The organism is Xanthomonas campestris pv. asclepiadis (assembly GCF_020784175.1).
GTDB lineage: Bacteria > Pseudomonadota > Gammaproteobacteria > Xanthomonadales > Xanthomonadaceae > Xanthomonas > Xanthomonas campestris_D.
Map to the genome: position 1 here is coordinate 1 of NZ_JAJGQM010000031.1, position 57,671 is coordinate 57,671.

Genomic DNA, 57,671 nt, shown 5'->3' on the forward strand with positions numbered 1-57,671 from the left:
GCCCGGCTTCCAGAACGGTCAGAACCCCCTCCAACAACACAGTTGCTACAAGGACGTACTTGCGGCGTGTCCCGCGAGGGTGGGCGGGCAAGGGCCTGCAGAAAAACCACAGATCAACCGCTCTACACGAGACCTATCTGCGCCGCCCGAACATGCGCTTGTCCGTCCGTAGCATCACCAACCGCAGCGGCGTCCACGCTAGGCACAAGCCGGCGAGGATGCCAAACGTATCGGCCAGCGCGTCATAAGGATCCGCGCTGCGGTTGGTGGTCAGTGCCCCTTGCGCGATCTCGATGCCGATCCCCAGCAGCACCAATCCGAATGCCGCAGACAACAGCGCGCGCCGGGTGGCGAACAGCTGCACCGCACCCCAGCACAACAATGCGAACGTCAAAAAGTGCTCGCCCTTGTCGCTGTTGGACGGCAGTTCCGGAAACTCCGGCGGCGGCCCCATGCACACCGCAATCACCACCAGGATTGCGGCAATCCACAGGCCTACCCACAACCGTGGCCGCTGGAATGGACGCAATGCCGGGCTTACAACCGCCATGTGAGATCGCCCGCCAGAAATGCCGGCGCAAAATCGACATCGCGCGCAAACCCCATCACCTGGAAACGCTCGCCCATTTCGCTGGGCAAGGTCAGCCGCTTGATCTGCTCGCGCAAGCGCATGCGCCCTACTTCATCGGTGCGCGTGTCGGCCTGTGCCAGCAATGCATCCAGGCCGTTGCCGAGCAGAAAGCTCGCTTGCGTGCAGTAGCCCGCCAACTCGAAACCGGCCCCGGTGCCGGCCTCGGCCAACGCGGTGAAGTCTACCGACGCGGTCAGATCCTGCAGGCCCGGCCAGCGATACAAGTCCTCATGCATGCGATGGCGATAGAACGCGCGCAAGGTGCCGTCTTCGCGCTGCGTACGATAGAACTCGCCACGCGGGTAACCGTAGTCGACGAACAACATCGCACCGCGCTTCAGACCGCCGGCCACCGCCTGGATCCAGTACGGCAACTGCGGCAGCAACTCGGAGCGATAGCCGTCGGCGAAGGGCTGCTCCAGATACCGTTCCAGATGCCGCACCGCCGCGCCCAGCAATGCATCGGCCGGCTGCTCGCCGCGCGCGAACTGCTGCTGCGCATCCAGCACCACGGTTTCCTCATACACCTCACCGTCGCGCAGCGTGAAGCGCGGCGTGGGCAATGCGTCGATCACCTCGTTGGCGAACAACACCCCATCCCAATCGTCCGGGAATGGACCGTCCAGCCACTCGACCAGATCGAACACCGGCGGGATCAGGCTGCGTCCCAGACGCTCACGCTGACGCTCGCGCAGGTCGGCGCTGGGCTCCAGGATCGCGTAACGCTCCGGTAGCGCATCCAGCTCGAGCAGGCGCTTGAGCGTGACTTCGGCGAATGCGCCGCTGCCGCCGCCCACTTCCAGCACGCGCGCCTGCGGCCCGAGCTGCTGCAGCACCGGCGCCAGCGCACCGGACACGGTGGCCGCGAACAAGGGGCCCAGCTCCGGCGCGGTGACGAAATCGCCGGCCTCGCCGAACTTGCTGGAGCCGGCGCTGTAATAGCCCAGACCCGGCGCATACAACGCCAGCTCCATGAAACGGGAGAACGGAATCGCACCACCGGCGGCGGCGATCTCGGCGCGCAGATGCGCGGCCAGCCGGTCGCTATGCGCCAGGGCGTCCGGATCGGGAATAGGAAGGTCGGCGTGCATGCGGGCACCGGTTGCGGGGACAATGCACAGGATAGCCGAGCCCTTTGCAACGCCGAGCGAGTACGCCATGACAGACAGTTCCAAGGTGGTGTTGATCACCGGTGCAGCACGCCGTATCGGCGCGCAGATCGCCACCACGCTGCATGCGGCCGGCTATCGCGTTGCCCTGCATGCGCACCTCTCCGGCGAGGCGCTCGGCGCGCGTGTAGCGGAGCTTTGCGCCCTGCGGGCCGGCAGCGCGCAGGCCCTGCACGCCGATCTGCGCTCGCCGGAGGCGCCGGCGCAGCTGGTCGTCGACTGCATCGCCGCATTCGGCCGCCTGGATGGCGTGGTCAACAATGCCTCCGCGTTCTATCCCACCGCGCTTGGCGCAGCGACGGCGGCGCAGTGGGACGAGTTGTTCGCCGTCAATGCACGCGCGCCGTTCTTCATCGCCCAGGCGGCCGCCGCGCAGTTGCGCCAGCACCGCGGCGCCATCGTCAATCTCACCGACCTGCATGCGCAGCAACCGATGCGCAACCACCCGCTGTATGGCGCGTCCAAAAGCGCGCTGGAAATGCTGACCCGCTCGCTCGCGCTGGAACTCGCACCGGAGGTCCGCGTCAATGCGGTCGCGCCCGGTGCGATCCTGTGGCCGGAAGAAGGCAAATCCGCAGACGCCAGGCAGGCGCTGCTCGCACGCACGCCGCTGGCACGCATCGGCACGCCCGAGGAAATCGCCGAAGCGGTGCGCTGGCTGCTGGACGACGCCAGCTTCGTCACCGGCCACACCCTGCATGTGGACGGCGGCCGCCAGCTCAGTTGAACCGCAACGACGCTAGCGCGCCACATCCAGCGCCGGGGCCGCGTCCAGCTGCACCGTCGTGAACGCGATGCCGTACTGTGGATGCGCCTGCCACAGCGCGGCCAGGGTCTTCCCGCTCAGCGGGTCGACAAAATCGGGCGCGATATCGGCCAGCGGCTTCAACACGAAGGCATGCTTGAGCTCGGGCCGCGGGATGCGCAGATTCCCGGGGCCTTCGACGATGCAATCGCCGAAGAACACCACATCCACATCCAGGGTGCGGTCGCTGAAACGCGGGCCGCTGCGATCGCGGCCGTGCGCATCTTCCAGCGCATGCAGCCAGTGGTCGAGCGCATGCAGGCCCATGTCCGTGTCCAGTGCCACGGCGTTGTTCACGAAGTCCGGTCCATCGAAGCCCACCGCCGGCGTGCGATACGCCGGCGAGATGGCAAGTGGGCCGAAGCGCGCGCGCAAGGCGTCGACGGCCAGGCGCAGGTAGTGGGTCGGCTGGACGTTGCTGCCGAGGCTGAGAAGCACGGTGGTCATGCGTTATTCGCGCATGCGGCCAGCGTGGACGTCAACTGTTGCAATCGTGCCGCACTCGACCATGCCCGCCCGCAGCGCGTGACATCCCGGCCTCAGGCCACTTCCAGCGCGTGCGCCACGGCGCGGAACACCCGGCGCATTTCCAACGGCTTGCGCAGCACGTGCACCGGGATATCCGGCGGAAAGTGCGAACGTTGCAGCGGCGCGCCGACATCTTCGAGCACGATCGCCGGACCGTGATAGCCCAGCTCCTGCATGCTCAACAGCACGCTCACCGCCGAGAGCTGGATGATGTCACTGTCGATGATCACCAGGTCCGGCATCACATGCTGCTGCACCAGTTGCAGCGCCGCCGCACCATCGGTGGCCAGCTGCGGTTGATACCCCTGGCTGGACAAGGCGTTGCCCAGCAGCGACAGGCGCGTGGCCTCGCCATCCACCAACAGGATGCGCTGCCCCTGCCCCAATGCCAGCGGCGGCTCGGTGTCGGCAACCGTCACCGCGGCCGCACGCATCGGCACGATCATGTCGAAACGCGTGCCCTCACCCAGGCGGCTGTCGACCACGATGTTGCCGCCATAGCTTTCGACGATGCGCTTGCAGGAAATCAATCCCAGGCCGGTGCCATCGGCCTTGGTGGTGAAGAACGGACTGAACAGGCGAGCACGGGTGTCGTCGCTCATGCCCACGCCGGTATCGGCCACGCTCATGCGCACGCGCGTGCCGTCGTGGCGATCGGCCGACAGGGTCAACATCCCGCCACCGGGCATCGCCTGGATCGCGTTCAGGCCCAGGTTGAGCAGGCACTGCTGCAACTCGGTGTAGTTGGCCTCGATGGTCAGATCCAGCGGAATCGTGTCCATCTGCAGGCGCACGCCGTCGGGCAGGCTGCTCTTGAGCAACATCTGCACCGCCTGGAACAGGCTGGCGATCGACACCTGCTCGCGCGGCTTGTTGGAGCCACGCACGAACGACAGCATCGACTCGGCCATCTCATGCCCGCGCCGACCGCATTCGGCCACCACGTTGGCCAGCTGGCGCAGCTGCGGATCGTCGGTGCGTCCGGCCAGCAGGTCGGGCACGATCAGCAACGGCTGCAGGATATTGCGCAGGTCGTGGCTCAAGCCGGCCGCGAGCATCGCGAGGCTTTCCAGCCGCTGCGCGCGCATCAGCTCGCTCTCTACGCGCTGGCGTTCCAGGTCCGCACGCGCCTCGCGGATCGCGCGGATCACCGCGCTCGGCAGGCGGGTCGGGTTGTGCTTGATGATGTAGTCGTTGGCGCCATCCTGCAGCGCCTTGACCGCGGTCTCCTCGCCCATGGTGCCGGAGACGAAAATGAAGGGCGTGGCGCCGTTCTGGCGCACCAGGCGCAGCGCCTGATGGCCGGAAAAACCGGGCATGCTCAGATCCGACAGCACGATGTCCGGCTGGAATGCATCCAGCGCGGCGCGCAGCGACGGCTCGCTGTCCACGCGCTCGAATGCCGCGTCCAGCCCGGCATCGAGCAGCTGATCGGACAACAGCTCGGCGTCTTCCGGTGAATCTTCCACCAGAAGGATCTTCAGCTGCTCCAGTTTGCCCCCCTCATGCAGCATGGGTCAGTCCAGCTCCGGTGCCTGATTGATGACCGCCCAGAAGGTGCCGAGCGTCTTGACTGCGTTGAAGAACTGATCCACGTCCACCGGCTTGACCACATAGGCATTCACGCCCAGGTCCCAGCTGCGGGCCAGGTCGCTCTCCTCGCGCGAGGACGACAGGATCACCACCGGCAGGCGCTTGAGCGTCTCCTCGCTGCGGATCTGCTTGAGCACTTCCAGCCCGTCCAGGCGCGGCATCTTGATGTCCAGCAGCAACACCGCCGGCAGGCCTTCATCGCGATCGGCAAAGATGCCCCGACGCAACAGGTAGTCCATGGTTTCCACGCCGTCCTCGACGTGCACGATGGGATTGGCCAGGCGGGCTTCGCGCAAGGCATCGACGGCCATTTCCGCATCGGCCGGGCTGTCTTCTGCCAGAAGAATGGTACGGATGGCGGTCATACACTGAACTCTTGGTTGGGCGCTTCAAGCGCAGGGGGAAGCACGAAATAGAACGTGGCGCCTTCGTCGACCGCGCCCTCGGCCCAGATCCGGCCACCGTGACGCGTCAGCACGCGCCGCACGCTGGCCAGGCCGATGCCGGTGCCAGCGTATTCGCTGGCCTTGTGCAGGCGCTGGAACACACCGAACAACTTGGCGCTGTATTCCATGTCGAAGCCGGCGCCGTTGTCGCGCACGCTGAACTGATGGCCGCCGTCGGCCATCGGTGTGTAGGTGACCTCGATCCTGGCCACGGCGCGCTTGGCGCTGTATTTCACCGCGTTGCCGAGCAGGTTCATCCACAGCTGGCGCATCATGTTCTCGTCGGCCACCAGCACCGGCAACGGCGCGATATGCCAGTCCACACGGTGGCCGGTGTTCTCGCTCTGCACGTTGGAATCCAGGATCGCGCGCGTTTCCGATACCAGCGACTGCATGTCCACCGCCTGCAACCGCAGCGCGCTGCGACCCAGGCGCGAGTACACCAGCAGATCGTCGATCAACGAGGCCATGCGCCGCGCCGAGCTGCTGATCACTTCCATGTAGTGACGCGATTTTTCGTCCGCCGCGTCGCCTAGATGGCGCGCCAGCTTGTCGGAGAATCCAGCCACATGGCGCAGCGGCGCGCGCAGATCGTGCGAGACCGAATAGCTGAAGGCCTCCAGCTCGCGGTTGACCTCGGATACCTGCTCCACCTTGCCTTCCATCTGTCGGTTGAGCTCCTGGATGCGCAGCTGCGAGGCCTTCTGCAGGCTGATGTCGCTGACCGTCATCAGTACCACGTCTTCGTCGCTGGTGTCCGGCAGCGGCATCCGGCGCGCGTTGATCAGCATGGTGCGCAGCACGCCGTCGGCGGCGCGCTGCTCGTGTTCGAAATCCCACAACTCGCGGCCGCGCAGCAGCACATCGGCCAGCCGTTGATGGATCTGCGCATCACGCCACACCCCATCGCCCACGTCCTCCAGTGCCATCGATTCGTTACCGCGCTCCTCCAGCCCGTACAACTCGGCAAACGCCGGGTTATGCAGCAGGATGCGCTGGCTGGCGTCCAGCAGCACGATCGGCTCGCGCACGGTCTGCAACACCGACGACGCGCGGCCGTTGGCGCGCAGGTATTCCTGCTCGGCCGCCAGGCGGCGACGGATCTGCCGCTGCAGCAACCAGGTCACCGTGCCCAGCAGCAGCAACTGCACCACCAACGTGGCCCAGCTCAACACGGCGTAGTGCGCGCGCTCGGTGTCGGCACGCGCGTTGCGCAGCTCCAGCAGCTTGCCCTCGGCCTCCTGCAACTCGTCGATCAGCACGCGGATCGGGTTGTTCAAGGTCATGTCGTTGATCAGCGCGCGGATCTGCTCCGGGTCGGTGATCACCGCAACCCGCTCGGCCAGCAACAGGCGCCGCTCGATGGTGCTCTGGATGCGCCCCATCCGTACCTGCTGGGCGGGGTTGTCCTTGGTCAGCACGATCAGCCCCTGCACCGCAGCCAGCGACTCGCGTCGGCCGCGCCGCATGCGCTCCAGCAAGGCCGGGCGCTGCACGCCGTGCGAGCGCATCAAGGCCGCCGATTCGGTATCGCGCATTGCCGCTTCCAGACGCTGGGCGGTCTCCTGCACGTCCTGGCTATGCGACACCCACACCGCAGCCTGGTTGGCGTTGTGCGCCATCTGCTGCAACAGCAACGACGGCACCACCACAATCAGGAACACGGCAACTGCCAGTAACGGCAGGCGCCAGCGATCCCATCTGTCTGCTTGGACCGTTGTCTGCATTGCTAGGTCTGTATCCGCTCGCTGCCAAGGCCCCGAAGGCAAGTCGGCATTGTCTCCGATCAGGCCCAGGATGAGATTAACGATTCAGCCTGGTCACTCCCACGGTGACATAGCTGAATGGGCATATGATAAGTGCAGTAAACGTGAAAATGGTGCGAGCGCCTTGCCGCCTGTCGGCCTGCCTGCGTCGCGCAGACAACAAAAAAGGCGCACTCCTTGGAGTGCGCCTCGTGCTCGGATCAGCCGCCTCGCCTCGGCTGGCCCGGCATTCGCTACCGCTGCAATTACATCTTTGCAGCAACGACCTTCAGGCCGGTGGACTTGACGCTCTTGACGCCTTCGATGCCCTTGGCAACCGCCACGGCCTTGTCGTGCTCGGCCTTGGTTGCAACCGTGCCGGTCAGGGTGACGATGCCGTTCTTGGTCTCGACCTTGACGTCGGTGCCCGACACGTTGTCGGTGGCCAGCAGATCAGCCTTCACCTTGGTGGTGATCCAGGTGTCGGTGACCGGCTTCTTGGACTCATTCATGCCGGCGGCATGGTCCTTGTGATCGGCGTGTTCCTGCGGCGCGGCAAATGCCTGCGACGCGCCCAGGGTCAGACCCAGCGACAGCGCCACGGCCAGCAGCTTACGTACCTGTGTGATGTTCTTCATCGGATAGTCCCTCCTGTTGAATGTGGCTGAAGTCTGCAGTGGCGCTCGTCGTGCAGGTGTGACTACCGGATGCAGGGGTTGTGAACCCGGCGCACACGGGTGTGTGCAATACCATGCAGGCCTCTTCCGTCGTTGCGATGAACCGTTTTCAATGCCTAAACCGTTCAATCTGGCCGTCGTCGGCTATGGCTATGTCGGCCGCACCTTCCATGCCCCGCTGATCGCTAGCACCCCGGGCCTGACGCTGCACAGCGTGGTGTCGTCCAAGCCGCAGCAGGCACAGGCCGACTTTCCCGATATCGCCGTGCTTGCCGATCTGGAAACGGCACTGGCTGATCCCGCGCTGGATGCGGTGGTACTGGCCACACCCAACCAGACCCATGCGCCCTTCGCGTTGCAGGCCCTGGCCGCCGGCAAGCATGTGCTGGTCGACAAACCCTTCGCGCTGGACGCCGCGCAGGCGCGCGAGGTGGTGGCGGCCGCAGGTGCGCGACCGCTGGCGCGAAAGCGACATCCCCGGCGCCGGTCTCTGGTACGACCTGGGACCGCATCTGCTCGATCAGGCGCTGCAGTTGTTCGGCACGCCGCAGGCGATCGGCGCGGATCTGCAGCGTCAACGCAACCAGGCGCGCAGCGACGACTATTTCCACGTCACCCTGCGGTATCCGCGGCTGCGCGTGATCCTGCATGCCGGCTCGCTGGTGGCTGACAGTGGCCTGCGCTTTGCCGTGCACGGCACCCGTGGCAGCTATCTCAAACACGGGCTGGATACGCAGGAAGACCAGCTACGCGCCGGACGCCGCCCCGGGACCGCTGGTTGGGGCGTGGACCCGCTCCCGGGCACGCTGACCCGCGTGGACGACGAAGGCCGCGTGCACACCCACCAACCCGACACCACGCCGGGTGACTACCGCCAGTGCTACGCCGCCTTCCGCGATGCCCTGGCCGGGGCCGGCCCGGCCCCGGTCAGCGGCGCCGACGCGGTGCAGCTGATGGAGTTGCTGGAGCTGGCGCAACGCAGCGCCGCCTCGGGCCAGGTGCAATGGCTGGAAGGCGCAAGCGCGGCCTCACGCGGCTGATGCACGGCTGGGCGCCGGTGCAGGCGCCCAGCCGATATTCGCATCGGCAATGGCGCGCTCGCGTTCTGCGGTGCCACGTGTGGGCACCGCATCAATGCGCACTGCAATCAGTGAGCGGGCACGCCGGCAGCCGCCAGACACAGACGCGAGGGAACAGACCTGCACTGCGCGCCCGCCATGCAGGCGCGCAGGGGTCAGCGCAATCGCTCAGACGTCCTTGCTGCCGATCGTCGGCGCTGCCGCAGTCGTAGTCTTGACCGCGTGGCCCCCGAACTGGTTGCGCATTGCGGCCAGCAGCTTGTCGGTGAACGAATCCTTGTCGCGCGAGCGCAGCCGCTCCATCAGCGACAAGGTGATGATCGGCGCCGACACTTCCAGGTCGATCGCTTCGGCCACCGTCCAGCGGCCTTCGCCCGAATCGGCCACGAACGGTGCGATACCGGCCATGGTCGGATTGTGCGCCAGCGCATCGGCGGTGAGGTCCAGCAACCACGAACGCACGACGCTGCCATCGCGCCAGATCTCGGCGACCTGGTGCAGGTCCAGCGCAAAGTCGGTCTTGTGTTGCATCAGCGCAAAGCCCTCGGCATAGGCCTGCATCATTCCGTACTCGATGCCGTTGTGGACCATCTTGGTGAAGTGGCCCGCGCCGCTCGGGCCGACGCGGCCCCAGCCCTTGTCCGCTGCCGGCGCCAGCGTGGCCAGTACCGGATGCAGCGTGGTCACCGCCGCTTCGTCGCCGCCCACCATCAGGCTGTAGCCCTCCTGCAAGCCCCAGACGCCGCCGCTGGTGCCGCAATCGACAAAGGCGATCCCACTGGCATGCAGCAGCGCGGCGCGGCGTTGCGAATCCTTGTAGTACGAATTGCCGCCGTCGATGACGATGTCGCCGGCCTGCAACAACGGCAGCAGCTGCGCCAGGGTGTCGTCGACGATCTTGCCCGCCGGCACCATCAACCACACCACCCGCGGGCTCGGCAGCGCGGACACCAGCGCGGCCAGCGCATCGGCAGTGACAATGCCCTTGGCCTGCGCACTGCTACGCGCGCCTTCGCCAGGATCGTAGCCATGCACGCGGTGTCCACCGTGCACCAGGCGCTCGGCCATGTTGGCGCCCATGCGGCCCAAACCCACCATACCCAGTTCCATAATCGCTCCTCATGATCTGATCAGTGCAGGGTGCCACGCCCGGCGTACGCCGGCGTGGCGGAATTCTCAATGGATTGTTCCGCCGCGGTGCCGGCGCCGCACTGTTGCAGCTGCCAGTCGATCCAGCGCCAGTACAAGGTGCTGCGCAGATTGTGCAAGGTCAGGTCGATGGCATACGGCGTGCGCGGATTGCGATCGAGCAGGCGCGCCACGTGGTACCCGATCGGCTTGATGCCCTTGGGATGCACGTACACCAGAAAGCCTTGATAGAACGGATCTTCCAGCAACGTTAGCAGCGTTTGTAGCTGCGCTTGCTGTTGCGCATCGAGCGTGGCGCGCAGCTGTGCATCGCGCTCGTATAGCAATCGCTCGAAGCGGCGCTTGCCCGGCCCGCGCAAGCTCTTGGCCAGCTCCCAGATCTGCCGGTTGCGCGCGTCGTAATGCGCAAAGCCGCCGTGCTGTGCCAGCGCCTGCGCGGCTGCATCGCTGACATCCACCACCACGAAGTTCTCGGCCTGGTTGTGGATGTCGTCCAGGTACGCCTTGTCGAACACATGCGCGATAAACCCCGGCGCGCCGACAAATGCCTGGCGCCCCAGCCGCGCGGTCTTGACCGCCTTGCCGTCGGCGAAGAAATCCCCGGCATGCGCACCCAGCAGGATGCTGTCGGTGTCGTGCAGGGTCAAAAACGTCCCGATCGACAACTCGCCGGCACTGAACACCTGATCGAATCCCGCATCGCCGTATAGCTCACGCTGCGTGGCCAATTGGGCCACCTGCCGCCCCACCCCGCATTCGGAGCGCACCTGGCCGCGATAGAACGCATCCAGCGCCCGCGCATTGCTGCCACGCGGCTGATAGCCACGCCCGAAACTGCGAAAGCCGCTCCAGCCCTGCGACGCCGCGCCACGCCAGCCGAACCCGATCCAACCAAGTTGCACCGCTGAAAACCGATAGCCCGGGTTGTCCTGCAGCTGCGTGGTGGCACGCCGCGTGGCCGCACCGAGTTCGAACGCGTACGCGCATTGGGTGGCGCTATCGTCCAGCAAGGCCTTGAGCGTGGTGCCGCGTTGTTGCGCGTTCCAGCTGGCCGGCAGCGTCAGCTGCAGATCGCCAGCCGCGCGCGCCTGCGCCAGCGAAGCGCGCGTGCATGGTTCGCCGCGCCGGATCACCGGCGCACTCACCGTGGCGCTGCGGATCTCCCAGCCCAGCTGCCGCAGCAAGGCGTCGACGCAGTCCACGGGCGCCTTGCGCGCGGCCTCGCTCGGCGTGGCCGAAGCAGCCTGCAACAGCTGCACAGCGAGCAACACGGTCGCGCATAGACGCACGGCGATACGGTGGCGCGGTCTGTGTGACGTGGCGGCAGATGCGGACGCAGGCCGGATGAATCCTGCCCGCAGTCGCATGCAGGACCTCTGGAAAGCACTCATCGGTACACGGTAATGCAGATCGGCAGCAAGGCGCTGCACCCTCAGACGTAGAAAGCCCCGGCAGGACCGGGGCTCGCAGGATTCAATGCATCAGCCTCAGCGACGTTCGCAGACGCGCTCAACCTGACGATTGCCGTTGGCCTGCTGGCGGTTGCCCTGGATGGTACGACCGGCTGCACCGCCGGCGACGGCACCGGCCACGGTAGCCAGCTTCTTGCCGTTACCACCACCGACCTGATTGCCCAGCAGGCCACCGATGGCCGCGCCAGCAACCGTGCCACCGATACGATTGGGATCGGTCGAGTTCTTCTGCACTTCGACGTTGCGGCAGCGCACGCGCGTGCCGTCGCCGAACTTGCGGCCTTCATCTGCTTCGGTATAACGCTGCTGATGCGATCGCGTTTGCGCCTGCGCCAAGGTGCTCGTCGCCATCAGCGCGATCAGGGACATACCCACAAGGGAATTGCGCATCTTCATCGTCTGTCTCCATTCTCGCCCCTTCGGCGAGTCATGGATCCACTTTCGCCACTTGGTCGAGAACGCAACGTGAAGCGTGCAATCGGCTATTCAGGCTTTGGAGCAGAGCCTGAATCACATCCTCACGGCTGTGTTGCCGGTTCGGTCTGCGGCGCCTGTGCTGGTGTCGGTGGTGGGTCTTGCGCTTCCACCGGCAATGGCGCCACCGGTGGCTGCGCGACGGGCGTTGCAGCCGGTTGCGGCGAGGTGGTCGGCGCGGCGGGCGCAATGGTCGCCTCGCCCGTCTGAGTGGCCGCAGTCGCCGCGGGCGCCGAGGCCACCTGTGCAGGCGACATCGCATGCGCTGGCGTTGGCGGCGCAGTAGCTGCAGCCGCAGGCACCGCCTCGGTGACCTTGGGCAGATACGAATTCAGGCGTTCGAAGAACCGCTTGTAGAAGGCCGCGTCCTGCACCGTGGTGCTGGACACGCGCACCAGCGAATCGCCGCTGCTGCCGACCGGCAACGACAACGAGCCGAGCACGCCGACCCCGACGCTGGCCGAGGTCGAACTCTTCTTCAGCGCGTAACGGTCCTGCAATGCGCTGACGAACACCTGCGCCTTGCCGCCGTCCTGCGTGGCGCAGGAAATGCGCAGATTGAGTTGCTCACTCTGGTCGGCTTCCTTGAGCTGGAAGTTTTTGCTGCCTTCCACCGCCGCAGCATCGGCCCGCGTCACCGCATAGCCCTGGCTCAACAGCACCCGTCGCGCGGCCTCGCAGGCCTGCGGCGAGGTGGACGCCACGCTGCGCGAGTAAGTGTCGTCGGAATTGAACGACTCGCGCATCAGCATCGTGTCGCCCTTGCTGCCACCGCAGCCAGCCAGGGTTGCCAACGCGCCAAGCAGGGCACCGCGCGCAATCAGGGAGGTACAAGACATGGAGAAATTCCGGCATCCAAAACCGGCACAGAGCATAGCGGCAACCGGTGTGCGCGCGGCGTCGCGGGGCCGATCAGGGCAACGGCGGTTCATCCGCAGGCAGTTGCAGGTCCAGCTGCAGGCGGCTGCCGTCTGCGCCGATACGCTCGGCGCGCAGATAGTGATGCGCACGCACTGCCGCCAGCGCCACCGGCGCCCGGCACGGCTCGCCCCACAGGCTCAAGGCGAATCCCTGCGCCTGCAGCCACACGGTGAGGCTGTCCCACAGTGGCTGCTCGGCCTGCAGGATCAGGTCCAGATCCGCCGGCCCCTCCGGCACCGACGCCGGCGACTGAAGCCAGCGCGCGTAGCTGCCGTGCACCTCCACCGGCAGGCCGTTTGCCCGCAACGCGTGCAGCAGCTGCGCCGCCTGCTGCAGGTCCAGCCGTGCACGGCAGTGCTGGAAGATCAGTGCGTACTCGTGGCTGCGATTGCTCTGCGTGCCTGCAGGCGCCAGCGCTGCGCCCGGCCGCCGGTAGCACAGCACCCGCTCCTCGCGCAGGGTGAACAGGCTGGCAAGGATCCGCCCCAGATCCCAGGCCTGCGGGATCACCCGCCCGCCGACGACGACGTTTTCCACCATCGCCACACCGAACCCACCCGGTCGCAACCGCTTGCGCAGCGCATGCAACACCGCGCGCATGCCGGACAGATAGCCGGCGTAATCGGCACTGGCGTACAGCTGCCCGGGTAGCACCTCACCGTGCCAGCGGCAACCGAAGTACGGCACGTTGGTCAGGCACAGGTCGATCGCCGCAGCGGGCGCGGTGTTGACCAACGTGCCGACCACCACCGGCGCCTGCACGCCGTGCCGCTGCAGGCGCGTGCGTGCCAGTTGCGCACGTGCGGCATCGATCTCCATGCCATGCGCGCCACGCCCTTCCAGCGTCGCCGCCAGCAGCGTGCTGCCGAATCCGCAGAACGGGTCGAACACCTGCGCGCCCGGCACGCTGAAGTGCCGCACGAACGGGCGCATTTGATTCACCCAGCCACAGTCGCGCCCGCCAAGCGGATCGGCAGCACGCAAATCCTCGGGCAATGCCCAGGACGGCTCATCCGGCGCCGGCGCCCACCAGCTGCGCTGATCGAGCTCATCCATCGGCCGGCTCCCACAGCACATCGGCATCCGGGTCCCAGCCCGTGCACAGGCGACCGTTGGCGAAGAACACCAGCTTGTAGAGGTCACCGGTGGCGTGGCGTGCGTGCATGGCCGCGTAGTCGGCACTTTCGAACACCACCTCCAGGCCGTCTTCGCTGCGCATGCGTAGATTCCAGAAGTAGTACCCCTCGGTCATGCCGTCGGCTTGCCAACGCGACCACCACAGCTGCTGCATGCAGTCCGCCAACAGGCGCTCCATGCCGATGCGATGCTGCGCGATATAGCGCCATGTGCCGTTGCTGCGGTACGCATCGTCCAGACGCGACAACTCGCGAAAGATCACCTGCGTGGCGCCACAGCGGCGCGCCCACGCGAGGTACTGCGCCACGGCTTCGGCAGTGTCCACGCCACCGCGCTGCACGATGCAGACCAGCCGCACCGGCAGGCGCGCTGCAAGGCGTTGCGCCGTGCGCGCGAAAGTGGCCGCATCGGCAATGGGCTCGTCGGGTCGAAAGCGCATGATCGCGTCGTTGCCGGCCTGTAGCGGGTGGTGGCGCGACAGCTCGATCCACGACAGGCCGAAGTCGACCAGGGCATCGAGCAACTGCGCCCCCTGCGCGCGCGCCAAGCCGGCGCCATTGCTGTACAGCACACGTTGCTCCACGCACGGGCCGTCGGGCGTCGTCGCCAGGGTCTGCAGCAAGTCCTGCAACCAGTCCGGGTCGTCGGTCATCTCCAGGCCGGACAAGGAATACGACAACGGCACCCCGTGCAGCAGCTGCAACGCAGCGCGCAACTGCGCGAAGTAGTCCGGCCCTGGCCGCAACATCGCTGCCGCCGGGCCACCACGGTGTTGACGCAGGTTTTCCGAACAGAAGCCGCAGCGCGCCGAACATGACCGTACCGAGGCATACGGCGTCAAGGTGATCGGCAACGCTGCCCGATACGCGCGCGCGCCGATGCGCAGTGCATGCCATCGGCTGCTTTCGCCCTGCTGCGGCACGCGCCGCCGCAGGCTGGGCGCGGCGGCGCGCAACCCTGCCAACAGCGGCGATGCAGACAGCAATGAGTCGTCGTCGAGGGAGGCGTCCATGCGGCTAGCCACGCGTTGAACGTCAGCGGCGCGCGGCGTCGGCACGTGCACGCACCTGTTCCAGGGTCCACTCCTGCTGCATGACGCCGTTTTCCCACACCGTCACCAGCGCATCGTCGCTGTCTCCATGTGTGGCGACCTCGTCCAGCAACGCGCTGCGATAACTGCCATCGCCACGGTTGCGCAGCAAGGTCAACCGACCGCGCTTGCTCTGCTTGCCCTTGTCGGTGACCGGGTCCTTGTAGACATCGATCCATTGCCCATCCACGCGCACGGCCGAGCACTTCAATGCGAACTTCTGGGTGTCGCGATCCACCTTCTGCAACAGCGCACCGCCCATGCCGAAGGCGACGTTGTCGGCGGCATAGCCGGCAGTGGTGATGCGTTCAAGGATCGCGCGCAGCGACTGCGGATTGATGCCATCGCCCTGGATCACCCGCACATGGTTGAGCACCTTGTAGCCCTTGCCGTTGCGCTGATGGCCGAACGCCTCGTCCAGCAGCAGCAGGCATTGCTCGACCACGTCGACCGGGTCGCCCGAATCCGGGCGGATCACCACCGTCGCACCGGAGGCGATCACCTCCTCGCGCAACGTGGTGCCCCAATGCTCGCGGATCGCGTGGTAGATGTCGTAGCTGTCCGACACCACCGCCACCAGTGAGCCGGGGCGTGCGAACTGCGCCAGCATGTTGCGGTACGCATCGGCCTCGCGCTCGCGGCCCCAGCTGGTGATGGTGCTGTGCTCGGCGGCGGGAATCGAATACCCCGCCACCGGCGTGTGGTAGTGCGCACGCGCCAGCAACAACGCCGACAAGGTGTCGGTACCGAGGAAGTTCACCAGATGCGCCGCACCACCCAGCGCGGCCGAGCCAAGACTGGAGACGCCACGCGCGCCGAAGTCATGCAGCTTGAACGGCAACTGCCCTTCCGGATCGTCGCTGGTGCGCTGCAGGTAATCGCGCACGACCTGCTTCACCTGCCAGCTCACCGTTGCTACCGTCACCGGGTACCACACGCGCAACAGCAGCGTTTCCAGATACGACGGCACCCAGAACGCCTTGGGATCGGTGGATTCGATCGTCATCAACACATTGTGCGTGGGCACGACCGCGCCTTCGGGCACGGCGCGGATGCGGATCGGCAGTTGCCCGCCGAGCCGATCGACGATATCGCGCCAGCCGGCTTCGTTGAACGGCTCGCCATGCGCAGCCAGCAAGGCCTTCGCATCGTCGATGTCGGCATGCGTCACCGGCCGGTTGATCGCCTCTTTCAGGATTGACTGCAGGCCGAAGAATACGGTCTGGTCGTAGACGCCACCACGCGATTCGACATAGAAAAACGCCGCATCGGTGCCGGGTGGATACTGCAGCCAGTGGCTGGCCTTGTAGCTGTCGGTGTTGAGCAGCAGATTATCGAGGTAATGCATGACGGAAGCTCCTTCGCGTCGGGTGAACCGGCGGTCTGTCCGCCGGCGGGAGGCTACGGTTCAAGCCGATCTTGGATTGCGCGCGGATGCCTTTGGTGGATGACGGCACGCACCCGTTATCGCCCTCAGCCGCGACCCAGGAAGAATTCGAGAATATGCAGATGATCTTCGTACAGGCGCGGTCCCATCGCCATCACTTCGGCAAGCGGAATCCAGCGCGCCTTGTCGGCATCGTCGCCACCGCGCACCGCAGGCAGTTCACCGGCCGGAAACTCGAAATGAAACGCATGGGTGATGGTGCGCCCGCGCAAGCTGCGCTCGGGGTGATCGAACACCTGGCGCCCACGCAGTGAACCTTTGAGCACCGGCACCGGCACTTTCAGCCGGGTTTCCTCGCGCAGCTCGCGCAGGCAGCCGTCCAGCAGGCCTTCGTCCTGGCCGACGAAGCCACCGGGCAATGCCCACAGGCCCTTGCCGGGCTCGGCGCGGCGACGCACCAGCAGCACGTGGCCCGAATGCACCACCACCGCATCGGTGGTGACGAAGGTTGGCGGATACGGCGCATCCTTCCAGGCGGCGCGATACTGCTCGATGAAACGGTATTCGGCCACCAGCTGTGCGTAGCTCGGCGAATTGCGCCGGAACGCGTCCAGCATGTCGTACACCGGCGCCGGCACATTGCCGCGCAGCATCAGCAACCCACCGTGGAAACCAATCTCGCCGGCCTCGAACAGATAACGGCGCAATTCGGTGGCCGACAGCGTGGCGGCATGTTGCACATCTTCCAGCGGCCACTGCGGAAACTCGCGCAGGTAATAGCTGCTGGCGTCCTTGTCCATGCCGATCAGGCCGATGCGTGCATCGAGCGTGCCGCCATCGGCCTGCACGGCCTCGGCGACCTGACGCTGCACCTCGGCAATCCACAGGCTTTCGTTGTACAGATGGTCGCGCAGCGGGCGCAGGATCAGCCGCTGGATCTCGCCCGGCAACGCGGACTCGATCATCACCGCGCGTTCGGCGACGGTCCACGGATTGCGAATGGTGCGGGGCGTGTCGGCGGAGCCGATCAACACGATGAGCTTGTTCGCCTTGCCCAGCGCGTGGCGGGCGACGGCGGCGTGGCCGTTATGAAAGGGCTCGAAACGCCCGATAAACACGAGATAATCGTACTGCAATGCCATGAGAATCCCTCACGGTTGATTAGGCAGCCAACGGTCTATCCGCTGGCTTGCTCTAAATGCTACGCCGATACGCGACGACGTCAAGCCGGCGCGGTGTGACAATGATCTTTCGGTCATGCAGGCCGATTAGACTCGCCGATTGGTCCTTGAGGAATCCGCCCGCATGCCACGCCTGTCCTTTCGCGTTGTGTCTCGTTCCTTGTTCGCTGCACTCGCGCTGTTGTGCATCGCCTTGCCTGCATTGGCTGCACCTGCACCCGCACCGTTGCGGGTGATGTCGTTCAACGTACGCGTGCCGGTGGATACCGATGGTGACAAGCGCTGGGCGGTGCGCCGTACCGCGATGGTGGCATCGATCGAACAAGCGCACCCGGACGTCTTCGGGATGCAGGAACTGGTGCAGGAACAGGCGCAGTATCTGGCTGCACAGCTGCCTGATTACCGCTGGTTCGGCAAAGGCCGCGACGCCGACGGCAGCGGCGAACACATGGGCGTGTTCTACGACAGCCGCGCGTTGTCGGTGGTGGAATCGGGCGACTTCTGGCTATCGGAAACGCCACAGGTCCCAGGCAGCCGCAGCTGGAATACCGACCTGCCGCGCATGGTGACCTGGGCCTTGTTCGAGCGCCGCAGCGACAAGCGCCGCTTCTATCTGCTCAACACGCACTTCGCCCACCGCGACCAGGACGAGGCCGCCCGCGAGCACAGCGCGCGCGTCATACTGTCGCGCATCGCGTCGCTGCCGGCTGACATTCCTGTGGTGCTGACCGGTGACTTCAACAGCGATCCTGACCAGGGCACCTACCGCATCCTCACCGCCACGCTTGGCGATGCACGTACCCGCGTCTCGACGCCGCAAGGCCCGGAAAAAACCTTCCAGGACTTCACCACGCAACCGACCCGACGCATCGACTGGATCCTATTCCGTGGCCTGACACCGACACGCTTTTCCACGCTGGATACTCGCCCAGGCGGTGTGTTGCCATCCGACCACTACCCGGTGCTGGCCGAATTCGCATGGCCGCGTTGATCGTGCCGGCGAGGTGACACTGTCACGATGCCGGCCCGTCTGACGGCACGCAGGTCAATCGCGTTGCAGCCAATCGACCAGCGCTTGCAGCATGGTCGATGACGCAGACGCGTGACGCAGCACGATCGACAGTTTCCGAGGTGCCCAGGCTTCATCCAGGGGCACCGTCACCAGCCGATCGCGCGCACATGAGCGTTGCACTGCGGCCTGCGGAAGAATCGCCACGCCCATGCCTTGTGCAAGCATGCGGCACAACGCGTCGATGCCTTGCACCTTTGCACGCGTGCGCAACTGCACGCCGGCGCGGTTCACCTGCACGCGCAGATGCCGTTGCAGGGCACTGTCGCCGGCCAGGCCCAGCGTGTCCATTCCGGCGAGCTCGTTCAATCGCAGCGTCGAGGCGCCAGCCAGTGGATGCGTGGCAGCCATCACCAGCACCAGCCGATCCTCACGGAACGGCAGCACCTGCAGGCCACTGAGATCGGCGTGGCCTGCGACCACGGCGATGTCGGCGCGTTCCTCGCGCACCGCACCGGCGGCTTCGTCGCTGCCCTGCTCGGTCAACGCCAGATCCAGCTGCGGATGCGCGATGAGAAAATCCGCCAGCCGTTCGGGCAGCCATGCCGACAGCGCCGCGGTATTGGCCGCCAGCCGCAGCGTCACCTGCCCACCGCCACCGTAGCCGCCCAACTCCAGCTGCAATGCCTCGGTCTGCCGCTGCAACTGCCGTGCATGCCGCAGCAACACACCACCGGCCGGGGTCAGGCTGACACCGCGGCGCCCGCGTTCCAGCAGGACGGCGCCCACTTGCAGCTCCAGCGCACGAATCCGCGCGCTGGCAGCCGCCAACGACAACGCCGCCCGTTGCGCGCCGGCAGTGATGCTGCCCGCCTCGACCACCGCGATGAACAAGCGTAAATCGACAAATTCCAGATGCATGACCGCTCCACACGCACGCTTAGCTCAACCGGAGCGCACTGGCCGCCGATGAGGCAGGCAGGCCAGCCAGCTAGCCGTGGATCTTTCCACGCTCCGCACTCCATGCCTCAGCCTTCGGCTGTACCGAAGCCTGCATCAAACAATCCCGCATTGTCCGCGGCGGAACAAGCCCGGATCCTTGGCTGCATGGAGACCTTGCACGCCCATTGGCATCTGATCGCAGGTATTTTCTTGCTGGCTGGCTGGGTCAAGGGCGTGGCCGGAATGGGCTTGCCGACCGTGGCAATGGGGCTGCTGGGTCTATGGCTGACACCTGCCGAGGCAGCGACGCTACTGGCGCTGCCTTCGCTGGTGACGAATGTGCAGCAGGCCTGGGGACCAGACACGCTCGCCCTGTTGCGGCGCCTTTGGCCATTGCTGGCAACCGTGACGCTCGGCACCTGGCTGAGCGCAGGAGTGATGACAGGCGCCGATCCCACCCGGGTCCGCGCCGGGCTGGGCGTGCTGCTGGCACTGTATGCCCTGCTTGGGCTGGCCCGCCGACAGTGGACGCTGCAGGTGCGTCACGAACCCTGGGCCGGGCCAGTGGCCGGCCTGGTCACCGGTCTGTTGAGTGGCGCCACCGGCGTGTTCGTGCTGCCATCCCTGCCTTACCTCAGCGCATTGCACCTCCCGCGCGAGTTGTTGATCCGGTCTCTGGGCTGGTGTTTCGGCGTTGCAACGCTGGCACTGGCCATTGCCCTGGCCTGGCACGGTGCGCTACCCGGCACTGCGATCGCTCCGTCGCTGTGGGCGCTGCTGCCCACCGCCATCGGCATGTGGCTGGGTGCCTGGGTACGCCATCGCATTTCCGCCGAGACGTTCCGGCGCCTTTTTTTCGCCACGCTGCTGGTGCTCGGCCTGCAAGGCGTCTGGCAGGCACTGACGTAAGATCACATCGGACGCACTGAACACTGCGAGGCATACAGGCACGGCAGCCGGCCGATCGATCAGCAGCCACACCCGCTCGCGCCGGCAAGACCGATATGAAGGGTCGGCCAACAAAAACGCCACCGCAGTGCGGTGGCGTTTTTTATTCCTTCAACCCGATGGAGTCGCCAGGTGCTCGGCAGACGATCAGTCGGCCCAGCGTCCCGGTGCGGTCGACTGCGGCAACACCTGCGCCGACAACGGCTGGTCCTGCGACAGCAGGCCCAGCGCATCGGCCAGGATGGCGGCCGATTCGTGCAGCAACGGGTCCGGGCGCTTTTCCGCAGCCTTTTCGCGTGCGGTGTCCTTGACGATATCGCGCTCGTTGCCGGTCAGGCCGTCATCGCTGTCTTCGGCAAGCGGATCCAGCGGCAGGCCCAACTGCTTGCGCAGCTGCTGGCGATCCTTGCGCTGCTGATCCTGCTTCTGACGCTCGGCGACGCGCTCGGCTTCGTTCAACGAGATGTACTTCTTGGCCTTCTCATCGCGGAACTGCTTGACGTCTTCTTCCCACCACTGGAACTCCTTGTCGGTGGCGATACGCGCGGTATGCAGGACCTGCAACTTGGGCAGCAGCGGCGCGAAATTGCCGTACTGGGTATGCGGTGCGGCGGCAATCCGCGTCCACGGCAGCGCATTGTCGTAGGTGCTCTCGCCGAACTCAGTGGCATCCACGCTGGCCGGGAAGGCGATGTCCGGCACCACGCCCTTGTGCTGGGTACTGGAGCCGCTGACGCGGAAGAACTGGGCGATCGTCAGCTTGACCTGCCCATAGCGCTGGCCTTCTGCAGCCGGCCAGCGGTCCAGGTCGACGATGTTCTGCACCGTGCCCTTGCCGAAGCTGGTTTCACCGATCACCAGACCGCGACCGTAATCCTGGATGGCGCCAGCAAAGATCTCCGACGCCGATGCCGAGCCGCGATTGATCAACACGCCCAGCGGACCATCCCAGGCGACCTTGGGATTGCTGTCACCATTGACGGTGACGCGGCCGCCGGATTCGCGCACCTGCACCACCGGACCCTGCTCGATGAACAGGCCGGTGAGCTCGATCGCTTCGTCCAGCGAACCGCCGCCGTTGTTGCGCAGGTCCAGCACCACGCCGTCGACCTTGTCGGTCTTGAAGCCGGCCAGCAGCTTGGCGACGTCGCGTGTTGCCGAGGCATAGTCGGTCGCGTTGCGCCGGCGGCCTTCGAAATCCTGGTAGAAGCCCGGCAACTTGATGATGCCGATGCGACGCTCCGGCTCGCTGCCCTTGGCCGGCAGGGTGATGGTCTCGCCCTTGGCGGCCTGTTCGGCCAGGCGCACCTTCTGCCGGGTCAGCGTCACGGTGCGGTGCTTGCCGTCGATGCCCGATTCGGCCGGGATGTATTCCAGGCGCACCTGGGTGTCCTTGCTGCCGCGGATCTTGGCCACCACATCGTCGATGCGCCAACCGATCACATCCTCGATCGCGCCGTTCTTGGCCTGGCCCACGCCGACGATGCGATCGCCCGGCTTGAGCGTGCCATCCACCGCCGCCGGACCGCCCGGGATCACCTCGCGGATCACCACCATGTCGTCCTGCTTCTGCAGCTGCGCACCGATACCTTCCAACGACAGCGACATCTGCTGATTGAAGTTTTCGGCCGTGCGCGGGGTGAAGTAATCGGTGTGCGGATCGACCGCATTGGTGTAGGCGTTGAGGAAGAACTGGAACACGTCCTCGGCCTTCAACTCATTGACCGAATCGGCCAGCGCGGCATAGCGCTTGTCCAGCGTCTTGCGGATGTCCTCGGGCTTCTTGCCGGCCAGCTTCAGGCGCAGCCAGTCGTTCATCACCGACTGGCGCCACAGCACGTCCAGCTGCTTGTCGTCGGCGGCCCACGGCACGTCCTTGCGGTCGTACTCGAACTTGTCGCTGCCGGTGAAATCGAAGTCCTGTTTGAGCAGGTCGCGCGCGTACTTGACGCGCTGATCGACACGCTTCTTGTAGACCGAAAACACCTGGAACGCCGGATCCAGCTTGCCACCGCGCAGCGCATCGCCCACGCCTGCTTCCAGCGGCGCAAAGCCGGTGATGTCGGTCTGGGTAAAGAACTGTTTGCTGCCGTCCAGGGTTTCCAGATAGCGCTTGAACACGTCCTTGGTCATCGCCTCGTCCAGCGTGCGCGGACGGTAGGCGTAACGGCTATCGGAAAGCAGGCCATAGACCAGCTTGGTCGCCGTAGCCTGGTCGGGCGTGGCTGCCGCCGGCAACGCCGTATCGGCGCGTGCGAGCAATGCCATCGGAGTGGTCAACACCAGCGCCAGCAGGCCGGCCTTCATGGACGCAGAAACGTTGTAGGTCATCGAATGGCTCTCGGCACAGGGCCGACGAAAGAAAGGCGGTGAACGGATCGGACAGCATGACAGTGCCGAAAGTTGCTGGCGTTGTCATCCGCTGGCTGAATCAGCCTAGCGCCGGGTCTGTAGCGGATTGTGAACGCGACCGTACCCTGCAGGTCAAAACGCAGAGGCCGGATACGAAAAGACCCCGCAAGAGGCGGGGTCTAGTGGGTCGCTCGGCATCGGGGTCACTGGACCAGCGTGCACGCAGTTGCCACGTAGCATGCGCCCGGCCCGCAAGGAGCTGCGGCGCCAGACGATGCATCCGCCCGGACTGGCGGCCGCGTCCGCCTGAGCGCGGACGCATCGACTGTCTTAAGCGGCGACGCCGGCGCCGGCCGCCTGCCGATCGGCGTGATACGACGAGCGCACCATCGGTCCGGAGGCGACATGGCTGAAGCCCAGCGCGTTGCCATACTCTTCCAGCGCCTTGTATTCCTCCGGCGTCCAGTAACGCATCACCGGATGGTGGTGCGGGGTCGGCTGCAGGTACTGGCCGATGGTGATCATGTCCACATCGTGCGCACGCAAGTCGCGCAGGGTGGCCTGCACCTGTTCCATCGTTTCGCCCAGGCCCAGCATGATGCCGGACTTGGTGGCGATGGACGGATGCTGCGCCTTGAAGCGCTGCAGCAGGGTCAGCGACCACTGGTAGTCGGCACCGGGACGCACGTTCGGATACAGGTCCGGCACGGTTTCGATGTTGTGGTTGAACACGTCCGGCGGGCTGAGCGCCAGGATCTCCAGCGCGCGGTCCATGCGGCCCTTGCCGCGGAAGTCCGGGGTCAGGATCTCGATACGGGTCTTGGGTGAGCTGACCCGGATGGCCGAAATGCAGTCGACGAAATGCTGGGCACCGCCGTCGCGCAGATCGTCGCGGTCCACGCTGGTCACCACCACATACTTCAGGCCCATGTCGGCCACGGTAGTGGCCAGGCTGGCCGGCTCGTTTGCATCCGGCGGCTTGGGCCGGCCATGCGCCACATCGCAGAACGAGCAGCGCCGCGTGCAGACCTCGCCCAGGATCATGAAGGTCGCGGTGCCGTGGCTGAAGCACTCGTGGATGTTCGGGCAGCTGGCTTCCTCACAGACCGTGACCAGGCGGTTTTCGCGCAGCTTGGCCTTGAGGTTCTGCACTGCATTGCCGGACGGAATCCGCACCCGGATCCACGACGGCTTGCGCAGCACCGGCGCATCGACGAACTGCACCGGCGAGCGGTTGATCTTGTCGCCACCGATCTGCTTGACGCCGGTCTGCAGCGGCGCAGGTGCGGCGGTGTCGCCGGAGACGACCTGCAAGGGGATGGAACGGGCGATAGGCTGGGTCATGGCAATAACGGGCGCTCAGGCCGGAAGCGAAAGGTCGGGCAACGTGGAGACAGGCTGCAGGACGAGACCGAACTGGCGCGCCAGCTGATCGAGCAGCACCGCCTTGACGGCGTCCATCCCGGAGGGGCCGCCCAAGTCTAGCACCGAGGTCACCTGCAGGCCCTGATAGCCACAGGGGTTGATGCGGTGGAACGGCTCCAGGTCCATCGCCACATTGAACGACAGGCCGTGGAAGGTGCAGCCGCGCCGCACCCGGATCCCGAGCGCGGCGATCTTGGCGCCGCCCACGTACACGCCCGGCGCGCCCTCGCGGCGCTCGGCGACGATATTCCATTCGTCCAGCGTGTCGATCAGTGCCTGCTCGATCTTGCACACGTAATCGCGCACGCCGATCTTGAGCCGGCGCAGGTCCAGCAGCGGATAGACCACCAGCTGGCCGGGGCCGTGATAGGTCACCTGGCCACCGCGATCGACCTGCAGCACCGGAATCTCGCCCGGCGCCAGCACATGCTCGGGCTTGCCGGCCTGGCCCAGCGTAAACACCGGCGCATGCTCGACCACCCACACTTCGTCGGCCGTGGCCTCATCACGCGCATCGGTGAAACGCTGCATCGCACGCCACACCGGCGCGTACTCCTGCCGACCGAGGTCGCGCAACTGCGCCGGCAGGACGGGAACAGCGCTTTCCACTGCCTGAACCGCTACAGCGTCCACTTCACTTCCGGGTGATCGCGCAGTGCCTGGTGCGCAGCGTCGAACTGCTCGCGGCTCTCGGCGCGGAAGCCGATCTTGACCGAGACATATTTGCCGCTGGACGAATGCTTCCAGCTGATGCTTTCCTCCAGCAGCTCCACACCGGTGGCGACGAGCAGGCGCGGAAGTTCGCTTTCCAGCCCGCGCTCGGCCGCGCCCATGGCGCTGAGCTCGAAGGTACCGGGAAACTGGAAGCCGTGATCGGGATTGTCGGTGCTGATTTCCATCCGCCCATTATCGGGACGATGGCAGACAAACCCAAGCCCGCAGTACGTGGAAAGAACAACGGGGCCACCGGGGCCCCGTCTTTTCACGCCAGACGCGTGACGCCCAGCATGAATCTCGCTAATTGCTTATTTTGACAGTTCCAGCATGGCCGACGAGACCCAGCCGCGATTGCCCATTTCGTCTTCGACTTCCCACATGACGCCTTCCTTGGTGCCGGTCGGGTACAGCATCATGCCCGGCTCCAGCGTGCGCACGGCCGCGCCAGTGCCCTTGGCATTGCCCAACAGACGCCCCGCACGGGTCACGGTCACAGCCTGCTGCACATTGGACGCAGCCGCGTTGCCGGACAGACCGCCGAGCTGGGTGACGACATCGGTGTAAGCCTGCAGATAGGCCAGGGTGATCACCTGGCCGATCTCGGTGTTGGCATAACCGCCGGCACCGGCCGCGCCGTAGTCGCCGCCAGTGAAGACGTTGCCACGCGCGCCCCAGCCCAGGTCGGTCTTCTTGGCGTTGCCTTCGGCCATGGCGACCTGTTCTGAGGAGCGCACATCCGTGATGGTCAGCACCACGTCAGCGGTCTTCTTGTTGAGGTTCAGGCCACCGACCAGGTTGCCGGCATTGCCGCCCATCAGGCCGCCCAGCATGCCGGCAATGGCGCTGCCGCCGGCATTGTGGTTCTGCGAAATGAGGTCCGGCGTCATCACATAATCGGCTGCGCGGATCTGGCCCTTGCCCACGTTGGAGCGTGCGCGCAGATCGCCGTTTGCCGCCATGTCGCGCTCGCGCTGCGATGCCGCCATGCCCGCGCCACGGTCCACCAGGGTGAAGCAGCGCGAACGGTTGACGAATACCTTGATCAGCTTGGACGGCGCCGGCAACTGCTGACCCGACCACCAGTTGACTGCATCCTCCGGCTCGAGCACCGACAGGCTGCCCAGCGGCTTGGCACACACCGGGATCTGCGCGACGGCATCCTTGCGCTGATCCTGTGCAGAGCCCTTGAAGGCATCCTTCAATCCGGCCAGGGCCGGCGCGCTGACGCTCGCCAGTGCAATACCCACCACGCCGGACAACAGCGCTGCGCTCACAGAAATCATCTTGCTCATATTGTTCCCCCGACACCTGCGCTGCCGTCGGCAAACGCGATCCGTTGTGATGAAACGGCCTGAGAAGGCCGCCGTTCCTTGGGGCTGGTTTCCCCGGGGGCGGATCATATGCTATTCGCGCGAGCTTTTCATGGCCGTCATGCCGCAAATGGAACGGACTGGTGTTCCAGACTCCGCCGCTGCATCCAGGCGGCTCGGGCATGATCCCTCCTGCACATTCACGCGGCGCAGCCGTGGCCGCAGGCACCTTTGCTGAACATCGCCTTTCCCTACCTTTCCAGGCCCTCCATGCTTCGACCGCGCGCGTTGTCCGCTGCCCTGCTGCTCTCTCTTTCCGGGCTGTCGATGCCGGCCCTGGCCGCCGACCAGTGCGACTCCAGCAGAATGAGCCGGACCCCGCCGGCGGTGAACTTCCGGGTCGACAACGACCTGTTCGGCGGGGAGGATCAGGATCAGGGCTATTCCAACGGTGCGGTGCTGACGCTGGTGTCGCCCAATCTGGTCGACTACACCGACGACCCCTGTCTGCCGCGCACCGCGCGCTGGGTCAACGGCTATCTGGAGCGTCTGCATCCGGGTGAGTTCGACCAGCAGAACATGGTGTTCTCGATCGGGCAGGCGATTTTCACTCCCACCGATTCCACCCGCCGCGACGTGATCCCCGATGATCGCCCGTATGCGGGCATCCTGCTGGCGAGCTTCGGCTACAACGCGCGCAACGATGCGCATCTGCGCACCACGCAGTTGCAGATCGGCGTGGTCGGCCCGTGGGCGTTTGCACAGGAAGCGCAGGACGCCATTCACGACGTACTGGGCGACGAGAAATTCCAGGGCTGGGATAACCAGCTGCACAACGAGCCGCTGATCAATCTGGTGCACGAGCGCATGCGCCGCTGGCCGGGTGATGCGGCGGTCAACGCGGACGGCTTCGGCTGGGATTTCATTTCGCATTGGGGTGGCGCGGTCGGCAACATGGCCACGCATCTGAATGCCGGTGGCGAGGCGCGCTTCGGCTGGAAGCTGCCGGACGACTTCGGCAGCACCCCGACCCGCCCGGCCGGCGAGAACACCGCCCCCAGCCGGCTCGGACGCGCCAGCGGCTGGTCTGGCCATCTGTTCGTGACCACCGACGCACGCTGGGTGTTGCGCGACATCACCCTGGACGGCAATACCTTCCGCAACAGCCACAGCGTGGACAAGCGCCCGTTCGTGGGCGATGTCGGTTACGGCCTGGCGGTGATGTACGGCCGCTGGAAGTTCGCCATCGCCCGCTACCACCGCACCCGCGAATTCGACACCCAGCGCGAAACGCCGGTGTATGGCAGTTTCACGATCAGTCGGATGCTTTGAGGGCTGGGATTGGGGAGTCGGGATTGGGGAGTCGCAAGAGCGGGCTGATGGCGCTTTGCTTCTGCTCTCGCTCTCGCCAATCCCGAATGCCCAATCCCCAATCCCCGCAAAGAAAAAAGCCGGCTTTCGCCGGCTTTTTCTTTGGATCACTCCGATTCCCACCACATCCAGAACGCATCCCAGAGGCGCTTGAAGAATCCGCCTTCTTCCACGGCATTGATGGCGACCAGCGGGGCCTGGGCGATGATCTTGCCGTCCAGGCTGACCTTGACGGTGCCGATCTGCTGGCCCTGCTTGATCGGGGCCTGCAGGTTCTTGGCCACTTCCATGCTTGGCTTGAGGTCGTTGTAGCGGCCGCGCTGCAGGCTGACCAGCAGTGGCTGGGCCACGCCGAGCTGCACTTCGTCCTGCGCACCCTTCCAGACCTTCTGCTTGGTCACGACCTTGCCGGGCGCGTACAGGCTGTGGGTTTCGAAGAAGCGGAAGCCCCAGTTGAGCAGGGCCAGGCTGTCGTCGGCACGCTGGCGCTCGGACGAATCGCCCATCACCACCGCCACCAGGCGCTGGTCGCCGCGCTTGGCCGAGCTCAGCAGGCAGTAGCCGGCCTCGGAGGTGTGGCCGGTCTTGATGCCGTCCACCGCCGGGTCGCGCCACAACAGCAGGTTGCGGTTGTTCTGCTTGATGCTGCCGACCTGGAATTCCTTGATCTTGTTGTAGGCGTAGGTCTCCGGGTAGTCGCGCACCATCGCCCGTCCCAGCATGGCCAGGTCATAGGCGGTGGAATGGTGGCCTTCGGCGCTGAGGCCGTGCGCGTTGACGAAGTAGGAGTCCTTCATGCCGATCTTGGCGGCGTAGCTGTTCATCAGCGAGGCGAAGGCCTCTTCGCTGCCGGCCACATGCTCGGCCAGTGCGATCGCGGCATCGTTGCCGGACTGGATCGCCATGCCCTTTTCCATGTCTTCCAGACGCGCGGTCTGGTTGACCGGAAAGCCGCTGTAGCTGCCGTCGGTGCCGGCGCCACCCTCGCGCCAGGCGCGCTCGCTCATCATGACCTGGTCGTCGCGCTTGACCTTGCCGTTCTTGATTTCGGCGGCGACCACATAGGACGTCATCACCTTGGTGATGCTGGCCGGCGCCAGCTGCTGGTGGATGTTTTCACCGGCCAGCACCTGCCCGGTGGCGTAATCCATCAGGATCCACGACTTGGACACGGCCGGGGCGGGTGCGGGCGGAACCGGGATGGCGGCCGGCGCAGCGGCAACGGCAGGCGTCGGCTGCGGCGCAGGCGTCTGGGCGCAGACCAGGCCAAAGGCGAACGTGGCCACCGCAGCGGCGGCGAAGCGGAATTTCATTGAAGAACGACTCCTGACGGGCCCGAAGGCTGGGTAATGCGAAATTGTAAGGCGCCGCGGCGATCAGGGCGACGCGCCAGAGGCTGCGCGCGCCTGCGCAGTTCAGCGATAGCGGCAGGCGGCGTGCTGAACGCGGCTGGCGGGACTGGCACTCGGGCAATCCGTACAGGGCGCGCAGTGATCACGGCTGCTCGACGACAGCTTTCGATGTCAGGCGCCGGACCATCCGCCGACGCCTTGGCAGGCAGATCGACCGAGCCTAGTTGGCAACGATCTGCGGACGCCCGAAGCCCAGGCCGGCGATGCGCTGCGCGATTTCCGAGGCATTGGCGTGATCGCGCGCGTTGACGCGCAGCCGCCACAAGGTACGACCGCCGCTGACGATATCGCTGACGCTGGCACCGGCAATACCGGCCGAGGCGAGTTGCGACAGCGCGCGATTGGCGTTTTCACGGCTGGCGAAACTGGCTACCTGCAACAGGATGTCGCCCAGTGCCGCCTCGGCCACGCTCGGCGCCTTGACCGGCGCGGGCTCGCTCCTGAGCGGACGCGCCGGTGCGCTGTCGGCGGGTTTGATCGCCGCCACCGCGACCGGGGCGGCCGGCGCGACCGCAACCGGGACAGCCGAGGCAGGCCGCGGCGCGGCGGCAGCCGGCTTGCCGGTGGCCACGCGCACGCCTTGCGACTTCATCCAGGCATCGAAGTTATCGGCATTGCCGGGCTGGCGCGAGTCGGCAACGCGGTAGCGCCAGCGCTCGCCTGCGGGGACCGCGGCGGCCGCTGCGCTGCCTGCTGCCGCGGCGGCCACCGGGGCGGCGGCGCTGGTAGCCACTGCACGCGGGGCGGCGGTCGGCACGGTGCGGGTAGGCAGACGCTGCACCAGGCTATCGATCTGGCTGGCGTTGGCGGCCGGCCGTGCGACGGCCACCGCGGTGCCGACCGGTGCGCTGCCGCTGCGACGCTTGGCCAGCAAATTGCCGTTGTCGGCTTCGGTCAGGCCACGCACCTCGACGTTGCCGGTGCCCTTGCCGGTGATGCCCAGCTTGACCGCGGCGGCGTAGCTCAGATCGATCACGCGCCCATCGTGGAACGGGCCACGGTCATTGACGCGCACCACCACCGAGTCGCCGGTGTCGGTGTTGGTCACCAAGGCGAAGCTGGGCAGCGGCAAGGTCTTGTGCGCGGCGGTGAAGGCGTACATGTCATAGACCTCCTTGTTGGAGGTCAGCCGGCCGTGGAATTTGCTGCCGTAATACGAGGCGGTGCCGCGTTCGACATAGTCGCCGGGGTTGTCCATCACCACGTAGCGCTTGCCCAGCACTTCGTACGGCGAGCGATTGCCCACCGCCGAGCGCGGCTCGTTGGTGACCAGAGGTTCGGGGATGCAGGCCACGTTGGGCACATGGTCCGGGGTGGTGTCCTTGACGCCGGGCTTGTACAGGCCGCCGGCGGTGTAATCGCCGCGCGTGGACGGGTCTTCCTTGGCAGCCGCGTACGGCGAGGTCGAGGGGCAACCGGTGGCGACATACGCCGGCCCCTTGCCGTCGACCTTGACGCCCTTGATCGCGCCGCTTCCGCCACTGCCGGCGCTTTTCTTCGGTGCGCTGCTACAGGCCGCCAGGCCGAGCATCAGTGCCATCGGGATCAGCCACTTGGGGCCTGTCATGCTGTTCATGCCGGGGGTAACTCCTTGCCGGCGATGGCCTCGGACAGCTGGAACACGGCCATCGCGTACATCTTGGAAATGTTGTACCGGGTGATCGCGTAGAAATTCTGGAAGCCCAGCCAGTACTGCTTGCCGTTGGCATCGTCCAGGGTGATCGGGGTGGCGGTGCTGCCGGCCACCACCGGCGCATTGGGGTGATAGCCACGCGCGGACAGATCGGCCAGCGTGTGCACCGGCGACCAGTCGGTGGGATTGAATTCCTCGTGGCCTGCGGCCAGCGTGGCGGGCACCGCGACCTGACCACCGCGCACCCAGCCGCCCTTCTTGACGAAGTAGTTGGCGACCGAGGCGAACACGTCGTTGTGGTCGGTAAACAGGTTGCGCTTGCCGTCGGCATCGCCATCGACGGCGAACTGGCGGTAGCTGGACGGCATGAACTGGCCCATGCCCATCGCGCCGGCATAGCTGCCGATCAGCGTGGTGACATCGAGCTGCTCTTCCTTGCCCAGCGCGAACAGCTGGCCGAGTTCATCGCGGAAGAACAGCTCGCGACGCACTTCGCGTTCGAGCTTGGCCGGGTCGCCGCTGCGCGGGTAGCGGAACGCCAGCGTGTACAGCGCGTCCAGCACGCGGTACTTGCCGGCGTTGCTGCCGTAACTGGTCTCCACCCCGATGATGGCCACGATCACCTGCGCCGGTACGCCGGTGGCCGCTTCGACCTTGCTCAATTCGGCGCGATGCTCGGCCAGGAACTTGCGGCCGCCATCGATCCGCGCCTGGGTGATGAACATCGGGCGGTATTCGTTCCACGGCTTGACCCGCTCGGCCGGGCGCGACATCGCGGTGACGATGGCGTCCTTGAACTGCGCCTTCGCCAGCACCGCGTCGATCTGTGCGGCGTCGATGCCGTACCTGGCGGCGGTGTCGCGCACGAAGTTGGCGCGGGCGATCTCGAACGGCACCGGGGTCAGGTCCACCGGCGGCAGCGCGGGCGCTTCGGCGGCGGCACTGACGGGCGCAACCGGGGCGCTCGGCGGCTTGGCCGGGGGCGCGCTGGCGGCCGGCGGCGGGGTCGGAGGGCTGGGCTGGGTCGCGCAGGCGACAAGGCCGAGGGTGAGCAGGCAGGTCAGAGTGCGTCGAATCATCGGCCGAGGGTAACAGAGAACAGATGAACTTCTGGCAATAAGACCATGAAAGGAAAGAGCGTTTGAGTGGCGGGGGATGGGGAATGGGGAGTCGGGATTGGTGCGGGGTGCGGGGTGTTGCTCGTGTGACGCCCGAGTTTGTCAGGCGAACCTCGTTAGGGGGCCGACGAAGCATTGCGTCGGCGCCGTGCCATGGGCCTGCTTTGGTTTCTCGCCTGACGGCATGACCGGTCGGCGTTGGTCCGTTCACTGCCGCCTCAGCCGTCAGGCGCGGCCGGGGCCGCGCCTGGTTGGTTACAGGGCCGGGAAGCGCGGCGCAGTCGAGCAGGTGGGCACGCTGCCGCTGAGTTGCACGGTGGGCGTGGTGACGTTGCTACCAGTCGGGGTGAGTGCGCTGTTGCTGAGCCCGATCTGCGCGTCGCTGGCGGTGACCGCGGTATTGCCGGTGGCCACGTTGGCTAGCGTCAGGTCCAGCGGCGTTTGCGCATCAAAGCCTTTCAGGATCCAGCCCTTGCCCTTGAGGCCGGCATCGCCGGTGGTCCGCAGGCCGTTGACGACGATCTCGCTGAAGCTGGGCTTGGTACCACTCCCGCCCGTCGAATAGAACGGGTTGATCACCAGCGGGCTGGTCACCCCGTACAGGCAGGTATTGCGATAGGTGACCAGGCTGACCGGGCCGCCCTTGGCGAGGCTGGTCTTGATGCGCAACCCGGTGTTGTCGGTGCTCCGATTGCCGGCATCGTCGGTGGCGGTGATGGCGTTGTTGTCGACCAGCACGTTGTTGACCCCGGACATCACTTCGCTCCCGATCGAGATGCCGTGGGTGCCGTAGCAGCGGTTGTCGCGCACGGTGATGTTGCCGGACTTGGACGCAATGGTCTTGATCGCCACGCAGTCGTCGCCGCCCATCACATCGTTGTCGACCAGGCTGGCGTTGACCACGCTGTCCAGATCCAGGCCGTCGGTATTGGGGCTGGTCGCCGGGGATTTCACCCGCACGCCCCAGATGGTCAGGCCATCGACGATGTGCGCGAAGAAATGGAAGTACGCCGCATTGATCAGATTGACGTTGTAGAGGGTGAACGTGTTTGAGTTCTGCACCTTGACCAGGTCCGGGCTGTTCTGCACCTGGCCGGCAGTCTTGGCGTTTTCGCCGAACTCCCACCAGGTGGTGGTCTTGCCGAGCATGGGCAGGTCGCCGCGCCCGTCGATCGTGCCCTGACGCCCGCCGGTGCGTACGCCCATCACGCCGGACCTGGTGCCCTTGACGCTGATCAGCGGCAGGCAGCCGCCACTCTTGGCGCCTGCAACGCCGCAACCGCTGCCGTAGTCGGCCGGATTGCGCGAGCCGTACAGGGTCACGCCCTGATCGACGACCAGGGTGACGCCGGTGGGAATGGTCAGCGGGCCGCTGAGAAATGCGTTGCCGGTGCCGGCCTTGAGCAGCACGCTGCCGTTCTTGCCGGTGCAGGCCGTCAGCGCGGCCTGGATGGCTTTGGTATCAGGCGGCGCGCTTTCCAGCGCGGCATCGAACAGGCGCCCGCTCGGCGTGTGGCTGGCGCTCACCGGCTGGCAGGTGGCAGGAATCGCCGGCTCGGACACAGCGCGCGTATCGCCGCTGGCAAGGGTGATGGCACCGGCGTGTGCGGCGAACGTCAGACAGACACCGCCGATGGCGGCGCTTAGCAATTTCATGGAAGAGGTCACCGGAAAGAGGAATGGTGCGCGCCTGCAACTGCAACGCGACGCAACCGCGGGCAGACAGCGGCGCATCGGACTCTACGGAGCAATGCCCTCATGCACAGAAGGCGAGCGAACCCGATGCCGCATGCGCGAAGCGGCCCTGCGCCGGCATCTCGTCATTGCAACGCAGCGCGCAGAACCGCACGCGCCTTGCGCAGCGTCAGCTGCGTGTCATGCGCCTGTCGCACACGGCGTGGTGCAACTGGCCAGCCATGATTCGTTCTGGCGACGCGGGTATGCCTGCCGCCTTCGGCTGCAGAACGCGCCGGCTCAGTACCCGTGTACCGGACGGTGCGTCTTGACCGCCATCACCAGGCCCAGCCCGGCCAGCAGCGACACCGCCGAGGTCCCGCCGTAACTCATCAGCGGCATCGGCACGCCCACCACCGGCAGCAGGCCGGAAATCATGCCGCCGTTGACCAGCACGTAGACGAAGAAGGCCAGCCCGGTGGCACCGGCGACCAGGCGCGAATAGGTGTCGCGCGCCTGCGAGGCGATCCACAGGCAGCGCGCGATCACGATCAGGTACAGGGTGAGCACGGTCGCCACGCCGATCCAGCCGAATTCTTCGCTGAGGACCGAAAAGGCAAAGTCGGTGGTCTGTTCGGGAATGAAGTCCAGGTGCGACTGCGACCCCAGTCCCCAGCCCTTGCCGTCGAAGCCGCCCGAGCCAATCGCGATCTTGGACTGGATGATGTTCCAGCCGGCGCCCAGCGCATCGTTTTCCGGGTTGAGGAACATCATGATGCGGTCCTTCTGGTACGGCCGCAGCAACCAGAACCAGGCCACCGGCGCGGCCGCCGAGACGCCACCCACGCCCACCGCCACCCACCACCACGGCAGGCCGGCCAGCAGCAGCACGAACACGCCGCTGGCGGCGATCAGCACGCCGGTGCCGAAGTCCGGCTGCAGCATGATCAGGGCGGTCGGCACGCCGATGATCACGCCGGTCACCAGCACGGTGGAGATGCGCGGCGGCAATGGCATGCGGTGCAGATACCAGGCCGCCATCATCGGCAGGCTGATCTTGAGCAACTCGGCCGGCTGCAGGTAGAACAGTTTCAGATCCAGCCACTGGCGGCCGTATTTGCCGGTGCCCAGCGCGAACACTGCCAGCAATGGCAGCATCGACAAGCCGTACACCCATGGCGTCCAGGCGCGCAGGCGCAGCACCGACATGCGCGAAATCCCCCACATCGCAGCCAGGCCGATGACAAAGCGCACGGCTTGCGCCATCACCAGATGATCGCCGTTGGCGGCGCCGCCGGCGCTCTTGAGCACCGACAGCCCGATCACCATCAGCGCCCCCAGCGCCAGGCACAGCACCCAGTCCAGGCTGCGCGTGAAGCGCGCCACCATGTCCACCAGCCAGCGCAGGATGTCACTCAATGGTCGGTCTCCTGGACCGCATCGGGCACATCCGGCACCACCGGCTGCGCCGGCGTATTGGGGTCCAATGCCACCGCGGTCTGGCCGATCACCACCGGCAGCTCGTCCAGCGTGGCCGCGGCCGCATCGCCGGCCTGGCGCGCATCGGTGGCGCCGGCTTCGAACTGGTTGACGCCCACCGCGGTCATGCCGAGCTCGCTGTCCAGCGGCTCCAGGCCGGCGGGCAGCTTGCCGAGCAGCCAGGCGTCGAAGATCTTGCGCGCGATCGGCGCCGCCGAGCTGGTGCCGAAACCACCGCCCTCCACCGCCACCGCCACCGCGATGACCGGGTTGTCGGCCGGTGCGAAACCGACGAACAGGCCACGGTGACGTAGATGCAGCGGCAGGCTGCGCGGGTCCACCGCGGCCACGCCCTTGCGGCTGACCACCTGCGCGGTACCGGTCTTGCCGGCCATCTGGTACGGCGCGCCGGGGGTGATCGCATAGCCGGTGCCGCCGGGACGCATGGTGTCCATCATGCCCTCGCGCACCACCTGCAGGTGCGCCGCGCTCGGACTGATCGGCTTGCCCGGCGGCTGGATCATCGGCTGCCAGGGGTGATCGAAGCCGGTGCGCTCCTCCAACACCAGGTGCGGGCGCAGCAGCAGCCCGCTGGCGATCGCCGACACCCCGCGCGCCAGCTGCAGCGGTGTGACCTTCCAGTCACCCTGGCCGATGGCGATGTTGACGGTGTCGCCGGGGTACCAGCGTTCCTTGCGGGTCTTGTACTTGTAGGCCGGCGACGGCAGGATGCCGCCGATTTCGCCGAGCAGGTCCACCCCAGTGGGCGCGCCAAACCCGTATCCGCCCATGTACTGGTCGAAGCGCTCGATGCCCATATCCACCGCCAGGCGGTAGTAGTAGGTATTGACCGACTGGGCGATCGACTTGCGCAGATCGGTCCAGCCATGACCGCCGCGGTGCGAGTCGCCCCAGCCGCGGCTGACCCCGGGCAGGTAGAACATGCCGGTGGACAACACCCGGTCTTCCGGCCGGCGCAGGCCGCTGTCCAGGCCGGCCAGCGCGATCAGCGGCTTGAGCGTGGAGCCCGGCGCCACCCCGCCCAGCACCAGCCGGTTGAACTGCGGCCGCGACGGGTTGTCGTTGAGCATCTTGAAGTCGGTATGCGAGATGCCGTTGACGAACAGGTTGGGGTCGTAGCTGGGCAGGCTGACCATGCTCAGGATCTCGCCGGTGCGCGGGTCCATCGCGATCGCCGCGCCTTCGTGCTCGCCGAACGCGGCTACCATCGCGCGCTGCAGGTCGGCATCCACCGACAGCCGCAGGTCCGCACCCGACTGCGGCGCGACCCGGCCGACGGTGCGGATCGCCCGCCCCTGCACGTTGGTTTCCACCTGCTCGTAACCGACCTGGCCGCGCAGATCCTGCTCGTAGTAACGCTCCAGGCCGGACTTGCCCATGTGGGTGAGCGCGGCATTGCCCTCGCCCAGCACCGCCAGGTCCTTTTCGTCGATGCGGCCGACGTAGCCGATGATGTGCGCGAACAGCGGGCCGTACGGATAGCGCCGGGTCAGGTACGGCTCCAGCTCCACCCCGGGAAAGCGCCAGCGCTCCACCGCAAAGCGCGCCATTTCCTCATCGCTCATGCGCAGCTTGAGCGTGACCGGCAGGAAGCTGCGGCGCGCGCGCCGCTCGCGATTGAAACGTTCCAGGTCCTCCGGCGCGATCGGAATCACCTTGCCCAGCGCGGCCAGCATGGCGTTCATGTCGGTGACCTTGTCCGGGGTCACGTCCAGGCGGAAGGCCGGCACGTTCTCGGCCAGCAGCCGGCCGGTGCGGTCGTAGATCATGCCGCGCCCGGGCACCACCGGCTTGGGCTTGATGCGGTTGGCTTCCGAGCGGGTGGCGTAGACCTCGTGGTCGAGCACCTGCAGCTTGAAGTACCAGCCGCCCAGGCCGACCAGGCAGATCACCACCATCACAAAGCCCAGCACCGCACGTCGGCGGAACTGCTCGGCCTCCGCATGCGGGTTCTTGGGGTGACGACGCCCGTGCATGGCTTACTTCTTGCTCCGCTTGCCCAGCCGCACCGCATCCAGCAACACGAACAGCGGCGGCCACAGCGCCATGCCCAGCAGCGGCGCCCACCAGTAGCTCCACGGCAGGGTCGGCTCGCCCACCGCCAGATGCACCGCCGAGGAGACGATGCGGTCGTTGAGCAGCAGCCCGCCGATCGCCAGCGCCTGCTGCGAGACCGGGAAGAAGCGCATCCGCGCGCGGAAGCGCTGCAGGATGAAGGTCATCATCACCAGCCGCAGCGCCTGTTCGCCGAGCAGCCCGCCATACAGCAGGTCGGCCAGCACGCCGGCCACGAAGGCGATGCCCAGCCCGACCCGGTCCGGCTCCTCGATCACCCAGTACGCTAGCACCAGCGCCAGCCAGTACGGACGCAGCGGCTGCACCACTACCGGCAGCGGCAGCAGGCCCAGCACCAGCGCGATGACGATGCTCGCCGGCAGGATCCAGGTGTTGCGCATGCGGGTCATTGGTCCGTCTCCGTTGGAGCCGGACGGGATTGGGGAGTGGGGATTGGGGATTGGCTGGAAGCAGCGCCCTGTGGTGGGGACGAACGGGAATCGGGATTCGGGCCGTTGGATGCGGCCGATGCGGGACGGCGGGCGGGCGTGCTGGCCGGGCGGCCGGACGCTGGCGCACTGGACGGCTGCGCGCCGGGCGCGGCAGGTGTCGCTGCGGACCGTGCAGGCGCCGAGGTACCGGCGCCCGATGCCGCGGCGGCCGTCGGGCGCGCGGTATCAGTCGCTGCGTTGGAAACACCGCCCGCAGGCGTGCGCGGTGTTGCAGTCACCGGCGCGCCGGCCGCCGCCGCGACGCCGTTGCTGTTGCCGTTACCAATCCCAACTCCCGAATCCCCAATCCCGGCCCCAGGCACCACCCGCAGCGGCTTGCCCGCGCGCAGCAGCAGCACATCGCGCCCGCGATCGAGCTTGGCGGCCGGGGTCAGTTCGCCGACCAGGAAGGCGTGGGTGTCGTCCGGGTGCAGTTCGGAGACCTTGCCGACCGGGAAGCCGGCCGGAAAGCGGCCACCGAGACCGGAGGTGACGATCTCGTCGCCCACCTGCACGCCGGCACTGAGCGGGATGTCGCGCAGTTCCAGCCGGTCGCCGCGGCCGTAGACGATCAGGCGCACGCCGTTGCGCGCCACGCTGACCGGTACCGCATGGTCGGGGTCGGTCAGCAGCAACACGGTCGAATGCAGCGGCGTCACCTCGATCACCTGGCCCATCAGCCCGCCGGCATCGATCACCGCCTGGCCCATCAGCACACCATCGCGGCTGCCGGCATCCAGCAGCAGGCGCTGCCGGGTCGGGTCCAGGTCGATATCCAGGATCGGCGCCAGCTGCACGTCCAGGCCGCGGCGCTCGGCCACGTTGAGCAGTTCGCGCAGTTGCGCATTGTCCAGCGCGGCGGTCTGCAGCCGGGTCAGGCGCGCATTGGCTACCAGCAGCTGGTTGCGCAGGTCGCGAGTTTCTTCCACCAGCTGCGCGTGGGTAGCGGCGTTGTCGCGCACCTGCGAACCGATCCGCCCCGGCAATCCGGCCACGGCCCAGATCGGCTGGATCAGCAGGTTGGCCTGCAGGCGCGCCTGGCTCAGCCAGCCACCGCGGCTATCGAGCGCGATCAGCACGATCGCCAGCACCAGATAGACCAGCAGCCGCAGGGTAGAGGTGACTTCGCCCGGACGGGAGGCGACGGGAGGACCGGCGTAGGAGGGCACTGTCAGGGCCGGGATTTGGGAGTCGGGATTGGGGATTCGTGGAGCGGTTGGCTGCCCCCGATACGGATGCGGCTAAAACGTGAACTAGCGGAACTGCCGCGCAGTCCTATCGGGCCGTAGGCAGGAACCGCTGTTGCGAATCCCGAATGCCGACTCCCCAATCCCGGATCCATCACTCCGGCGCGAAGAACTCGTTGCCATGCATGTCCACCAGCTCCAGCGCACGGCCGCCGCCGCGGGCCACGCAGGTGAGCGGGTCGTCGGCCACCTGCACGTGCAGGCCGGTTTCTTCGGAGATCAGGCGGTCCAGGTCGCGCAGCAGTGCGCCACCGCCGGTGAGCACGATGCCGCGCTCGGCCACGTCGGCACACAGTTCCGGCGGGGTTTGCTCCAGCGCCAGCTTGACCGCCGAGATGATGCCCGACAGCGGCTCGTGCAATGCCTCGAGCACCTCGTTGGAGTTGATCTTGATCATCTTCGGCACGCCTTCGGCAAGATTGCGGCCGGAGATTTCCATCTCCTGCACCTCGTCCTGCGGGTAGGCGCAGCCGATCTGCAGCTTGATGCGCTCGGCAGTGGCTTCACCGATCAGCATGCCGTGGTTGCGGCGCACGTAGTTGGTGATCGACTCGTCGAAGCGGTCGCCGCCCACGCGCACCGACTGCGAGTAGACGATGCCGTTGAGCGAGATCACCGCCACCTCGGTGGTGCCGCCGCCGATGTCGATGACCATCGAACCGCGCGCCTCGGTCACCGGCATGCCGGCACCGATCGCCGCGGCCATGGGTTCTTCGATCAGGTAGACGTCGCGTGCGCCGGCCTCTTCCGCCGATTCCTTGATGGCGCGGCGCTCGACCTGGGTGGAACCGGCCGGCACGCACACCAGCACGCGCGGGCTCGGGCGCAGGAAGCGCGACTTGTGCACCTTCTTGATGAAGTGCTTCAGCATTGCCTCGGTGTAGGTGAAGTCGGCGATGACGCCGTCCTTCATCGGGCGGATCGTGGTGATGTGGCCCGGGGTGCGGCCAAGCATCTGCTTGGCCTCGGCGCCGACGGCAGCCACCGAGCGCGTGCCGCCGATGGCGCGGTCCTGACGCACCGCCACTACCGAAGGTTCATTCAGCACAATGCCCTGCCCGCGCACGTAGATCAGCGTATTGGCCGTGCCCAGGTCGATGGACAGGTCGTTGGAGAACATGCCGCGGAGTTTCTTGAACATCGAGGGAGCCGTTCCTGAAAGAGTCGCTTGCCCTGTCGCCGATGCAGAACCAACTGGTCGATAAGCGGGCAGAAAACGAAGTCCACTAGCCTAGCAATCCCCCCCGGTGCGGGCAAGGAAAAATCGGCCGTTTCGGCGTGGTTTTCATGTGCCGGTCACGCCGGGCATGGCATGCGGTTGTGGCCCTGATCGATCGCAGCCGTTACCCTTTGCGCCGCGGCGCTCGCGCCGTCCCGCCGCCATGCCGGCAACTGGCGGGTATTTCCCAACGCAAAGGCCCGACTCGATGTCCGCACTGATCTGTGGTTCCCTCGCCTACGACACCATCATGGTGTTTCCGGACCAGTTCAAGAACCACATCCTGCCGGACAAGGTGCACATCCTGAATGTGTCGTTCCTGGTCCCGCGCATGCGCCGCGAGTTCGGCGGTTGCGCCGGCAACATCGCCTACAACCTGCATTTGCTCGGCGGCGCGCCGATCCCGATGGGCACCGTGGGCCAGGATTTCGGCCCGTACCGCGAACACTTCGAGGCGCTGGGCATCGACCTGTCGCGGGTGAAGATCATCGACGATCTATTTACCCCGCAGGCCTTCATCACCACCGACCACGACAACAACCAGATCACCGCGTTCCATCCGGGCGCGATGATGCGCAGCTACGAAAACCACGTGAAGGATGTGCCGGGCGTGACCCTGGGCCTGGTCGGCCCGGACGGGCGCGAGGGCATGATCCAGAATGCGGAAGAGTTCGCTGCTGCCGGCATCCCCTTCATCTTCGATCCCGGCCAGGCGATGCCGTTGTTCAACGGCCCGGAACTGCGCCAGTTCATCGAGCAGGCCCAGTACGTGGTGGTCAACGACTACGAATCCAACCTGCTGCAGGAACGCACCGGCTGGGACGAGAAGGACATCGTCTCGCGCGTGCAGGCCTACATCACCACGCAGGGCCCGAAGGGCGCGCTGGTGCATACGCCGGAAAAGACCTACGACATCCCGCCAGCGCACGAGCGCCGCGTGGTCGATCCGACCGGCTGCGGCGACGCCTTCCGCGCCGGGCTGATCTACGGCATCCAGGGCGGCTACGACTGGCTGACGATCGGGCGGATGGGCAACCTGATGGGCGCGCTGAAGGTGGAGCATCCGGGCACGCAGAACCAGCGGTTCGATTTTGCCGAGTTCAACGACCAGTTCAAGCAGCAGTTCGGCTACGCACTCTGAGACGGCATCGGCGCCGCAGGTGGGCGTCGATGTTGGAGTGTTGAGGCCGCAGCAAAAACCGGTCACCTGAGATCGCGGGCCGTGGCGACGGCGGGACATATGGTTGGCCCGGTTGATGCCTGGCGCAGTTCAAGCAGCAATTCGGCTACGCGCTCTGAGGCGCACCCGCACTGATCAGCGCCTTGCCCTTCTCCCGTCGGGAGAAGGTGCCCCGAGGGGCGGATGAGGGTACGAGCGACGCCTCGTGCAGTTGGAACAGCACGAGGCTTCGCACCCTCACCCCAACCCCCTCTCCCGCAGGAGAGGGGCTCGCCGCCCTCACTCGGTACTGAGCGGACAGCCACCATCCAGCTGATGCCATCACTGGCCGTGGCACCTGCACCCGCACCCGCACCCGCACCGCAATTTGCTGCAATGCAGTTTGAGCATGGCAGCGATCTGTGCCTCTACTGACGCTTCGCGCCCACTGAGGAACGCTGGCCCATGTCAGAGCCAAGCGTTGTCGCCGCCACGTCCATCGCCCTGCCCGAGATCGAACCGGATGCGCTCCGGCAGATCCGCCGGCTGCGCGACATCGCGCCGCTTGCCGCACCACTGTCGCGCTCGTGGCGGCGCTGCCTGGACGATTACGCCTTGTTGCCCGAGGCAGCCCCCGAGCCGCTGGTGCACGATGCGCTGCACGTGCGCGAGCGCCAGCAACGCCTGGGCGATGTGCTGCGCATTGCCAAGGTGGAGATGGAAAACCTCTACGAGCAGATCGCCGGCAGCGGCTATGCGGTGATCTTTGCCGACGCCGAGGCGACCGTGCTGCACAGCGTGCACGACCCGACCCTGCTGCGTGAATTCCGCCAGGCCGGTCTGTTCTGCGGCGCCAGCTGGGCCGAGTGCCATCAAGGCACCAACGGGCTGGGCACCTGCGCGGCCGAGCGCACTGCGGTGAGCGTGCATCGCGGCGAACATTATCTGACCCGCCATCTGCTGCTGTCGTGCAGCGGCGCGCCGATCCTGGACCCGCACGGCGGCCTGCTGGCGGTGCTGGATGCGTCCACCCCCAATGCGCAGGACGGCAAGCAGACCCAGCGCCATACCGTGGCGCTGGTGAGCATGTCGGCGGCGCAGATCTCGCGCTCGCATTTCCTCAACCAGTTCGGCCATGCCTTCATCCTGCGCTTCCATAGCCGGCCCGAGTTCGCCGGCCTGCTGCACGAGGCACTGATTGCGATCGATACCGACGGTCGCGTGCTGGCAGTCAACGAGGCGGTGCTGGAGCAACTGGGCAAGCTCGATCGCAGCCAGCTGGTGGGCCGCAACATCGCGCAGGTGATGCAGCTGGATTTCGACACCCTCGAGCACCGCGCCGGCAGCGATGCCGGCACCTTGTGGTCGATCCGCTGCGCCTGCCACGGGCGGCGCTTCTACGCGCTGGTGCGCCCGCCGCGTGCGCGCCCCGCGCTGCCGGCGGTGGGCGGGCCGGCGCAGCTGGCGCCCGATACCGAACTGCAACCCGGCGAGCACGTCGGCTCGGATTCGCGCATGCGCCACAACCTGGCCAATGCGCTGAAGCTGGCCGCACATCGCGTGTCGATCCTGCTGCGTGGCGATACCGGCACCGGCAAGGAGGAATTCGCCAAGGCGGTGCATCGTGGCTCACCGTGGGCCGGCGGCGCGTTCGTGGCGATCAACTGCGCGGCGATTCCCGAGGCGTTGATCGAGAGCGAATTGTTCGGGTATGCGCGTGGCGCGTTCACCGATGCCGCGCGCGAAGGCCGCCACGGCAAACTGTTGCAGGCCAGCGGCGGCACGTTGTTTCTGGATGAAATCGGCGACATGCCGCTGCCATTGCAGAGCCGCCTGTTGCGGGTGCTGGAAGAACAATGCGTCACTCCGCTGGGCAGCGAGCGCGCAGTACCGCTGGAGCTGCATGTGATCAGCGCCAGCCATCGCGATCTGGCGCAGCGGGTGGCGGCCGGTGAGTTTCGCGAGGATCTGTATTACCGGCTCAATGGCGTGGTGCTGCATCTGCCACCGCTGCGCGAACGCAGCGACAAGGCAGAGCTGATCCGCACCTTGCTGCGCGAGGAGAACAGCGAGCACAGCGTGCGCATCAGCGAAGAAGCGATGCACAAACTGCTGAGCTACGCATGGCCGGGCAATCTGCGCCAGTTGCGTAATGTGCTGCGCACGGCGGCGGTGTTGTGCAGCGACGGGGTGATCCGCCTGCCGAATCTGCCGCAGGAAATCGTCGATGCCGGCAGCGCGCCGTGTCTGGTCGATGGCCGCGCGGTGGCGGCCGACGACATGCCCGGCCGCGTCGCACTCGATCAGGCCGAGCGCCTGGTGTTGCAACAGCAACTCGAACGCCACCGCTGGAATGTCAGCCGCACCGCCGATGCCCTGGGCATCAGCCGGAATACGCTGTATCGCAAGCTGCGCAAGCACGGCCTGGATACCGGTTGAATGGGCGCTGGGATTGGGGAGTGGGCATTGGAGATTCGTAAACGCCAACGCAGCGGCTGTGCTGGCATTTGATGTTGCCAATCCCCAATGCCTAATCCCGAATCTCGGCTTCAGAGCGCCCAACGCACCCCGATCAGATACTGCCGCGGTACGCCCGGTGCGAGAAAACGTGCCGGGCCGGTTTCCACCGGCGCGTCCTGCGGGCGCGCAAGTTCGCCGTCGGGGAACACGTCTTCGGCCACGGCTGCGTACGTGGCATAGCGGCGATTGAAGACGTTGTCGACGCGGGCGAACAGCGACAGCCGCTCACTGAATTGCCAACGCGCCTGCAGATCCACCAGCGCGTAGCCGGCGGTGCCGATGTCGATGCGCTCGGGTGCGGGCTCGCCGTCTTCGGCGTTGTCGACCTGGCCGTCTTCGTTGCCGCTGGCCACGCGCCCGGACACCGCACGCACACCGGCACCCAAGGTCAACGCATCGTGTTGCCACTCCACGCCGAGCTTGAGGTTGTGGCGCGGCAATGCGGCGATGCGCAGGCCCGGCCGCAAGGCGATCACGCGCTCACCGGACAGCAGCTCGCCGTCGCTGCGGTAGGTCGCATCCAGAAAGCTGTAGCCGGCCGACCACTGCCAGTCACCGCTGCGCAAGCGCAGCGCCAGATCGGCGCCCTGGTAGCGGGTGCGGCCGACATTGTCGAAGTAACCCAGCTGCGTATCCGGTGCGCGCAGGAACAGGATGTCGTCGCGATTGTCGGCGCGGTACACCGACACCGTGGCATTGGTGTTGGCCGACGGTGTCCAGCGCGCACCCAGTTCGTAGGTGCGCGAAACGATCTGCTCCAGGCGCGGGTCGGCCTGCAGGCCAGTCGGCAATCGACACGGCTGGGTGGGATCGGCGCAGCCCAGTTCGATCGCGGTAGGCGCACGGCTGTTCTGTGCGACCGAGCCGTACAGCGTCAGCCCCGAATCGAGCCGATGGGTCAGCCCTAACGACGGATTGGCCTTGGCGTAGACGAAGCGCTCGCGTGGGCGGTCGCCGTCGTCGGCAGTGGAAAGGATGTTGTCGACCACTACATGATTCCAGCGCACCGCGGCGCTGAGATGGGTGGCAGCATCCAGCGCCCAGGTATCGGCGACGAACACGCCCAGCGCCTTGGTGCTGCCGCGCACGCCGGAAAAGAACGCACGCTCGGCATCCGGATCGGCGGCAACCGAGCGATCCGCCTGCACCCAGCCATCGCGCGCGAATTGCCGATAGCGCACATGGCCACGATCGAAGGTCACGCCGGTGCTGAGCGCATGCGCACCCCATTGCTTGCTCAGGTTGAGCGCAAGGCCCTGCGCGTCCTGGCGCATCTGGGTGGTGTTGAGCGCGCCGGTGGGCAATGCATCGGCATCGGCGCGTGCCACATCGCAATCGGCATCCAGCGCGCTGCCGTCGTCAGCGTAGCCGGAGGCGCATTCCTCGACGAATTCCTCGTAGTCCTCGCCGATATCGCCATTGACGGTATCGCGGCGGCCCACCCGCGCGTAGGCCAATGCATGCAATGCGGTGTCCGCATCGAAGCGATGGTCCAGTTGCGCGGTGAACAGCGTATTGCGATTGCGGGTGAGATCGGGCGAGGTGTACACCGCGCGGCGGTCGGCGCGATACAGGCCGGGCTCGGGGCCATCGTCGGTGTAGCGCGTATCCGGCAGCAGGCCATTGCCGATCAGGCGGCTGCGCCCGTGCAGCACCGACAGGCTCCAATCGGTCTGCTCGCCTTGCTTGCCTACTTTTCCGAACACCGTTCCCAGGCGACCCTCGGAGGCATCGCGCCAGCCGTTCTCGTCGAAGCCGGTGACCGCGACAAGGCCATGCCAGCCGTCCTGGCTGGCGAGACCATAACTGGCATCCAGGCGCTTGCGCGCACCGCTGCCGATGCTCGCTTCGCCCTGCAATCCCGGCGCGGTGAGGCCCGATGCGGTGGACAGCACCACCGCGCCACCGAGCGTGTTCGGCCCGAACAAGGGATTGGAGCCGGGCATCAGCGTCACTGCATTGATTGCCGACTCGGGCAGCATGTCCCAGCTGACGATGTCGGCAAACGGTTCGTTGAAGCGCACGCCATCCAGATACACCGACACGCCTTGCGAGGCGCCCGGCAATGCGGAGGCGCGAAAGCCGTGTAAGGTGAGATCGTTCTGGAACGCGCTGCCCTGCACGTCGTTACCATCCACGCCAACGAAGCGCCGCTGCAGCAGGTCGCTAAGGTTGTTGCTGCGCCCGCGCGACAACGCGCTGTCGGTGGCCGACTGCACCATGTACGGCAGCTGCGCCGCGTCGATGGTGGTGCCGGGAATCGGCGTGGCGGTGACCTCGATGCGGTCCAGCCAGGTCACCTGCGGCGCGTCTTCGGCCATTGCAGTGCCGATCGTACCAGCGCACAGCAGCGCTGCGCAGGCGCAGGCAAGCCGATGTCGTTGCAATGCATCGCAGCCATGGTGTGCGACGCGAAGCGGCGGTGTGCTGCGATCCCACAGTAAGTGATGCGTCGACCTCATGTCGTCTCCCTCAATAAAGCACGATCGATTTGATGCCGCGCGCCGCGCGTAGATCCGCCAGCGCCTGATTGATGTCGTCCAGCGCCAGCGTGCGCGTGATCAACGGCGCCAGCTGGATATCGCCGTGCAGATAGCGCGTGACATAGCCGGGCAACTCGCTGCGCCCTTTCACTCCGCCGAACGCGCTGCCGCGCCACACCCGCCCGGTCACCAGTTGGAAGGGGCGCGTGCTGATTTCCTGCGCGTCGTCGGCCACGCCGAGGATGACGCTCTCGCCCCAGCCCTTGTGGCAGCACTCCAGTGCCGCGCGCATCGCGCCGACATCGCCCACGCATTCGAAGCTGTGGTCGGCGCCGCCATCGGTGAGGTCCACGATCACCTGCTGGATCGGCGCGCCGTAGTCGCGCGGATCCAGGCAATCGGTGGCGCCCAGGGCACGCGCCAGCGCGAACTTGGCCGGGTCGATATCCACCGCGATGATGCGCCCGGCCTGCGCCAGCACCGCGCCCTGCACCACCGACAGGCCGATGCCGCCCAGGCCGAACACCGCCACGCAGTCGCCGGGCCGCACATGCGTGCTGTTGAGCACCGCGCCGACGCCGGTGGTGACCGTGCAGCCAAGCAGGCAGACCTGATCCAGCGGTGCATCCGGCGGGATCCGCGCAACCGCGATCTCCGGCACCACGGTGTATTCGGAAAACGTGCTGGTGCCCATATGGTGCAGGATCGGCCGCCCGTGCAACGAGAACCGGCTGCTGCCGTCGGGCATCAGGCCGCGCTCCTGGCTGCTGCGGATCGCCTGGCACAGGTTGGTGCGACCGGAGCGGCAGAACTTGCACACGCCGCATTCGGGCATGTACAGCGGGATGACGTGATCGCCGGGACGCACGCTGGTGACGCCGATGCCCACGTCCTCGACGATGCCGGCGCCCTCCTGCCCCAGGATCACCGGAAAGCTGCTCGCTTGCCCGTGCGCCAACGCATGCGCATCGCCATGGCAGATACCGGTGGCGACCAGGCGCACCAGCACCTCGCCGGGCCTCGGCGGCTGCAGGTCCACCTCTTCGATAGTCAGCGGCTGGCGCGGACCCCAGGCCACCGCAGCGCGTGTCTTCATCCGGCCTCCCTGGCGCGCGTCGGCATGGCCGCCGCTCAGCGCGCGATGACCACGCCCCACGGCAGGTCGCCGACGGGGATCTGTTTGATCTGCTGCAATGTGGCGGTGTCGATCACGCTCACCGTGTTCGAGCGCCCGTTGGCGACATACAGCTTGTCGCCAGCCGGGGTCAGCGCCGGATTCCACGGCCGCATCCCCACCGCGATCTCGGCAAGCCTGCGCGCGCTGGTGGTGTCTATCACGCTGACCGTGCCGGCACCGCCGTTGGACGCGTACAGCCGCGTGCCATCGGCCGACAACGCCACGCCCGCCGTGCGCACGCCGGCCGGCAGACTGGCGCGGCGTTGACGTGTCTGCAGGTCGATCACATCCACCACGTTGGCGGCCTCCTGCGCGATGTAGACGCTGTGCCCGTCCGGTGCGAACGCCATGCCGCGCGGATGGCCGCTGGTGGCGACCACGCCGCGCGATTGATGGGTGGCCAGCTCGATCATGTCCATGTCGTTGGAGCCTTCGTTGCTGGTGAGCAACCACTGCCCGTCCGGTGTGTAGGCGCAATGCTCCGGCGCCTGCCCGCGCGTGGCGATCACCTGCTGCACGCTGAACTGCGCCGCATCGATCAACATCACCTGGTTCTGCCCTTCCACACACACCGCGAACTGCCTGCCGTCCGGCGACAGCGCAATGCCCTCGGCGTTCTCGCCGATCTCCACGCTGCGCAGCACCGCGTCTGTTCCGGTATCGAGTTCGATCAGGCGATGATGCTCGGCATCGATCAGATACAGATGCCCGTTCGGGCCCGGCAACACCTGCTGCAAGCGCTTGCCCAGTTGCCCCTGCGCGCTGAGCGTGCGCACCACCGTATCTGTGTACGTATCGATCACCGACACCGTACCGCTACGTTGATTGGGCACATACGCAAATACCGGCGGCGTTGATGGCACGGGTGCGGCGGCGGGCGTTGCAGGCGTCGTTGTCGCCGGTGCAGCGTTGGACACAGGCGGCTGCGCATCGCGCCGGCAACCGGCCAAGGTCAGCAGCACGCCCAGCGCGGTGGTCGCCAGGACGCGCTGCCAGCCGATGGACGCTGGCCTCATTGCGCCTTGCCCGCGGTCTTGTTGATCGAATGGATGAAGGCGAGCAGTTTCTCGGTGTCGCCCGGCTTGAGCACCGGCGCGAACGGCGGCATCTGCCCGACCACCTTCTCATGCCCGATGCGGGTCTTGCCGTGGGTGATCATCGCGGCGGTGCCCTCGCTGATCAGCGTACGCAAGGTGTCGTCGTCGCTGCCATAGACCCAGATGTCGTTGGTCAACGGCGGGCACATGCCGCCGCCACCGGTGCCGCCATGGCAGGCATTGCAGCCGGCAGAGAAATAGATCTTCTTGCCCTCGGCGATCAGTTCGGGAGTGACCTTGACCTCCGGCCCCTTCGGGATCGGCACCACAGTGGCCGGCGCTGCGGGCAGGGTGGACGGATCCGGTGCAGGCCCGGCGGCCGGGTTGGGCACCCCGGCGGTCGCCGCTGCGGGCGCAGGCGCAGCGCTGCCGGTGGCCGGCGCAGGCATGCTGGCAGCCGGCGGAGCGGCGGCCTCGGACGCGGGCGCTGGCGGCGGTGCCTCCTTGCCGCAGGCGGCCAGCAGCATGCTGAGCATCACCGCGCACAACGGCGCGCGGACGGAACGATCGAAACAACCCACGGTGGACTTGCGCATGAACGAACCTTTCTGATCGGAGGGAACACCGCGCACCCCGTGCGCGCGGCGGGTGACACGGTCATTGCCGGGAGGGGCGCCTGGCCTCGGTGAGCAGCGTGGCCAGCGCGCTGTCGCCGCGCGCCTGCGCGAGCGCGGCGGCGGTCTTGCCGTCGCGATTGCGTGCGGCAGGGTCGGCGCCGGCCGCCAGCAGGCGCTTGGCCACCGCGTCGCGCCCGGCCGCGGCGGCCAGCATCAAGGCGGTGACGCCGGCCTGATTCGCGTGGCCGACGTCGGCACCGCCTGCCAGCACCGCATCGAGAATCGCCGGGTCCTCGCGCGCCACCGCAAACATCACCGGCGTGAAGCCGGTGGGATTGGCACGCCGCACGTTCGCCCCCGCTTTCAGCAATGCCTGCACCACGCCGACATCGGCGTAGGCCACCGCCAGGTCCAGCGCGCTCCAGCCATCGCTGGAGACGGTGTCCACCGGCGCACGCTTGCCGAGCAACCTGGCCACGCTGTCGGCATCGTTGGCCCAGGCCGCCTTCATCAACGCGGTCCAGCCGCTGCCATCACGCGCATCCAGGCCTGCACCGGCATCGAGCAACAGACCCACCAGGTCCGGCTCCTGATTGCGGATGGCCTGATGCAGCGGCGGCTCGCCGAGCAGGTTGGGACGATTGGCATCGGCTCCATGCCGCAACAACCACGCCGCACGTACCGCGTCGCCGGCATCCAGCGCATGCGCCAGTTCCTGGTTGGGGTCGGCACCGTCGGCGATGCGCAGTTGCAACTGCGCCAGTTGCTGCGAGGATGCGGCCGGGCTGGGGGACGTCGACACGGGCGTCGGCATCGCGTACGGCCCGTGCGACGCCAGATCGCCCGCCACCACGCAGTCGCTGCAGCGCACCAGCGGCACGTGATAGCTGCGCAGGATCTCGGAAATTTTTGCCGCGCTCTGCTGCATCGCCGTGTTCAAGGCATCGCGCAGCTGCGCATTCTTGCGCGACACCGCCCACGCCATCGAATACTCCAGCACCGCATCGTCGATGGTATTGAGCGGCACCACGCCCAGGCCACCGCGTTGCGCGTAATACCCGGCCACCGGGCCCCAGGATTCGGCCGCATCCAGCTCATTGGCGGCGACGCGTTCGACCAGCTTGCCGGGATGTTCTTCCGGCGCAGTGGCCGAGTCGTAGAACAGGTATTGCACCTGGCCGCTGATGCCGTGTTCGTACAGGGCCTGGCGTGCGGGTGAACTCTGGAACACGCCCAGCCGCAGTTTTTTCAGCGCCGGCTCGTCCAGCGAGGTCGGCACCAGATCCAGACCCTTGCGCGTCACCAGCACATAGGCCGAGCGATACAGCGGGCGCGTGGTCAGGCCCTGCTCGAAATCGCTGTTGAGGTCCATCAACACATCACAGCGGCCGGCAGTGATGGTGCTGCGCGCCAGCCCGCGTTGGTAGTAGGTGCGCCATTCGTATTCCAGGCGCCGGCCCATGGCCTCGGCCAGCACCTGCGCGATCTTGTTCTGGAAACCTTCGCCAGCCTTGTTGGACAACGGCATGTTGCCCGGGTCGGCGCATACCCGCAGTACGTGCGGGTCGGGCGCCGGCGGCGGGGCATTCGCCGCTGCCGGTGCCGCAGTGGATGCAGCCGCCGCCGCGGGCGCCGCATCGGAATGAGAAGCGCGAGCCGTCGGTGAGGACGGCTCGCGTGCGCAGCCTGCGGCGACGAGTCCGAGGCTGCAAACCACCAGCACCCGGCACAGCTGCCGGTGCATGCCACGCGCACCGGCAGCGAACTGCCGGTGCGCGTGTCCAACGCCGTGCCTGGAGCTCATCGTGCCGTCTTCGCGACGGCGTTGGCAGCGCCGCCGCCTGCCGCTGCAGTGGCGGTGGTACCGGCGGTCACGGTCTTGCCCGCGCCATCGATACGGAAGGTATGCACCATGCCGCCGAGCGGGATCTTGTCGAAGCCGGCGCCGAATGCCAGCCCGGCAGCCCCCAGCGCGCCATACGGATCGGATGGATCCAGACCTGCGGCCACCGGCAGACCGATCCAGCCGCCGATGCCGGAAAACACCGCCACGTACTGGTGCCCGTTGGCCTTGTAGGCGATCGGGTTGCCGATGATGCCGGAGGGCAGCTTCATCTCCCACAGCTTCTTGCCGGTGTCCTTGTCCACCGCACGGAACCAGCCATCCAATGTGCCGTAGAACACCAGCCCGCCATCTGTGACCAGGGTGCCGCTCCACACCGGGAACTTCTCCTTGATCTCCCACTTGGACTTGCCTTCCACCACATCGAAGGCCTTGACGATGCCCAGCGCACCCGGCTCGTTGGGCTTCATCATCACGTTGGCGAACACGTAGGGCAGGCCCATCATGGTGTTGCCGCGCTCCTGCGGTTCCAGCTCCATGTGCCAGTTGTTGGTGCCGCAGAAGAACACTGCCGAATTGGCCGGATCCACCGAGCACGGCTGCTGGTCCTTGCCGCCCATGGCCGAGGGAAAGGCCTGCACTTTCCTGCCGCGTTCCAGCGGCGAATGCGCGGCCACCTTGACCGGGCGGCCGGTCTTCATGTCGATGCGCTCGGCCCAGTTGGCCGGCACGAACTTGTGCGCGCGCAGCAAGGTGCCGTCGCGGCGATCGAGCACATACGCAAAGCCGTTGCGATCGAACTGCACCACCGACGGAACCTGCTTGCCGTCGATGGTCAGATCGACCAGGATCGGCTCGTTGATGCCGTCGTAATCCCACTGGTCGAACGGCGTCTTCTGGTAGCCCCACACCGCTTCGCCGGTATCGATCTTGCGTGCGAACAAGGTCATCGACCACTTGTTGTCGTGCTCGCCGTTGTTGCATTCCTCCTGCGAGGTCTTGCCGCAGCGATACGACGGGCTCCACAGGCCGGGATTGCCGGTGCCGTAATACAGCAGCTTCAACTTCGGGTCGTAGCTGTACCAGCCCCAGGCCGCACCGCCGCCACGCTTCCATTCGTCGTTGGGAAAGGTCTTGACGCCCAGGTCGCCGAGCTGACCATGCTGCGGATTGGCCTTGTTGAAGTCCGCACCCAGGCAGATCGCCTTGTCGGTGCCGGCCGCATCGCAGGACCAGGACTGCTTGCCATCGGCCAGGTTGTAGGCGGCCACACGCCCGAGCACGCCGAACTCGTTGCCGCTGATGCCGGCGATCACCTTGCCGTCGGCAATGATCGGCGCCATGGTGATGGTCTCGCCCTTGTCCGGATGCCCGAGTTTCTGCTTCCACACTTCCTTGCCGGTCTTGGCATCGAGTGCAATCACATCGCCGCTCAGGCTGCCGAACACCAGCTTGCCATCGGCATACGAGGCGCCGCGGTTGACCGTATCGCAGCACGCCACCGCCACCGAGCGTTCGTCCTGCTGCGGGGTGTATTTCCACAGCACCTTGCCACCGTCGTCCTGCGCCGCCAGGTCGATGGCGAAGACGTTGTTCGGATACGCGCTGACCATGTACATGACGCTGCCGATCACCAGCGGCTGGCCTTCGTGGCCGCGCGTGGCATCGGTCTTCATTTCCCACGACATTTTCAGGTTCTTGACGTTGTCGCGATTGATCTCGGCCAGCGGGCTGTGCCGGGTGAGCGCGAAGTCGCGCCCGATGCCACCCCAGTTGTCCGGGTTGCTGGCATTGGTGGTGAACTCGCTATCGGTGTCGACCACCGCAGCGGCCGGCGGCGCAGCGGCGGGTGCAGCGGCCGGTGCCGGCGCAGCAGTCTCGGTGGCGGCCTCTTTTTTACAGCCGGCCAGCGCGGCGCTCAGCGCAAGCATGAGCAGCACACTGCTGCGCAGGCTGCGACAGGAAGATTGGTGCATGTGCGTCTACCCCTCTCGATTGAACAACCAGTCGGTTGAAACATTCCGCGGCGCAGGCGTTGCACCCGCCAGTTGCGTCGCGGACGTCGGAAACGTCGAGAGGTGAAAGAGCAAACGCCATGCCAGCGCACTGGTGCGACGCACCATGTCGGGGCAGCGGGGGTTTGCTGTGATGGCAATCGCTTGCGCAAGGCGCACTGTCACGCTTCTGGCACAGTTTGCGCCGGGCGTGCTGTGACATTGGTGGCGCAGCTTTGCTTTCTCCCGCCGGGAGAAGGTGCCCGAAGGGCGGATGAGGGTACGGCGTCGACAGCGGTGTAAGGTTTGGCGTAGGTTGATGCGTGGCGAAAGATTCAGCAGCTCTCACGCCCTTCGAGCGCGAACCACTTTTTCCCACTGCGATGACGGTGCCTCAATCGTCATCGTCATCCAACGACACGTGGCCAGCCGCGCATCGCAATCCATCCTTCTGCACGCTTCGCCTACTCGCGAGACGTCGCGCTAGTCTTGCCACTGCGCAAGCAACTGCGTGCAGTCCCGCAACCGCCAGTCGGCAAGACCCGGCCACGGATCGCCTGGTGTGTTGACCAGCACGGTGCAGGCACCGACTGCACGGCCGCAGGCCAGATCGTTGAGATGGTCGCCGACCATGACCAGTGCCGCGCCCTCCACCGACCAGCGGTTTGCGAAGTACTGCAAGCCGTCTGGTGCGGGTTTGGGCGCGGCTTCGTCGCGGCCGACGATGTCGTCCCAGGCGAATGCATCGTGCAGGCCGATCGCCTGCAAGGTCACCTGCGCCAACGCACGCGCGTTGCGGGTGAGCATGCCGAGCCGGCATCCGGCGGCCTGCAGCGCGCGCACCAATGCCACTGCACCGGGTGCCGGCTGTGCGACCTGCGCGAGTTCACGCTCGTGCTCGAGCAACCAGGCGTGCTTGGCTGCGGCCTGCTCGGCCGGCAGCGATGCTAGGTGATGCAGGATGTCCGCCTCTGGCGGGATCTCCAACACCCGGCGGATCAACGCGAAATCATGCACGGCTTCGGTCAGCGTGCCGTCCATGTCGAACACCCAATGGCGGCAGTCCGACAACGTGGGAGATCTCTGTGGGATGGTCATACCGTCCATACCTGCAAACACTTGAGAGGTGGTTGACGCAACACGGCAAGCCGTCGCCAGGTGAACGCACACCTCACGCACTCCCCCAGTCGACCAGCACTGTATGCCGATGCAGTGCAGCGAGCGCGCGCCTGATGCCGCGCAGTCGGTGTTGCGCCTACTTCCAGCCCGGCATCTGGGTGGTATCCAGGCCACCTACTTCAAACTCTGCCGTGCGGGTGCCGCCAGCCTTGACGGGGAACACGATGCTGATGCGCTTGGCGTTGCGCACCAGCTTCCACAGCGCCTTGTCGTCGTCGATGAACATCGCGATCGCTTCATCGGTATCGGGGCGATGCGCGGCCATCGCGCGTGGTGCGCCACCATCGGCTGAGACCTGCACCTTGCAGCCGCCATAGCAGTTGAAATCGCCGGCCTTGAGCACGAGATAGCTGTGGCGCTTCCACTGCGGGTGATCACGGAACACCAGGCTCACCGGCTTGGGACCGCTGCCGTCGACATCCACGCGGCTCTTGGCATCGATCATCGCCGAGCGCTGCGTGCCGCCCTTGGCCGGCACTTGCGAGTATTGCCACAACGCCTGCATGCGGCGCAGTTCGCGCGCCTGTTCTCCCTTGGCCTTGATGTCGGCATAGCCAGGCTCGATGCGCGTGGCCGCCGCCGTGCCCGGGAAACCTTCCAGCACCGCGGCGCCATGCGCACGCGCCATGTCCCAGTTCCCGGCCTTCACCGCCTCGTCGTATTGCTTGGCGAGTACATCGGCCTCGTGTTCTTTGGCTTGCGCCTGCGCGGTTTCCTGCGCCTGACGCTGCGCCTCGCGGTCGGTACAGCCACTCACTGCAGCGACGCACAAGGCCGCGCTCAGCAGATACTTCATCGTCGACTCCGGAAGGCATGAAAGCAGCGGCAACGATACCAGCCTGCCCGCAGTCCCCGCGATCAGACAGCCGCACACCGTAGGAGCGCACCCGGGCGCGACGGGGCTCCACCGGAAAAGCCCCATCGCGCCCGGGTGCGCTCCTACCGCGGTGACTGCAGGGCACGGTGCTGCGATGCAAGCGGCGGGAGGCGTGCACCTGGCGCGATCGGCCTTACGGGAAAGCCCCATAGCGCCCGGGTGCGCTCCTACGGCGTAATTGCAGGGCACGATGCCGCGATGAAAGCGACGGAGGGCGTCTGCGGCGCCCTCCGTTGCCGTTACGGCTGCGTTGGCGGTGCTGCCTTGGCCTTGGCGATCATCTCGGCCACCGATGCGGTGGTGATCGGGTGATAGCTGGGCTTGGCCTTTTCGAAGGCCTGCTCGGCGAAGGCGATGCCGTCCGGCGTCTTCAGCAACTCGGCGTAGATCGGCAGCACCAGCTTGCGACGGCCGACGCGTTCGATGAACGCGCCTGCAGCGGCACGCGCATCGGTGTAGCCGCTGCGGATCGCCAGCGGATACCAGCGCATGGCGATTTCGCCGTTCGGTGTGCCGGTGAAGTGGTAGGCGTCATCCAGCTGCTTGAGCTGTTCCGGCTTCAAGGTCGCGCCCATGCCGCTGAGGAAGTGCACCCACTCCTGCGTGCCCCATTCGCCGGTGACCTGCTTGCTCGGCAGCGTGCCGCTGCCACTCCAGGCGATGCGCGCGGTGTCCACGATCGAGAAACTGCGCGAGCGCGCCTTGGTGGCGAAGGCCGGGATGCCCGGCTGCTTCAGCCACGCATCCACCTCGGCCGCGCTGACCGTATTGGGATGCTTGTCCAGCAGGTTCTTCTTGAGGTAGTCGACGAACTGGTCGGTGGTGGCGCTCTGGAACGCATGATCGTCGAACCAGCCACGCAGGAACGGGTCGAACACCGCGCGCCCGAAGCGCTGCTCCAGGAACTGCAGGAACCACGCACCCTTGACGTAGGCCACCTGGCTCAGGGCTTCGTCGGGGTCGCGCTCGGCCAGCGGCGGCAGCGCCAGCGCCTGGTCGGCCGGCGCCATGCCCTTCACTTCGGCCAGCAGGTCGCCCTGGTCGATCTCGCGCTCCATCTCGGCCATCTCGGCGCCATATAGCGCCTCGGTGATGCGCGCCTGCACGTAGGTGGTGAAGCCTTCGTTGAGCCAGATGTCCTTCCAGCTGGCATTGGTCACCAGGTTGCCGGACCAGCTATGCGCCAGTTCGTGGGCGACCAGCGAGACCAGCGACTTGTCGCCGACGATCACCGTGGGCGTGGCGAAGGTCAGGCGCGGATTCTCCATGCCGCCGAACGGGAACGACGGCGGCAGCACCAGCATGTCGTAACGGCCCCAGCGATACGGGCCATAGAGCTTTTCGGCGGCGCCGATCATCTTTTCGGTGTCTTCGAATTCCTTGGCGGCCTTGTCGGCCATGGCCGGCTCGGCCCACACGCCCGAGCGTGCGGAAATCGGCTTGAACACCACATCGCCGGCGGCGATCGCCAGCAGATAGGACGGAATCGGCTCGGGCATCTTGAAGCTGTAGTCGCCGTCGCGCGCGGCCTTGGGGTCGTTGTCGGCGCTCATCAGCACCATCACGTCCGGGCGCGAGGTCACATGCGCGCTGTAGGTGAAGCGCACGCTCGGGGTGTCCTGCAACGGCACCCAGCTGCGTGCGTGGATCGCCTGCGACTGGCTGAACATGAAGGGCAACTGCTTGCCTTCGGTCATCGACGGCTCCAGCCACTGCAGGCCGGAGGCGGTCGGTGCGGTGTGATAGGTGATCACGACCTTGGCCGGCTGAGTCGGCGCCTCGATGGTGAGCTTGCTGCCGAAGGTCTTGTCGGCCGGCGCCAGCGCGAACTGCAGCGGCGTCAGCGTGCCCTTGCCGTCGTCGGCCTGCACCTGCGCAATGCTCAGCTCGCGCGTGTCCAGCACCAGTTGCTTGGCGGCCTTGTCCTTCCACTGGAGCGTATAGGTGGCCGTGCCGCCGATCTGCTTGCTGTCGAAGTCCAGCTTCAGGTCCAGCGCCAGATCCTTGATGACCACCAGCTGCGGCTGGGCGTAGGAGCTTTCATCGTGGTTGCGGGCGTCTGCTTTCACGGGTGCCTTGGCAGTGGTGGCCGGCGCGGCGGTACTGGCGGCCGGCGGCGTGGACTCATTGGAACAGCCGGCCAGCGCGATGGACACGGCCAGGGACAGCGACAGGAACGGGCAGCGCATCGACGGCACCGCAGCGAGGGAATTGGGCATTTTAACGCCCCGGGCGGTTGCCTGCCCGTGCGGCCGATGGCGAGCGCTTGCCGGCTGCTCAACCCGCGCCGGCTGGGGACACCGTGCATGTCGCTGGCGCATCGGCGCGAGCCTGGCGCAGCAACCGCAGTGGTGGCGTAACGCGTGCGGCCCATGCGCAGCGTGCACCCGCCTGCGGCCCGGCCGCCAGGTGATTGCCGGATCGCCTAGACCACCGGATGACTGCGCGGGCTGTCATGCCCGTCGCGCACCAGACGCCGGCCACCGGAGAACTTGGCGCGGTACATCGCGGCATCCGCGCGGCGATACAGCTCGGTGGCGTCCAGGCCACGCTCGCACACCGCGCTGCCGGCGCTCACATGCAGCGGCGCTTCGTCGGCATCTTCGCGTTCGAGCATCGACAGCCATTGATTGAGCTTGAGCGTGGCGTCGTCTTCGCTGGCATGCACGCCGATCAGGAATTCATCGCCGCCCCAGCGCCCGATCCAGTCCTGCGCGCCCAGCCAGCCGTAGGCCGATTCCACCAGCCGCACCAGCACGCGATCGCCGGCCAGATGGCCGAAGCGGTCGTTGATCGGCTTGAGGTTGTCCATGTCCAGCACGAACAACACGAACGGCTAGCCTTCGCGCTGCGCGGCGGTGACCGAATCGCGCATCGC

45 protein-coding genes and 2 pseudogenes (1 of these 47 running past the window's edge) are annotated in these 57,671 nt (G+C 66.6%); 7 read left to right on the forward strand and 40 right to left on the reverse strand.

Translation table 11 applies throughout. From position 1 onward, the window contains the following. Positions 1 to 133: 133 nt before the first annotated feature. Together LL972_RS14105 and LL972_RS14110 are read right to left on the reverse strand one after the other, a co-directional pair. Positions 134 to 550 (reverse strand): VanZ family protein, encoded by a 417-nt coding sequence (locus LL972_RS14105; RefSeq protein ID WP_228328121.1) that lies wholly within the window; start codon positions 548 to 550, stop codon positions 134 to 136. Next, positions 538 to 1,791: a class I SAM-dependent methyltransferase gene (locus LL972_RS14110; RefSeq protein WP_228328122.1), complete on the reverse strand. Its 1,254-nt coding sequence runs from the start codon at positions 1,789 to 1,791 to the stop codon at positions 538 to 540. Before LL972_RS14110 ends, LL972_RS14105 begins: the two co-directional genes overlap by 13 nt. On the opposite strand from LL972_RS14110, the gene LL972_RS14115 reads away from it, so the two are divergent. Next, positions 1,790 to 2,527: a pteridine reductase gene (locus tag LL972_RS14115; protein ID WP_228328123.1), complete on the forward strand. Its 738-nt coding sequence runs from the start codon at positions 1,790 to 1,792 to the stop codon at positions 2,525 to 2,527. The genes LL972_RS14110 and LL972_RS14115 overlap by 2 nt on opposite strands. Before the next feature lie 12 nt (positions 2,528 to 2,539). Here the strand turns inward: LL972_RS14115 and folK are convergent, their stop codons facing one another. The 5 genes from folK to LL972_RS14140 form a co-directional block, all read right to left on the reverse strand. Further along, positions 2,540 to 3,052 carry a 2-amino-4-hydroxy-6-hydroxymethyldihydropteridine diphosphokinase gene (gene folK, locus LL972_RS14120; protein ID WP_228328124.1) on the reverse strand — a complete coding sequence of 171 codons (513 nt, stop codon included), beginning with the start codon at positions 3,050 to 3,052 and terminating at the stop codon, positions 2,540 to 2,542. 92 nt (positions 3,053 to 3,144) lie between these two features. After that, the gene (locus LL972_RS14125; RefSeq protein WP_228328125.1) at positions 3,145 to 4,647 is read right to left on the reverse strand and encodes an ATP-binding response regulator; all 1,503 of its coding nucleotides are present in this window, start codon (positions 4,645 to 4,647) and stop codon (positions 3,145 to 3,147) included. Positions 4,648 to 4,650: 3 nt separating this feature from the next. Then, positions 4,651 to 5,091, reverse strand: coding sequence for a response regulator (locus tag LL972_RS14130; protein ID WP_228328126.1), 441 nt, complete (start codon positions 5,089 to 5,091; stop codon positions 4,651 to 4,653). Next, positions 5,088 to 6,899 (reverse strand): sensor histidine kinase, encoded by a 1,812-nt coding sequence (locus LL972_RS14135; RefSeq protein ID WP_228328127.1) that lies wholly within the window; start codon positions 6,897 to 6,899, stop codon positions 5,088 to 5,090. Before LL972_RS14135 ends, LL972_RS14130 begins: the two co-directional genes overlap by 4 nt. A gap of 284 nt (positions 6,900 to 7,183) precedes the next feature. After that, positions 7,184 to 7,555, reverse strand: coding sequence for a BON domain-containing protein (locus LL972_RS14140; RefSeq protein ID WP_228328128.1), 372 nt, complete (start codon positions 7,553 to 7,555; stop codon positions 7,184 to 7,186). Positions 7,556 to 7,706: 151 nt separating this feature from the next. Here LL972_RS14140 and LL972_RS14145 point away from each other — a divergent pair. Next, a pseudogene (locus LL972_RS14145) lies at positions 7,707 to 8,634 on the forward strand (Gfo/Idh/MocA family oxidoreductase). Positions 8,635 to 8,841: 207 nt separating this feature from the next. On the opposite strand, the gene gnd reads toward LL972_RS14145, so the two are convergent. From gnd to LL972_RS14185, 8 genes are all read right to left on the reverse strand, one after another. After that, entirely contained in the window at positions 8,842 to 9,783 is a 942-nt protein-coding gene (gene gnd, locus LL972_RS14150) for a phosphogluconate dehydrogenase (NAD(+)-dependent, decarboxylating) (RefSeq protein WP_228328129.1), read from the reverse strand. A 20-nt stretch (positions 9,784 to 9,803) separates the two neighbouring features. After that, positions 9,804 to 11,189 (reverse strand): hypothetical protein, encoded by a 1,386-nt coding sequence (locus LL972_RS14155; protein WP_228328130.1) that lies wholly within the window; start codon positions 11,187 to 11,189, stop codon positions 9,804 to 9,806. Positions 11,190 to 11,309: 120 nt separating this feature from the next. Further along, positions 11,310 to 11,690, reverse strand: a complete 381-nt coding sequence (locus tag LL972_RS14160) for a glycine zipper 2TM domain-containing protein (RefSeq protein WP_026063982.1) — start codon at positions 11,688 to 11,690, stop codon at positions 11,310 to 11,312. 122 nt (positions 11,691 to 11,812) lie between these two features. Then, positions 11,813 to 12,607 carry a DUF2242 domain-containing protein gene (locus tag LL972_RS14165; protein ID WP_228328131.1) on the reverse strand — a complete coding sequence of 265 codons (795 nt, stop codon included), beginning with the start codon at positions 12,605 to 12,607 and terminating at the stop codon, positions 11,813 to 11,815. A 73-nt stretch (positions 12,608 to 12,680) separates the two neighbouring features. Beyond that, a complete protein-coding gene (locus LL972_RS14170) occupies positions 12,681 to 13,745 on the reverse strand; it encodes a DNA methyltransferase (protein WP_228328132.1) in 1,065 nt (354 codons plus the stop codon). Further along, on the reverse strand, positions 13,738 to 14,838 hold the full coding sequence (locus tag LL972_RS14175) for a hypothetical protein (protein ID WP_228328133.1): 1,101 nt from the start codon (positions 14,836 to 14,838) through the stop codon (positions 13,738 to 13,740). The genes LL972_RS14170 and LL972_RS14175 overlap by 8 nt, the downstream gene beginning before the upstream one ends. A gap of 22 nt (positions 14,839 to 14,860) precedes the next feature. Continuing rightward, positions 14,861 to 16,264, reverse strand: a complete 1,404-nt coding sequence (locus tag LL972_RS14180; protein ID WP_228328134.1) for a nicotinate phosphoribosyltransferase — start codon at positions 16,262 to 16,264, stop codon at positions 14,861 to 14,863. 125 nt (positions 16,265 to 16,389) lie between these two features. Continuing rightward, positions 16,390 to 17,445 carry a bifunctional nicotinamide-nucleotide adenylyltransferase/Nudix hydroxylase gene (locus LL972_RS14185; RefSeq protein ID WP_228328135.1) on the reverse strand — a complete coding sequence of 352 codons (1,056 nt, stop codon included), beginning with the start codon at positions 17,443 to 17,445 and terminating at the stop codon, positions 16,390 to 16,392. Between the two features lie 163 nt (positions 17,446 to 17,608). On the opposite strand from LL972_RS14185, the gene LL972_RS14190 reads away from it, so the two are divergent. Further along, positions 17,609 to 18,475, forward strand: coding sequence for an endonuclease/exonuclease/phosphatase family protein (locus tag LL972_RS14190; RefSeq protein WP_228328136.1), 867 nt, complete (start codon positions 17,609 to 17,611; stop codon positions 18,473 to 18,475). Between the two features lie 54 nt (positions 18,476 to 18,529). Here LL972_RS14190 and LL972_RS14195 read toward each other — a convergent pair whose 3' ends face one another. After that, complete coding sequence (locus LL972_RS14195; RefSeq protein ID WP_228328137.1) at positions 18,530 to 19,414, reverse strand: LysR substrate-binding domain-containing protein; 885 nt, start codon at positions 19,412 to 19,414, stop codon at positions 18,530 to 18,532. Positions 19,415 to 19,600: 186 nt separating this feature from the next. On the opposite strand from LL972_RS14195, the gene LL972_RS14200 reads away from it, so the two are divergent. Continuing rightward, positions 19,601 to 20,344: a sulfite exporter TauE/SafE family protein gene (locus LL972_RS14200; protein ID WP_228328138.1), complete on the forward strand. Its 744-nt coding sequence runs from the start codon at positions 19,601 to 19,603 to the stop codon at positions 20,342 to 20,344. Between the two features lie 186 nt (positions 20,345 to 20,530). Here the strand turns inward: LL972_RS14200 and LL972_RS14205 are convergent, their stop codons facing one another. From LL972_RS14205 to LL972_RS14225, 5 genes are all read right to left on the reverse strand, one after another. Further along, positions 20,531 to 22,690, reverse strand: coding sequence for a carboxy terminal-processing peptidase (locus tag LL972_RS14205; protein ID WP_180496985.1), 2,160 nt, complete (start codon positions 22,688 to 22,690; stop codon positions 20,531 to 20,533). Positions 22,691 to 23,065: 375 nt separating this feature from the next. After that, positions 23,066 to 24,079 (reverse strand): lipoyl synthase, encoded by a 1,014-nt coding sequence (gene lipA, locus LL972_RS14210; RefSeq protein ID WP_102255645.1) that lies wholly within the window; start codon positions 24,077 to 24,079, stop codon positions 23,066 to 23,068. A 15-nt stretch (positions 24,080 to 24,094) separates the two neighbouring features. After that, entirely contained in the window at positions 24,095 to 24,793 is a 699-nt protein-coding gene (lipB, locus tag LL972_RS14215) for a lipoyl(octanoyl) transferase LipB (protein ID WP_228328139.1), read from the reverse strand. Beyond that, positions 24,781 to 25,059 (reverse strand): YbeD family protein, encoded by a 279-nt coding sequence (locus LL972_RS14220; RefSeq protein ID WP_228328140.1) that lies wholly within the window; start codon positions 25,057 to 25,059, stop codon positions 24,781 to 24,783. The genes lipB and LL972_RS14220 overlap by 13 nt, the downstream gene beginning before the upstream one ends. Before the next feature lie 126 nt (positions 25,060 to 25,185). Further along, positions 25,186 to 26,169, reverse strand: a complete 984-nt coding sequence (locus LL972_RS14225; RefSeq protein ID WP_228328141.1) for a CsgG/HfaB family protein — start codon at positions 26,167 to 26,169, stop codon at positions 25,186 to 25,188. Between the two features lie 288 nt (positions 26,170 to 26,457). On the opposite strand from LL972_RS14225, the gene LL972_RS14230 reads away from it, so the two are divergent. Further along, positions 26,458 to 27,519: a lipid A deacylase LpxR family protein gene (locus LL972_RS14230; RefSeq protein WP_228328142.1), complete on the forward strand. Its 1,062-nt coding sequence runs from the start codon at positions 26,458 to 26,460 to the stop codon at positions 27,517 to 27,519. 146 nt (positions 27,520 to 27,665) lie between these two features. On the opposite strand, the gene LL972_RS14235 is transcribed toward LL972_RS14230, so the two are convergent. The 9 genes from LL972_RS14235 to LL972_RS14275 all read right to left on the reverse strand — a co-directional run bounded on the left by LL972_RS14235 (position 27,666) and on the right by LL972_RS14275 (position 39,829). After that, the gene (locus LL972_RS14235; protein ID WP_228328143.1) at positions 27,666 to 28,871 is read right to left on the reverse strand and encodes a D-alanyl-D-alanine carboxypeptidase family protein; all 1,206 of its coding nucleotides are present in this window, start codon (positions 28,869 to 28,871) and stop codon (positions 27,666 to 27,668) included. Between the two features lie 259 nt (positions 28,872 to 29,130). Continuing rightward, entirely contained in the window at positions 29,131 to 30,546 is a 1,416-nt protein-coding gene (locus LL972_RS14240) for a septal ring lytic transglycosylase RlpA family protein (RefSeq protein ID WP_228328144.1), read from the reverse strand. Next, the gene (mltB, locus tag LL972_RS14245; RefSeq protein ID WP_228328145.1) at positions 30,543 to 31,682 is read right to left on the reverse strand and encodes a lytic murein transglycosylase B; all 1,140 of its coding nucleotides are present in this window, start codon (positions 31,680 to 31,682) and stop codon (positions 30,543 to 30,545) included. Before mltB ends, LL972_RS14240 begins: the two co-directional genes overlap by 4 nt. 294 nt (positions 31,683 to 31,976) lie before the next feature. Next, positions 31,977 to 33,377 carry a glycoside hydrolase family 28 protein gene (locus tag LL972_RS14250; protein ID WP_228328146.1) on the reverse strand — a complete coding sequence of 467 codons (1,401 nt, stop codon included), beginning with the start codon at positions 33,375 to 33,377 and terminating at the stop codon, positions 31,977 to 31,979. A 318-nt stretch (positions 33,378 to 33,695) separates the two neighbouring features. After that, positions 33,696 to 34,814, reverse strand: coding sequence for a rod shape-determining protein RodA (rodA, locus tag LL972_RS14255; RefSeq protein WP_228328147.1), 1,119 nt, complete (start codon positions 34,812 to 34,814; stop codon positions 33,696 to 33,698). Beyond that, a complete protein-coding gene (mrdA, locus tag LL972_RS14260) occupies positions 34,811 to 36,871 on the reverse strand; it encodes a penicillin-binding protein 2 (RefSeq protein ID WP_228328148.1) in 2,061 nt (686 codons plus the stop codon). The genes rodA and mrdA overlap by 4 nt, the downstream gene beginning before the upstream one ends. A 3-nt stretch (positions 36,872 to 36,874) precedes the next feature. Then, entirely contained in the window at positions 36,875 to 37,360 is a 486-nt protein-coding gene (gene mreD, locus LL972_RS14265; RefSeq protein ID WP_228328149.1) for a rod shape-determining protein MreD, read from the reverse strand. Then, positions 37,357 to 38,610 (reverse strand): rod shape-determining protein MreC, encoded by a 1,254-nt coding sequence (mreC, locus tag LL972_RS14270; RefSeq protein ID WP_228328150.1) that lies wholly within the window; start codon positions 38,608 to 38,610, stop codon positions 37,357 to 37,359. The genes mreD and mreC overlap by 4 nt, the downstream gene beginning before the upstream one ends. A gap of 172 nt (positions 38,611 to 38,782) precedes the next feature. Next, entirely contained in the window at positions 38,783 to 39,829 is a 1,047-nt protein-coding gene (locus tag LL972_RS14275) for a rod shape-determining protein (RefSeq protein ID WP_006452025.1), read from the reverse strand. A gap of 286 nt (positions 39,830 to 40,115) precedes the next feature. Between LL972_RS14275 and LL972_RS14280 the strand changes: the two genes are divergently transcribed. Together LL972_RS14280 and LL972_RS14285 are read left to right on the forward strand one after the other, a co-directional pair. After that, a complete protein-coding gene (locus tag LL972_RS14280) occupies positions 40,116 to 41,048 on the forward strand; it encodes a carbohydrate kinase family protein (RefSeq protein ID WP_228328151.1) in 933 nt (310 codons plus the stop codon). 483 nt (positions 41,049 to 41,531) lie between these two features. Further along, complete coding sequence (locus tag LL972_RS14285) at positions 41,532 to 43,505, forward strand: sigma-54-dependent Fis family transcriptional regulator (RefSeq protein WP_228328152.1); 1,974 nt, start codon at positions 41,532 to 41,534, stop codon at positions 43,503 to 43,505. A gap of 110 nt (positions 43,506 to 43,615) precedes the next feature. On the opposite strand, the gene LL972_RS14290 is transcribed toward LL972_RS14285, so the two are convergent. The 10 genes and pseudogenes from LL972_RS14290 to LL972_RS14335 all read right to left on the reverse strand — a co-directional run. After that, positions 43,616 to 45,907 carry a TonB-dependent receptor gene (locus tag LL972_RS14290; RefSeq protein WP_228328153.1) on the reverse strand — a complete coding sequence of 764 codons (2,292 nt, stop codon included), beginning with the start codon at positions 45,905 to 45,907 and terminating at the stop codon, positions 43,616 to 43,618. 151 nt (positions 45,908 to 46,058) lie between these two features. Further along, on the reverse strand, positions 46,059 to 47,165 hold the full coding sequence (locus LL972_RS14295) for an S-(hydroxymethyl)glutathione dehydrogenase/class III alcohol dehydrogenase (protein WP_228328154.1): 1,107 nt from the start codon (positions 47,163 to 47,165) through the stop codon (positions 46,059 to 46,061). A gap of 35 nt (positions 47,166 to 47,200) precedes the next feature. After that, positions 47,201 to 48,262: a beta-propeller fold lactonase family protein gene (locus LL972_RS14300; RefSeq protein WP_228328155.1), complete on the reverse strand. Its 1,062-nt coding sequence runs from the start codon at positions 48,260 to 48,262 to the stop codon at positions 47,201 to 47,203. Further along, complete coding sequence (locus LL972_RS14305) at positions 48,259 to 48,915, reverse strand: c-type cytochrome (protein ID WP_228328156.1); 657 nt, start codon at positions 48,913 to 48,915, stop codon at positions 48,259 to 48,261. Before LL972_RS14305 ends, LL972_RS14300 begins: the two co-directional genes overlap by 4 nt. A gap of 25 nt (positions 48,916 to 48,940) precedes the next feature. Continuing rightward, on the reverse strand, positions 48,941 to 50,704 hold the full coding sequence (locus tag LL972_RS14310; protein ID WP_228328157.1) for a quinoprotein dehydrogenase-associated putative ABC transporter substrate-binding protein: 1,764 nt from the start codon (positions 50,702 to 50,704) through the stop codon (positions 48,941 to 48,943). Next, positions 50,701 to 52,719, reverse strand: a complete 2,019-nt coding sequence (locus LL972_RS14315; RefSeq protein ID WP_323134219.1) for a methanol/ethanol family PQQ-dependent dehydrogenase — start codon at positions 52,717 to 52,719, stop codon at positions 50,701 to 50,703. Before LL972_RS14315 ends, LL972_RS14310 begins: the two co-directional genes overlap by 4 nt. A 501-nt stretch (positions 52,720 to 53,220) precedes the next feature. Beyond that, positions 53,221 to 53,844 carry an HAD family hydrolase gene (locus tag LL972_RS14320; RefSeq protein WP_228328158.1) on the reverse strand — a complete coding sequence of 208 codons (624 nt, stop codon included), beginning with the start codon at positions 53,842 to 53,844 and terminating at the stop codon, positions 53,221 to 53,223. A gap of 148 nt (positions 53,845 to 53,992) precedes the next feature. Then, positions 53,993 to 54,712, reverse strand: coding sequence for a hypothetical protein (locus LL972_RS14325; RefSeq protein WP_228328159.1), 720 nt, complete (start codon positions 54,710 to 54,712; stop codon positions 53,993 to 53,995). Between the two features lie 320 nt (positions 54,713 to 55,032). Next, on the reverse strand, positions 55,033 to 56,982 hold the full coding sequence (locus LL972_RS14330; protein WP_228328164.1) for a M1 family metallopeptidase: 1,950 nt from the start codon (positions 56,980 to 56,982) through the stop codon (positions 55,033 to 55,035). A gap of 236 nt (positions 56,983 to 57,218) precedes the next feature. Beyond that, positions 57,219 to 57,671 (reverse strand): annotated as a pseudogene (locus LL972_RS14335) (GGDEF domain-containing protein); it runs 438 nt beyond the window's last position.

Bases quoted from the DNA above. Each gene is read 5' to 3' on its own strand.
- LL972_RS14105 (WP_228328121.1), bottom strand. From the start codon at position 550: ATGGCGGTTGTAAGCCCGGCATTGCGTCCATTCCAGCGGCCACGGTTG.
- LL972_RS14115 (WP_228328123.1), top strand. From the start codon at position 1,790: ATGACAGACAGTTCCAAGGTGGTGTTGATCACCGGTGCAGCACGCCGT.
- LL972_RS14110 (WP_228328122.1), bottom strand. From the start codon at position 1,791: ATGGCGTACTCGCTCGGCGTTGCAAAGGGCTCGGCTATCCTGTGCATT.
- folK (WP_228328124.1), bottom strand. From the start codon at position 3,052: ATGACCACCGTGCTTCTCAGCCTCGGCAGCAACGTCCAGCCGACCCAC.
- LL972_RS14125 (WP_228328125.1), bottom strand. From the start codon at position 4,647: ATGCTGCATGAGGGGGGCAAACTGGAGCAGCTGAAGATCCTTCTGGTG.
- LL972_RS14130 (WP_228328126.1), bottom strand. From the start codon at position 5,091: ATGACCGCCATCCGTACCATTCTTCTGGCAGAAGACAGCCCGGCCGAT.
- LL972_RS14135 (WP_228328127.1), bottom strand. From the start codon at position 6,899: ATGCAGACAACGGTCCAAGCAGACAGATGGGATCGCTGGCGCCTGCCG.
- LL972_RS14140 (WP_228328128.1), bottom strand. From the start codon at position 7,555: ATGAAGAACATCACACAGGTACGTAAGCTGCTGGCCGTGGCGCTGTCG.
- gnd (WP_228328129.1), bottom strand. From the start codon at position 9,783: ATGGAACTGGGTATGGTGGGTTTGGGCCGCATGGGCGCCAACATGGCC.
- LL972_RS14155 (WP_228328130.1), bottom strand. From the start codon at position 11,189: ATGCGACTGCGGGCAGGATTCATCCGGCCTGCGTCCGCATCTGCCGCC.
- LL972_RS14160 (WP_026063982.1), bottom strand. From the start codon at position 11,690: ATGAAGATGCGCAATTCCCTTGTGGGTATGTCCCTGATCGCGCTGATG.
- LL972_RS14165 (WP_228328131.1), bottom strand. From the start codon at position 12,607: ATGTCTTGTACCTCCCTGATTGCGCGCGGTGCCCTGCTTGGCGCGTTG.
- LL972_RS14170 (WP_228328132.1), bottom strand. From the start codon at position 13,745: ATGGATGAGCTCGATCAGCGCAGCTGGTGGGCGCCGGCGCCGGATGAG.
- LL972_RS14175 (WP_228328133.1), bottom strand. From the start codon at position 14,838: ATGGACGCCTCCCTCGACGACGACTCATTGCTGTCTGCATCGCCGCTG.
- LL972_RS14180 (WP_228328134.1), bottom strand. From the start codon at position 16,264: ATGCATTACCTCGATAATCTGCTGCTCAACACCGACAGCTACAAGGCC.
- LL972_RS14185 (WP_228328135.1), bottom strand. From the start codon at position 17,445: ATGGCATTGCAGTACGATTATCTCGTGTTTATCGGGCGTTTCGAGCCC.
- LL972_RS14190 (WP_228328136.1), top strand. From the start codon at position 17,609: ATGCCACGCCTGTCCTTTCGCGTTGTGTCTCGTTCCTTGTTCGCTGCA.
- LL972_RS14195 (WP_228328137.1), bottom strand. From the start codon at position 19,414: ATGCATCTGGAATTTGTCGATTTACGCTTGTTCATCGCGGTGGTCGAG.
- LL972_RS14200 (WP_228328138.1), top strand. From the start codon at position 19,601: ATGGAGACCTTGCACGCCCATTGGCATCTGATCGCAGGTATTTTCTTG.
- LL972_RS14205 (WP_180496985.1), bottom strand. From the start codon at position 22,690: ATGAAGGCCGGCCTGCTGGCGCTGGTGTTGACCACTCCGATGGCATTG.
- lipA (WP_102255645.1), bottom strand. From the start codon at position 24,079: ATGACCCAGCCTATCGCCCGTTCCATCCCCTTGCAGGTCGTCTCCGGC.
- LL972_RS14220 (WP_228328140.1), bottom strand. From the start codon at position 25,059: ATGGAAATCAGCACCGACAATCCCGATCACGGCTTCCAGTTTCCCGGT.
- LL972_RS14225 (WP_228328141.1), bottom strand. From the start codon at position 26,169: ATGAGCAAGATGATTTCTGTGAGCGCAGCGCTGTTGTCCGGCGTGGTG.
- LL972_RS14230 (WP_228328142.1), top strand. From the start codon at position 26,458: ATGCTTCGACCGCGCGCGTTGTCCGCTGCCCTGCTGCTCTCTCTTTCC.
- LL972_RS14235 (WP_228328143.1), bottom strand. From the start codon at position 28,871: ATGAAATTCCGCTTCGCCGCCGCTGCGGTGGCCACGTTCGCCTTTGGC.
- LL972_RS14240 (WP_228328144.1), bottom strand. From the start codon at position 30,546: ATGAACAGCATGACAGGCCCCAAGTGGCTGATCCCGATGGCACTGATG.
- mltB (WP_228328145.1), bottom strand. From the start codon at position 31,682: ATGATTCGACGCACTCTGACCTGCCTGCTCACCCTCGGCCTTGTCGCC.
- LL972_RS14250 (WP_228328146.1), bottom strand. From the start codon at position 33,377: ATGAAATTGCTAAGCGCCGCCATCGGCGGTGTCTGTCTGACGTTCGCC.
- mrdA (WP_228328148.1), bottom strand. From the start codon at position 36,871: ATGCACGGGCGTCGTCACCCCAAGAACCCGCATGCGGAGGCCGAGCAG.
- mreD (WP_228328149.1), bottom strand. From the start codon at position 37,360: ATGACCCGCATGCGCAACACCTGGATCCTGCCGGCGAGCATCGTCATC.
- LL972_RS14275 (WP_006452025.1), bottom strand. From the start codon at position 39,829: ATGTTCAAGAAACTCCGCGGCATGTTCTCCAACGACCTGTCCATCGAC.
- LL972_RS14280 (WP_228328151.1), top strand. From the start codon at position 40,116: ATGTCCGCACTGATCTGTGGTTCCCTCGCCTACGACACCATCATGGTG.
- LL972_RS14285 (WP_228328152.1), top strand. From the start codon at position 41,532: ATGTCAGAGCCAAGCGTTGTCGCCGCCACGTCCATCGCCCTGCCCGAG.
- LL972_RS14290 (WP_228328153.1), bottom strand. From the start codon at position 45,907: ATGGCCGAAGACGCGCCGCAGGTGACCTGGCTGGACCGCATCGAGGTC.
- LL972_RS14295 (WP_228328154.1), bottom strand. From the start codon at position 47,165: ATGAAGACACGCGCTGCGGTGGCCTGGGGTCCGCGCCAGCCGCTGACT.
- LL972_RS14300 (WP_228328155.1), bottom strand. From the start codon at position 48,262: ATGAGGCCAGCGTCCATCGGCTGGCAGCGCGTCCTGGCGACCACCGCG.
- LL972_RS14310 (WP_228328157.1), bottom strand. From the start codon at position 50,704: ATGAGCTCCAGGCACGGCGTTGGACACGCGCACCGGCAGTTCGCTGCC.
- LL972_RS14315 (WP_323134219.1), bottom strand. From the start codon at position 52,719: ATGCACCAATCTTCCTGTCGCAGCCTGCGCAGCAGTGTGCTGCTCATG.
- LL972_RS14320 (WP_228328158.1), bottom strand. From the start codon at position 53,844: ATGGACGGTATGACCATCCCACAGAGATCTCCCACGTTGTCGGACTGC.
- LL972_RS14325 (WP_228328159.1), bottom strand. From the start codon at position 54,712: ATGAAGTATCTGCTGAGCGCGGCCTTGTGCGTCGCTGCAGTGAGTGGC.
- LL972_RS14330 (WP_228328164.1), bottom strand. From the start codon at position 56,982: ATGCGCTGCCCGTTCCTGTCGCTGTCCCTGGCCGTGTCCATCGCGCTG.